The following is a 56,175-nucleotide window of genomic DNA, read 5'->3' as shown; positions in this document are numbered from 1 at the left end:
CGGCGAATTGGTGCAAGCTGCACGCCAGCAGCCGGGTCGGATCAATTACGCATCGCCCGGCGTGGGCACGCCGCACCACTTGTCGATGGAGTTGTTCAAAAACACGGCACGGGTGTTTCTCACGCACATCCCCTATCGGGGCACTGGCCCGGCCGTGACCGATTTGCTCGGTGGCCAGGTGGACGCGATGTTCCTGCCCATCCATGTGGCTTTGCCCCACATCCGCTCCGGCCGCATGGTGGCCCTGGGCATTGGCAGTGACAAGCGCCACGCCCTGCTGCCCGATTTGCCCACCCTGGCCGAAGCCAAAGCGGGCAACGTGAACGTGGACATGTGGTACGGCGTCTTTGCCCCCAAAGGCACGCCTGCCGACATCGTCAACTTGTACAACCGCGAGATCAACCAATTGCTTGGCGGAGAAGACGTGCAAAAAGCATTTCTCTCGCAAGGCATGGACCCCAGCGGCAGCACCCCTCAAGCCTTTGCCCAACTGGTCGAGCGCGACGCCGAACGCTGGGCACGCCTGATCAAGGACCAAGGCATCAAGGCCGACTGATGTGTGCGCGCTCAGGGCGCGCTGTCTGGGTCGGTGGGGGTGCTGGAGTCCGTGGGCAACACCAGGCAGCGCTTCAGCCCAAAGCGCTCAAAGTCGCGGTCAAACGTGACCATGCGCAGGTCCGACGCTTCGGCCGTTGCGGCAAAACACAGGTCTGTCCAAAGACGGCTGGGCAAGGGCGCAGAGGCACTCCCCGTCAAGCGAACCAACGCCTCGTCAAAACCCGGTGTTTCGGGCAAAAAAGACACTTGAGGGGTGTCCAACCACTTGCGGTAAACGTCCAGCGCTTGGTGAATCGTCATGACATCTGGGCCCATCACACGGGGCTGCACCAGCAAGCGCACCAAGCCCATCATGGTGCCACGACTGAACCACAAAGGCGTGCCACTTTCGCATGCCGACTGCCAATAACGCGATGCCAATGCATGGAACTCGTGCGATCGGTAAGACAAGATCAACCAGACATTCACGTCCAGAAAATCGCCCGAGGACAAACGCCAGCTGGGCGTTGCCTCAGCGACGCGCCATGAATTGGATGGCTCGCTCATCGTCGTCCTCGTTCATGATTTCATACAAAGCGGCATTGCTCATGAAATGCACTGGCCTTGCCGCTGGATCGGTTGAACCAAATACGGGCCTGGCATCAAACCGTTTTTGCGGGTCCACCACCTCGCGGGCGGTCAAGCCCCGCTCCACCAGCTCAATGACCAGGTCGCGCAGGGTCCGGCCCTCTTGGGCGGCCCGGGTTTTGAGGTGCTTGAACAGCGCGTCGGGAAAATCAAGTGAAGTTCGCATGTCTGCATTTTTGCATAAATGCATAAAATGCGCAAGGGCTTTCCCCTGACTGCCCGTGCACCAGACCAGAGCTGGCCCAGCAAAACAGCGATAATCCGCCACTGCATTCACGTCCGGACCGGGCGCTTGCCCAGCCCCTAGGACCCTCCATGAAAAAGAACTTTCCCCTGCAAGCCGAAGGCAAGCACCCCGACCGTGTGCTCGAAGCCGTCAAGCACGAGATCCGCAAATACTTCAAACGCGAACGCAACCGCGACGTGCCCAAAGGCGTGGACTTTTGGGACTTTGACTGCAAAGTGGGCTTGAGCGCCGACACCGCCGAAGTGGTGCGGGTCAGCGGCGTGATCGAAGCCGTGGACACCGCTGCCAAAGCCGGTGCGGCATTGGTGTATGTGGAAATTTTGAGCAAGCACGGTGTGCGCGTGATCAAGGCGCAAGACGACCAAGAGCCACAACAAGACGTTTGATATTGAAAAAGTAGATATTTAGGTTCTGCGTCATGAATCATGGAGCCTACAAGTAGTCTCGGTTGTCAATCACTTAGACAACCTGCAGTTGGCTCCACTACGCCAACAAGCGCGCCTTCCGTTTTTGGGCCTTCAGCAGCTGGATAGCCTGCTGGTCAAATGACACAAACTCGGTGCCGCCCAGCAGCTCACCCTCGGCTGCAATCACCCCGTCGGCAAAGTCGCCGCCCCTGTCCAGCTGCGGCGTCAAGGCTCAACAATCCCCAACACCCGCCCCACATCCAAAAGCCCAATCACCTGCGCAATGTCCGACAGCGGCCAGCTGCTTGACACAGGAGCCACCACATAAGCGCGGCTGACTTGCAGGTCGGCGCAGGCGTTCCAGAAGCCTTTGGTCACGCGGGGGGCGTCGGAGAGCTTGATTTCAAACCCCAAGCGCTCTTGCCCCGTGTCGACCACGGCGTCGAGTTCGGCCCCGGCGGCGGTTCGGAAAAAGTGCAGACTCGCGTTGCCACCCGCGACCAAAGGCAGCAAGGCGGCGATGTGGTTGACCACCAGCCCTTCCCAAGAAAACCCCGACATGGGATGGCCTTGCAGGTCTTGCGCGTTGCCTATGCCCAGCAGGGCGTGCAGCAAGCCCGTGTCGCGGAAATACACCTTGGGCGACTTGACCAGACGCTTGCCCAAATTCACGTAGTAGGGCTCAACTTTGCGCACGATCAGGGCATCACAAAAGATGTCGAGGTAGCGGCCCACAGTGATGGGTGAAATGCCGCCCATGGCCACGGCCAGCGCCGAGGCGTTGAAAAGCTGCCCATGCTGGTGAGCCAGCATGCGCAAAAAACGCCACAAGGTTTCGCTGGGAATGTGAATGCCCAAGCTGGGCAAGTCACGCCGGACCACCGATTGCAAGTAATCGTTGCGCCAGCGCAGAGATTGCGCGTCCGTTTTGGCCAAACAACTCAAGGGCATACCACCCCGCTGCCAATGCGATTGCAGGGCCAACAACTGCTGCGTGTCCTTGTGTGCAGAATCGCTGGTGGCTTCTTGATGGGCGGCCCCTCCAGGTGGAACTTTGGCCTGGACTTCGGACCACAGCAAAGGCGGCAACTCCAGGTAACTGACCCGCCCAGCCAACGATTCAGCTGTTTGCCTGAGCAATACCCCACTGGCAGAACCCAGCAACAAGAAACGCCCAGGCCGTCGGTCCGCGTCGATTTCGGGGCGCAGCTGCACAAACAAGTCGGGCATGGTTTGCACTTCGTCGATGACCACCAGGTGGTCACGGTGCGCAGCAAAAAATGCAGCAGGGTTGTCAAGTTTGGCCCGGTCAGCCGGAAGTTCCAGATCCAGAAACACCGCGCCTGGCGTTTGCGCCGCCACCTGCCGCGCCAAGGTGGACTTGCCTACTTGGCGAGCGCCCAGCAGGACAACACCTGGATAAAAGGACAATCTGTCCGACAAATCCACCATGAAAATTCGATCAATCATCCTTGTATTTTGATAGTTTAAATATCAAAATGCAAGAATAAATTCAGGCATCTTAAAATAGATAGTCAATCCATCGCCCACCCAGCCATGGCTGATCCACCCCCTAACCCTATAGAGATTCATGTCGATACTCAAGCCCCCAAGCTACACATCCAACCGCCTGAACAGCCGCTCGATGACCCGCCGCATCCACTGCTGATCCGAGTCCTGCTCGGTGCTGCTGTGCCAAACCAGGTTCACCTCATACGCAGGCGCGTCTTCAATCGTCCACATCTGCAGCTGCACGCGCTGGCTCAACTCGCGGGCGTACATCTCGGGCACGATGCACAGCAAATCGGTGTTTTGCGCCAGTTCGGCAATCGCGCCAAAGTGCCGGGGGCGCACCAGAATGCGGTCTTGCAGTTTCATGCCTGTTAGCATTTTTTCCACGCTGCCGTGGAAGGTCGCCGTGGGCGAGACCACCAAAAAATGCGCTTGCGCCAATTGCGCAGGGCTGAGGGTGCGGCCGCGCCCACGGGGTGTGGGTGACCAGTCTTTGGAAGAGATGGCCATGTAGCGCTCTTTGAACAGCAACTGGCTGCGTATGCCCCGGTGCTGCGGTTTGAGGATGCCAATAGCCATGTCGATGTCACGCGACTCCAGGGCCGCCGCCACTTGGGATGCATCCACCGACACATTAGACAAACTCGCTTGCGGCGATTCTTGGCGGAGCGACGAGGCTAGGCGCGGCAAGAACAAAATTTCGCCCAGGTCGGACAAAGACAAACGCCAATGGCGGTGACTGCTTTGGGCGTTGAAAGGCTGGTGGTTGAGCACCAGGCTTTCCATGGCCAGCAACTGCGACTGCATGGCCGGTGCCAGCTGCTCACACAAGCGGGTGGGCTGTAGCCCGACGGGTGAGCGCACAAACAACTCATCGCCAAAAAATTCTCGCAAACGCGCCAGCGCATTGCTGGTGGCGGGCTGCGACAAGGCCAGCGCTTTGCCCGCGGCTGTGACAGACCGGGTGCGGTGGATGGCCACCAACACACGCAAAAGGTTCAGGTCGAGTTGTCGGAAATTCATGCTTTGCCCATGGTTTATGTGAATAAGGGTTGTTACCAGTTATTCACAACGTCAATGTAGCGCATTGGAAGAATCCATTTGCCGTGATGCCCGCACTGGCCTAAATTGTCCCCTCTTAATCAAGCGACACCACGGGACAAGGTCCCCATGAAAGGTTTTGGGCATGGCTGAACGCTCATTTGTGCAAGAGGTGCAAAAACTGCGCTTGGGCGATGGCGACGAGTTCCACGGCGAGGGCATTCTGGCCGTCACCAAGGCCTTGCTGCAGTCGGGCGTGTCGTATGTGGCGGGCTACCAGGGCGCGCCGATCTCGCACCTGATGGATGTGCTGACCGACGCCAACGACATCCTGCAAGAGCTGGGGGTGCATTTCGAGCACAGCGCCTCAGAGGCCACGGCCGCAGCCACATTGGCCGCCTCGGTTAATTACCCGTTGCGCGGTGCGGTCACCTTCAAATCGACTGTGGGCACCAATGTGGCCTCTGACGCGCTGGCCAACCTGGCTTCGGGTGGCGTGACTGGCGGTGCCATGCTGATCGTGGGTGAGGACTACGGCGAGGGCTCCAGCATCATGCAAGAGCGCTCGCACGCTTTTGCCATGAAGTCGCAGGTCTGGCTGATCGATCCACGCCCCAATTTGCCCAGCATCGTTCATGCCGTAGAAAAAGGTTTCGAGCTGTCCGAGGCCAGCAACACACCGGTGATGCTGGAGCTGCGCATCCGCGCCTGCCATGTGCATGGCCGGTTTCCCACCCGCGACAACGTGCGGCCCAGCTTCACCCTCAAAGACGCCATTGAAAACCCCAAGCGCGATGTCAACCGCATCGTGCTGCCGCCCGCCAGCTATTTGCACGAGCAAGAAAAAACCCACACGCGCTGGCCAGCGGCCCTGAAGTTCATTCAGGAGCACCAGCTCAACGAATTCTTTTCGGAAGGTGCGCAAGACTTTGGCATCGTGATGCAAGGTGGCCTGTACAACGGCGTGGTGCGGGCGCTGCAACTGCTGGGCCTGGCCGACGACTTCGGGCAGACCGATATTCCGCTGTATGTGCTGAACATCACCTACCCTTTGGTCGACGAAGAATTCAAACGCTTTTGCACGGGCAAGCGCGGCCTGCTGGTGGTGGAAGAAGGCCAGCCCGACTTCATCGAGCAAAACATCCACAGCATCTTGCACAAGGCCGACCTGAACATTCGGGTGCACGGCAAAGACGTGCTGCCCATGGGCGGCGAATACACTGGCGGAGTCTTGCTGAAAGGCATCCGGGCGTTCATTGGGCAATACGCGGCGCAACTGCTGCCAGCAACGGTGCCCGCCGTGCAGGCGAGCAACCAACTGGCGATCAGCGAAGCGGTGGCCCAAGTGCACCCTCGCCCACCGTCTTTTTGTACCGGTTGCCCCGAGCGGCCCATCTTCACGGCCATCAAGATGATCGAAAAAGAGCTGGGCCAGCACCATGTGAGCTGCGACATCGGCTGCCACTTGTTTTCGATCCTGCCGCCCTTCAACATCGGTGCCACCACCATGGGCTATGGCCTGGGCTGGGCGGGCGCATCGGCCTTCAACACCAGCGAGACCAGCAAACGCACCGTCTCGATCATGGGCGACGGCGGTTTCTGGCATAACGGCCTGACCAGCGGCGTGGGCAACGCGGTGTTCAACCAGTCCGACAACTTGTTGCTGGTGGTGGACAACGGTTATTCGGCCGCCACGGGCGGGCAAGACGTGCTGTCGTCCAAGGCCATCAACCCGATCCGCAACACCAACAACCCGATTGAAAAAGCCGTGCGCGGCGTGGGCGTGGAGTGGGTTAAGACGGTCACCAACACCTACAGCCTGGACCAAATGCGCCAGGCCCTGCGGGACGCCCTGACCACAAAAGAACAAGGCCCCAAGGTCATCGTGGCGCAAAGTGAATGCATGCTCAACCGCCAACGCCGCGTCAAACCGCTGATTCGCCAGCGCATTCAGAAAGGTGAACGCGTGGTGCGAGAGCGCTTTGGCATTGACCCCGACACCTGCACCGGCGACCACTCGTGCATTCGATTGTCGGGCTGCCCCTCGCTCAGCATCAAGCCCAACCCCGACCCACTGCGCCAAGATCCGGTGGCGGCCGTGGCCGACAGCTGCGTGGGCTGTGGCCTGTGCGGCGAGGTCGCGCACGCTGCGAAGCTTTGCCCGTCGTTTTACCGGGCTGAGATCATCAACAACCCCAACGCCTGGGACCGCTTCAAACAAGGCTTGCGTGAGCGTGTGATCGGTTGGTTGCAAAACCGCATCGAGCGCCGATTGGAAGGCATTGCCGCATGAACGACACCGCCCCAACCCCAAGCATCATCAGCCTGGCCATTTTGGCCATGGGCGGTGAAGGCGGTGGCGTGCTGGCCGACTGGCTGGTCGACCTGGCCGAACACAACGGCCATTGGGCCCAGACCACCTCGGTGCCCGGCGTGGCGCAGCGCACCGGAGCCACCATCTATTACATCGAGATGTACCCGCAATCGGCATCGCCTTCAGGGCAAATGCCGGTGATGGCGCTCAGCCCGTTTCCGGGCGAAGTCGACATCGTGCTGGCCTCCGAATTGATGGAAGCTGGTCGCGCCCTGCAACGCGGGCTGGTGGACCCCCACAAAACCACCTTCATCGCGTCCTCGCACCGCGTCTATTCCATGACCGAGCGCACCGCCATGGGCGATGGCCGTGTGGACGAAGCCAAGCTGTTGGCGGGAGCGCAGGCTGCCGCACGGCAGTTCATCAGCGCCGACTTTGCCCAACTGGCCGAACAAACCGGCAGCCTGATAGCGCCTGCCTTGTACGGCGCGCTGGCGGCCAGCCAGCGCCTGCCGTTTTCAAGGGCGCAATTCGAAGCCACCATCGAGCGCAGTGGCGTGGGCGTGAAAACCAGCCTCAAGGCTTTTGCCGCAGGCTTTGATGCCGCCATACAGGTGCTGCAACCCGGCACGTCCAGCGTGGCCGATGCCACCCCTGTGGCTTTGCCTTTGCACCGCCAAGTCGGCCCCAAGCTGCAGGCCTTGGCGCAAAGTCTGGAGGGCGCGTTCGCCCCGGCAGTACACGAGGTCATCGCCTCGGGTTTGACGCGGCTGGCCGATTACCAAGATGTGGCTTATGCCACCCTGTATGCAAAGCGTTTACAAGAGATGGCTGGGGCGCTGGCATCGTCAAACACAGCCACAAGTCAGGCCGAAGAGATCCTGCGCGAAGGCGCTCGGCACCTGGCCCTGTGGATGTCTTACGAAGACACGGTGCGCGTGGCCGATTTGAAAACCCGCCGCTCACGTTTTGCACGCGTGAGCCAAGAAGTGAGCCTGAGCGAAAATCAGCTGATCGACATCCACGAATTCATGCACCCACGCCTGGAAGAAATTGCCGACACCCTGCCTGCGGGCCTGGGCCGCTGGTTGCTGGGCTCCAAGACAGCCCGCGCCGTGGTCGGCCGTTTCACGCAAAAAGGGCGCGTGGTGCAAACCAGCTCGCTGCGGGGATTTTTGCTGCTGTATGGCGTGGCCAGTCTGCGCAGTATCAGGCCGGTGTCTTTGCGTTACCAAACCGAGCAACAACGCATCCAAGTCTGGTGGGCGCAAGCCATGCGCCTCTTGCCCCAGTATGCCGACCTGGCCCTGGAGGTGCTGCATGCGCAGCAGCTGGTCAAAGGCTACGGCGACACCCACGCACGCGGCTGGCGGCATTTTGAAAAACTCATGACCACTTTGCCACGCCTTCAACAATTGCCGGATGCGGCCAACCGCCTGAGCGCCCTGCGCAAAGCAGCCTTGGCAGACGACAGTGGCCTGGCGCTGGATCAGGCCGTGAAACAACTGGCACCTGCGTGACCCCTGCAACGTGGCATACAAGACTACCCTACAAATTCCCCAACGACCCGTAACCACAAAAGGAGACTAGCCCATGAAACGACGTTTACTCACCCAGGCCACTGCACTGGTTTTGGCGCTCGGCGCCAGCTCGGCCACGCTGGCGCAAGAAGTTACGCTGCGCCTGATCAGCGGCTTTGCCGAAAACGGCATCTACGTGCAACGCCTGCAGCCGTGGATCAACAAGGTCAACGCCGAGGGCAAAGGGGTTTTGCAAATCAACTTCATCGGCGGACCACGCGCCATTCCATCGTTTGAGCTGGGCAACGCGGTCAAGACCGGTGTGGTCGACATGGCCTTGAACACGGGCGCGTTCTACACCAACGTCATGCCCGAGGCTGACTTCCTGAAGCTGACCCAGATCCCTGTGGCCGAGCAGCGCAAGAACGGCGCTTTTGATGCGATCAACAAGGTCTGGAACGAAAAAGGCAACATGCAGTATCTGGCCCGCATGGTGGAAAACCAGCCCTTCCACATCTACACCAACAAGAAGGTCGACAAGCCCGACTTGGCAGGCCAAAAAATCCGCATCACACCGGTGTACCGCGACTTCTTTCAGGCCCTGAACGCCAGCGTGATCACCACGCCACCGGGCGAGGTCTACACCGCCTTGGAGCGCGGTGTGGTGGACGGTTATGGCTGGCCCATTGGCGGTATTTTTGACTTCAACTGGCATGAAAAAACCAAGTTCCGCATCGACCCGGGCTTCTACGACGCCGAGGTCTCGCTGATCATGAACCTGCCGGCCTACAAGAAGCTCAACGATGCGCAGCGCAACTACCTGCAAAAGCACTTACTGGCGCTGGAAGCCGAAAACACTTTCTGGGCGCGTTACGGGGCTGAAGAAACCGCTCGCCAGACCAAGGCAGGCATCCAGACCATCAGCTTCGATGCCGCCACCAGCAAAGCTTTTCGCGACAAGGCTTACGACATCGGCTGGGCTGGTGCCGCCAAACAAAGCCCTGAAGTGGCTGCGCGCTTCAAGGCACTGTTCTCCAAATGATGCAAGCGCTGTCTGAGCGCTTTGGCCGGTGGCTGTCGGGTCTTGCCCTGTTCGGCTGCCTGCTGCTGCTGGCCATGATGCTCATCATCGTGGCCGATGTGGCGCTGCGCAACCTGGCCATCCCGGGCATGCCGCTGGGGCTGTCCTGGAGCAACGAGGTGTCTGAGCTCATGCTCTACCTGATCACCATGTGTGTGGCCCCTTGGCTGCTGCGTCAGGGGCAACACATCCGGGTGGACATTTTTCTACAGGCCATTCCACCACGCGCTGCCTGGGCACTGGAATGGGTGGGCGATGTGCTGGGCCTTTTGTGTTGTTTGGTGCTGGCCTGGTATGGCGCGCAGGCCACTTGGGCCAGTTATGCGGCAGGCTCACTGAGCATCAAGACACTGGTCACGCCCGAGTGGTGGTCGCTCGCGCCCTTGCCGGTGGTGTTTGTGCTGCTGTCCATCGAGATGGTGTTTCGCATGCACCGCCTGCTGCATGCCGAGCGCGGTCCGCGCCAGGATGCGGTGAGCGCCGCTTGAACGGGTTCCCAATGATTTTATTTTTCTCGTCTGGAGTCTGCACATGAGCAGTTGGCCCATCGCAGCCTGGTTGATGTTGGGCGGCTCCACCTTGTTGCTGTTCATGGGCATGCCTGTGGCCCTGACTTTTTTGGGCGTCAACATCCTCGGGGCAGTCCTTTACATGGGGGGCGAGCCTGGTTTGGTGCAGCTTGTGCGCAACAGCGTGAGTTCGGTAGCGGCCTTTTCGCTCACGCCCATTCCGCTGTTTGTGCTGATGGGCGAGATTTTGTTCCACACCGGTTTGGCCGTGAAGGTGATCGATGGGGTCGAGCGCTTGATCGTTCGCGTGCCTGGACGACTGGCGGTAGTCGCAGTGGTGGCGGGCACGGTGTTTTCGGCCATCTCGGGCTCCACCATTGCCACCACGGCCATGCTGGGGGCCCTGATGCTGCCTGTGATGCTGGCACGCGGCTACCACCCCACCATGGCCACCGGTCCCATCATGGCGATTGGCGCGGTGGACATGCTGATTCCGCCTTCGGCCCTGACGGTTTTGCTGGGCTCGCTCTCGGGCATCTCGATTTCCAAGCTGCTGCTGGGCGGTGTGGTTCCTGGACTGCTGTTGTCGGTGGCGTTTGTGGCCTGGATCATTGTGCGCGTGCGCATCAGCCCCCACCTGGCCCCATCTGACACGGAATCCGTTGAACACCACGGCTGGGACCGCTGGCAACCACTGTTTGCCTACGTCTTGCCCACCTTGTCGATTTTTGGGGTGGTGGTGGGCGCGCTGGCAGCGGGTTGGGCCACGCCCACCGAGTGCGCGGCGCTCGGCGCTTTTGCCACCATGCTGCTGGCCGCGCTTTACCGCGCCCTGCGCTGGGAGGCGGTGCTCAAAGCGCTCAAGGGCACGGCGGGCATCTCCGGCATGATTTTGTTCATCATTCTGGGGGCTACCACCTTTGCGCAAATTTTGTCTTTCTCGGGGGCCAGCTCAGGTTTGGTACAACTCATCACCGAGCAGGGTTTGTCGGCCAACCAGATCCTGATCGGCATGATGGTGTTTCTGATTTTTCTGGGCATCTTTGTGGACCAGGTCAGCATGATGATGATCACCCTGCCCATCTTTATGCCCATCGTGAACGCCTTGGGCATCGACCCGGTGTGGTTTGGTGTGCTGTTCCTCATCTGCATGCAAATGGGCCTGCTTTTGCCACCCCATGGTTTGCTGCTCATGACCATGCGGGGTGTGGCTCCACCTTCAGTCACGATGATGCACATCTTTTTGGCGGTCACGCCTTATTTGGCGATGAGCGTGTTGCTGCTGGTGGCCGTCTTCATGGTGCCGGGCATCGCTACTTGGTTGCCCGGGTGGATGGGCTGATGGGCTGCTTGTAGGAACCTACCCTGTGGGCGATGGTTTCAAGGGCGTGTGCCACGCCTATCGCCCACGGGGTGGGCTCCTACAAAGATCAAGACAACAGGATGCGGTCTGATCAATCGTTGGGTTTGAGCAGACCTGCCGCTCTCAGCTTGTCCTTCTTGCTCAGCCGTGAACCCTTGATGCCGCCATGGCCTGGCGACGGTGGTGGTGGGGTTTCGGTTTGCTCAAAGCCTGGGATTTGCTCAAAAGCGAGTTCCAAGCTTTCTCGCTTCTGGATCAACTGCCAGTGCGCGAGCGCAGCGGCGGTCACAAAGCTCACCGCGTCGCCGTGCGCCCCAGCGCGCCCAGTGCGGCCGATGCGATGCGTGTAGTCGGTGGCTGAGCGCGGCAGGTCGTAATTCACCACCACGGGCAGCATGGCGATGTCGATGCCGCGTGAGGCCAGATCGGTGGTGACCACCACGTCCCAACGGCCGGCCTTGAACTCGCTCAACACCTCTTGCCTTGCACCTTGGCTCATCTCGCCATGAAAGGGCGTGGCAAACACACCCGCTTTGTAGAGCTTGTTGGCCACATGCTCGCAGGCGTAGCGTGTGGCCACAAACACCAGCACCTGCTTCCAGCCGTTCTCGGTGATCAGGTGGCGCAGCAAGGCGGTGCGGCTTTTCTCGTCCACGCTGATGGCGCGTTGCGTGATGTCGGGCTTGTGGCCTTCAAAAGCTTCCACTGTGATGCGCACAGGATCGCGCAGCAGTTTGGCCGCGAGCGCCTCCACCTCGGGTGCAAACGTGGCCGAGAACAACAAGGTTTGGCGATTGGCAGGCAGCAGCGCCAGCACGCGCTGCAACTCTTCCGAGAAACCCAGGTCCAACAAGCGGTCGGCTTCGTCCAGAACCAAGTGCTGCACATCGGCCAGGCGTAATGCATTCTGGTCAATCAGGTCGAGTAAACGGCCCGGCGTGGCCACCACAATGTCGGCACCGCCGCGCAGCGCCATCATTTGCGGGTTGACCGACACGCCACCAAACACGGTGTTGACCTTGAGCGACTGCGGCAGCTTGTAAGTCAAATTGACCAACACTTCGCCCACTTGCACTGCCAGCTCGCGTGTGGGCACCAGCACCAGGGTGCGCACCGGACGGCGAAAGTTGGTCTGGCGCGGCGCGGCCAGCAATTGCTGGAGCAGCGGCAGCGCAAAAGCCAGCGTCTTGCCCGAGCCGGTAGGTGCGGTGGCCCACACGTCGGCCAATTTCAGGGCAGCCGGAATCGCCTCGGCCTGGATGGGTGTGGGGGCAAACAAGCCCATGTCAGCCACTGCGCGTTGCAGGGCGGGGATCAGGCCGAGTTGGTCAAAGTTCAAAATGGTCCGATCAATGACGGAAGTGACGCACGCCCGTCAACACCATGGCCACGCCATGCTCGTTGGCCGCGTCAATGACTTCCTGGTCGCGCATGGAGCCGCCGGGCTGGACCACGCAGGTCGCGCCAGCGTCCACCACCACATCGAGGCCGTCGCGGAAGGGGAAAAACGCGTCGCTCGCCACCACGGTGTGTTGCAGGCTTAGCTTGGCGGCTTCGGCCTTGATGCTGGCGATGCGGGCCGAGTCAAGGCGGCTCATCTGGCCTGCGCCCACGCCCATGGTCATGCCGTTTTTGCAGAACACGATGGCATTGGATTTGACGAACTTGGCCACTTTCCAGGCAAACAGCAAATCGTTGAGTTCTTCAGGGGTGGGTTGCTTGATGGTGACGATCTTGAGGTCGGCCATCGCCAACTCGTGGTTGTCAGCGCTTTGCAGCAGCAGGCCTGAGCCCACGCGTTTGGTCTCCAAAGCGTTGCGCATATCAACGTAGTGGGCAGGCAGCGGGATTTTCATCAAGCGCACATTGACTTTGCTCTTGAACACTTCCAGCGCTTCGGCGCTGAAGTCGGGGGCCATCAACACTTCGACGAATTGCTTGCTCACCGCTTCGGCAGCGGCTTTGTCCACAGGGCGGTTAAAGGCGATGATGCCGCCAAACGCGCTGGTGGGGTCGGTTTGGAAAGCTTTGCTGTAGGACTCAAGCGGGTTCGCGCCCACAGCCACGCCGCAGGGGTTGGCGTGTTTGACAATCACACAAGCTGAGCTATCGAAGCTCTTCACACATTCCCAAGCTGCATCGGCATCGGCAATGTTGTTGTAGCTCAGTTCTTTGCCTTGCAGTTGCACGCCGGTAGCCAGGGACCCAGCGGCTGGAGCCAAGTCGCGGTACCAAGCGGCTTGCTGGTGGCTGTTTTCGCCGTAGCGCAGGTCCTGCACCTTGACGTATTGCTCGTTGAATTGGCCTGAGAACTGGGCACGCTCGGGCACGTAGGTTTCGCTCAGTTTCTCGGCTTCAAAGTTCACGCTCGACAAGTAGTTGCTGATCGCGCCGTCGTATTGGCTGATGCGGTTGAACGCAGCCACCGACAGTGCAAAGCGCAGTTTGTCGCTCAACTTCCCGCTGGCCTTCAGCTCAGCAATCACGTCGGCGTATTGGCTGGCGTCGGTCACGATGCCCACGTCTTTCCAGTTCTTGGCGGCCGAGCGCACCATGGCGGGGCCGCCGATGTCGATGTTCTCGATCGCGTCGGCCAGCGTGCAACCGGGCTTGGCCACGGTGGCTTCAAACGGGTACAGGTTGACAATCAGCAGATCGATGGTGTCGATGCCATGCGCCTGCAAAGCCGCCATGTGCTCGGGCGTGTCGCGCCTAGCCAGCAGGCCACCGTGCACTTTGGGGTGCAGGGTTTTGACACGGCCATCCAGCATTTCCGGGAAACCGGTGACTTCGGCCACTTCGGTCACGGGCAGGCCTTGCTGGGCCAGCAATTTGGCAGTGCCGCCGGTAGAGATCAGGCTCACGCCCAAGGCGTGCAGTGCTTTCGCCAGGTCGACGATGCCGGTTTTGTCAGAGACGGAAATCAGGGCGCGCATAAGAGGCTTTCTTCAACAGTGTTCATTCAGGTCCAGACCGGGGTCTAGGCCGGGGCCTAGGATTCCAACTCGGTCATCTAATAGGGGAAAAATCAGGCACTGTCCGCTGGACCTGGGCGCAGTGCGGGTTTCATTTCAGGAGATCGTGCTCCAGCAATTTTTTGCGCAGGGTATTTCGGTTAAAGCCCAACCATTCGGCAGCACGCGACTGGTTCTGACCCGAATGGGTCATAACCACGTCAAGCAGTGGCTTTTCGACCAGCTTGACCAGCATGTCATAAAGGCCTGTGGGCTCGGTGCCGTCCAGGTCGCGGAAATAGATTTCCAGGTTGTCTCGGATGCAATTTTCAATCGATTGGTTTTCGCTCATGGCGTGGTCTCTAATTCAAGGCAGGCCTCACGGCGCAGGGGCAGGCGCTCCATCCGGTCGGCCAGGCCGTCCAGATAGGCGGCCACGGCGGCCAGTTGTTGCGCTGCAGTCTCCAGGGTGTTCATGTGCTCTCGAAAATCATCGCCGCCAGGCAGCGTACGCACATACCAACCAATGTGCTTGCGCGCCGAGCGCACACCAGTGTATTCACCGTACAGGCCGTAATGGTCTTGCAGGTGCTCGAGCAGGGCGCGGCGCACCTCGGCCACCAGCGGTGGGGCCAAGTGCGTGCCCGTGGCCAAAAAGTGAGCGATCTCGCGGAAGATCCAGGGACTGCCTTGTGCGGCGCGACCGACCATCACTGCGTCTGCTCCGGTGAACTTCAGCACATCGCGGGCTTTTTCAGGCGAATCGATGTCGCCATTGGCCACCACCGGAATAGTAAGCGCCGCTTTGACGGCGGCCACGGTGTCGTATTCGGCCATGCCTTTGTAGCCTTGCTCGCGGGTACGGCCGTGCACGGTGACCATTTGCACCCCCACGCGTTCAGCAGCACGGGCGAGGCTCAGCGCGTTCTTTTCGGCGTCGCACCAACCAGTGCGCATTTTCAAAGTGACGGGCACGCCGTGGGGCAAAGCGGCTTCGACCACGGCACTGATGATCTGAAGCGCCAGCGGCTCGTCTTGCATCAGGGCTGACCCAGCCCATTTGTTGCAGACTTTTTTAGCTGGGCAGCCCATGTTGATGTCGATGATCTGTGCGCCCCGGTCAATGTTGTAGCGCGTGGCGTCGGCCATCATTTGCGCCTCGGTACCGGCAATTTGGACCGCAATCGGGCCGGGCTCGCCATCGTGGTTGGCACGCCGCGAGGTCTTCAATGAGGCCCACAAGTCCGGGCGCGAGGTCACCATTTCGCTCACCGCATAACCCGCACCAAACTGCCGGCACAACTGACGGAAAGGCCGATCTGTCACCCCGGCCATAGGGGCGACAAACAAGTTGTTCGGCAATGCGTAAGGGCCAATCTGCATGACTTGGAAGTGGGTGTTTTGGGGCGTGGCCTGAAGCGGAGGAACGATTGTAATTGCTTAATATTTCAGCAAATGAAAGCTGCGTGTGCTAAGCAAATGTCACCGGCGATACACTGCCCCCATGGAACTTTGGCTCAACGAATTAATGCAATGGCTGGCCCTGCCGCAACATGGCCTGAGCACCGTGTTTGTGGTGGCCTTCATCTCGGCCACCTTGTTGCCGATGGGTTCTGAGCCGGTGCTGTTTGGTTTGGTCAAACTCAACCCCGAACTGTTTTGGCCCGCCATTTTGGTGGCCACTGCAGGCAACACGCTGGGCGGCATGTTCAGTTGGTGGATGGGCTGGGGCACGCACAAGGCGGTGAACCGTTGGCGCGGATCGGGCAGCCACCACCGCGCCTTGATCTGGCTGGAAAAGCTGGGCCCGAAGGCCTGTTTGCTCAGCTGGCTGCCCGTCATAGGCGACCCTTTGTGTGCGGTGGCGGGCTGGCTGAAGATGCCTTTTTGGCCCTGCACGCTGTACATGGCCATTGGCAAATTCGCCCGCTACTTGGTCATGACGGCAGGTCTGCTGTGGGTGTTTCCGGGGCAGTTTTAAGACGGCCCCAACTCCCAATACCCAGCAGCCAGCAGCCAAGCTGGACATCAATCGTGAACGATCTTGCGTTCTTTGATGATTTGGGCAAACCGTCGCGCATCGCCCTTGGTGACCGCACCGAACTCGGCGGGCGTCATGGGGGTGGGCTCGGCACCGATGCCTTTGATGGACTCGACGGCGCTGGGCAACATCAAGGCGCGGTTGATCTCGCGGTTCAGGCGGTCAACGATGGCCGCAGGTGTGCCGGCAGGCGCCCAGAAACCATGCGATGTGCCGGCGTCAAAATTCTTGAGCCCCAACTCATTGAGCGTAGGCGCATCGGGGAACATGGACAAGCGCTGTGGCGACGTGACAGCCAACAAGCGAAGACGCCCCGAACGCACGTGCGAAAAAGCAATGCCAGGATCAAGCAAGTAGTCGACATTGCCACCCAGCAAGTCTTGCAAGGCTGCACCCGAACCGCGATAAGGGATGTGCAAGGTAAAAATTCCGGCTTGGGACTTGAGCATCTCCCCCGCAATGTGCGGGCTGGTGCCGTTGCCTGGCGAGCCATAACTCAACTTGCCCGGATTGCCCTTGGCGAAGGCAACGAATTCGGCAAAAGTTTTGTACGGTGCATCGCTGCGTACGACCAGGAACAATTGCAAACGAGCACCTGCCGCCACCGGGATGAGGTCCTTGTCATGGTCGAAAGGCATCTTGGGCGTGACGTAGGGCACGATGGAAGCGCCACTGCCCGAGCTGCACAAAATGGTGTAACCATCGGGCGTGCTTTTGGCAGCCAAGTCAGAACCAATGATGCCACCGGCACCGCCTCGGTTGTCCACCACAATCTGTTGACCTAGCGCTTGAGACACCGCAGACGACACGGCACGCGCCACCAGGTCTGGCGAACCGCCCGCAGGGAAATTCACGATCATGCGGATGGGTTTGGCCGCAGGCCAGGCGCTTTGAGCATGCGCTGTGCCCAAGGCGCTGAGTGCAAGGCTCGACACGGCGGCAAGACCAATTTGTCGGCGGCGAGGGTCATGGGGTTGGGTCATCAAAAGATCTCCGGATAACAATAACCAATCCATTATGAAAAGAAATCAAGTGGTCCGCTACTCGGGAAAACCTTGCCTTGGCAATGCTTGACCTTCCAAAGGGTTAAGTCACCGAATTGCGCAGGGGTGCACCTTCAGTCCAACAGCGCAAATTGTCCAAAAACATTTGCCCCACTCTGCTTTCATTGCCATCGGAATGACCTGCTGCGTGCGGCGTGATCATGACCTGGGGCATGGCCCACAAGGGGGAATCAAGGGGCAAAGGCTCGTGCGCAAAGACATCCAGAAAAGCGCCACCCAAGTGGCCGCTTTGCAATGCCGCGACCAAAGCGGGTTCGTCCACCACTTCGCCTCGCGCCACATTGATCAAGTGAGCACCTTGGGGCAGTGCAGCCAGGGCAGAGGCATTGACCAATTGGCGGGTTTTGGAGGTCAAAGGACAGGCCAGGATCAACCAGTCGGTTTTGGGCAGCACCTGGGCCCAAGACTCGAACGTGACCATCTCAACGCCTTCGCTGGGCGGGTGTTGCGGCGCGGCCACTTGCTGGCGCACCACCACGACCTGCAGGCCCAAGGCCTGCAGCAAACTGCCCAGTTTTTGGCCAATAGGCCCCCAACCGACGATGGTCGCGGTTTGGCCCGGCAGATCGCGGGGCATGCGCGCGCCCATAATCGGAAGCCACTGACGGTTTTGTTGCTCGGCCCAGAGCAACGGGAAACGGCGTGCCAACGCCAGGATACCCGCCAGAGCCACGGTGGCGACCACTTGCGCATTCGCGCCGGATGAAGTGGTTATTTGAACGCCCTTGGCCAACAAATCCAGATAAATCTGACGGTCAGCGCCTGCTGAATGGATGTGCACCCACTGCAGGCCTGGCGACTGACGCAACAGCGCGTAAACCCGCTGCAAGGCAGGATGGATTTCATGTTTGGTGGAAGTGCCTGTGACCTCACGCGAGATGAACGCCACATGGGCATCCGTGCGTTGTTCGGCTGTCGCCGCTTCCAAAGAGATCAATTCATAAGGGCGCTGCCCCATATGAACCGCAAGCGATGCGCCCCAGCGCTCAATGGACTGCTGAGACATCAAGATGCGCAGGGGGACATGCGAATCGCTCATTCGGCTTTGGCCCCCGAATCCCGGACGATGACACGCCATTTGTCATGCTCGCGCTGCACGAATTGACCAAACTGGGCGGGCGTGCCGCCCGCTGGGTCGGCGCCCTGAGCGATCATTTGCTGCTCAATGGCGGGGACTTGCAAGATCTCATTGACGGCTTTGTTGACCATGCTGATCACCGCCTCTGGCGTACCCTTGGGCGCAAAAAAGCCAAACCACGAACCGGCTTCGAATTGAGGAAATCCTTTTTCGACCACGGTGGGCACGTCGGGCATGGAACGCGAACGCTTGAGTGAGCTGACTGCAATCGGTTTGAGCTTGCCCGCCGTGATGTGCGGCATTACAGAAGGGATGGTGGCAAACATGAACTGGATGCGACCTGCCAACAAGTCTTTCAGGGCATCAGCGCCTTTGTAGGGAATGTGCGTCGCCTCAAAACCCACCCGCTTGGACAGCATGAAGCTGGACAAATGGGACGAGGTGCCAATGCCGGTCGAGCCATAGTTGAGCTTGCCGGGATTGGCCTTGGCGTAGGCGATCAGCTCTTCCATGGAGTTGGCAGGTACCGAGGGGTGGATGACCAAGACATTCGGGACATCTGCGATCTGAACCATGGGCACCAGATCAGTCAAGGGGTTGTAGGGCAGTTTGCCGTACAAGGTGGGGTTGACGGCAATGGGGCCTACCGAATTGACGATCAGGGTGTACCCGTCTGGCGCGGAGCGGACCACCAGCTCGGTGCCCAAGTTGCCCCCCGCGCCTGGTTTGTTGTCAATGACAAAGGGTTGCTTGAGTTTTTCAGACAACTGCTGGGTAACGGTGCGCGCCAAGATATCGGTGGTGCCCCCTGCCGTGAAGGCCACCACCACTTTGACCGGTTTTTGGGGGTAAGCCTGAGCCTGCGCCCCCGAAGGTATGGCGATGGCCAAGGCGGAGAGGCTGGCGGCTAACCAAAGAGAGGGTGAGGGCATGTGGAACTTTCGGTGGGGGTCAAGAAGCCATGGGTTCAGGTTTTGTAACTGGGGTCCATGCGGTCGAGTTTGCGCAACAGAGCTGGCCACTCCATCAAGCCATAGGGTCTGCGCGTGCTGGGCTGGTAGTTGTTCCAGGTTTCCTCCAGTACATCGGGCGCGACCTTGACGAAAGGCGTGTTGCAAGCCATGGCTGCGAGTTGAGAATGGCACGCCAGCTCCAGGCGGTGCATCCAGTTGAAGGCCTCACCCACACTGCGACCCACGGTGAGTGCGCCATGGTTGCGCAAGATCAGCGCCTCGCCCTGCCCCAAGTCTTTGACCAAAGAGGCTTGTTCGGTCAGATCCAAGACCACGCCTTGGTAGTCGTGGTAACCAATTTTCAGGAAACGCATCGCCGTTTGGGTGATGGGCAAGAGACCGCATTCGAGCGAAGACACCGCCATGGAGGCCCAGCTGTGGGTGTGGATGACGCAGTCCACCTCGGGGCGCGCTTCGTGCACCGCACTGTGGATCACGTAACCGGCTTTGTTGATGCCGTAGTTCAAATCGCCAAAGTCGGGTTGGGACAAGATGTTGCCATCGTGGTCAATCTTGATCAGGCTCGACGCGGTGATCTCTTCGTACATCATGCCGTAGGTGTTGATGAGAAAAGCACCGTCTTCGCCGGGCACGCGCGCGGAGATGTGGTTGGCCATCATGTCGGACATGCCGTAGATGGCCACCAACCGGTAGCACGCCGCCAAATTCACCCGAGCTTGCCACTCTGCAGGGGTGCAGCGCGCTTGCATCGATTCGATTTTCAAAAATCCATTTTCAACCATCACAGCTCCTTGAGACTCAGTCGAGTTTGACGCCCGCGCTCTTGACCAAATTGACCCAGAACTTGGCGTCGTCATTTAAAAAGGCGACAAATTGATCGGGCGAAGTGGAGACCGACACATCGGTGCCTTCGCGCGCCAGAGCGGCCTTCACAGAGGGCTGCGCCATGGCCGTTTGGGCTGCATCAAAAATTTGCTTCATGACAGCAGGCGGTGTACCCACGGGCACAAACAAGCCATACCAAAACTCGATCGCGTACTCGGGCAGTTTGGCCTCTTGCATGCCTGGCAAACCGGGGACCAAAGCCGAGCTGTTGCGGGTGCTGACGGCCAGGCCTTTCAAGCGACCGGCTTGGATCATCGGCAAGACCGAAGGAGGGGTGCCAAAGGTCACTTGGGTGTCGCCCGCGATCACCGACTGGATCGCAGGCGCACCCCCGCGAAACGGAATGTGCACCATGTCCACACCCGTCAATTGGGTGAACAAAGCAGCGCCTAAATGCGGCGCGGAGCCATTGCCCGAGGTAGCGTAGTTGATCCTGCCGGGCGCTTGCTTGGCGCGCGCGATAAGGTCTTGCACCGAGTTGACGCCGATGTTGGGGTTGACTGCAATCACCAAGGGCGAGGTGGTGACTTTGGTGATGGGCACCAGGTCTTTGGGGGTGTAGTTCAGCTTGGGGTTGAGGGCCGGGTTGACCGAGATGCTGCTGGGGCTGGCCAACAAAACGCTGTAGCCATCGGGGGCGGCCTTGGCCACGTTTTCGGCCGCAATGCTGGAGCCTGCGCCGGCACGGTTTTCGACAATGATGTTCTGGCCAATGGCTTTGCCCATGGCGTCACTGATGGCGCGGGCCACGTAGTCGGCCGCTCCACCGGGTGCGAAACCGACCACCAGCCGGATGGGTTTGTTGGGATAGGCAGCGCCTTGGGCTTGCACACCCATGGCGAGGCACGACAGGACGAATGCTGAAATCAGGTTTCTTTTGTTCATGGGGTTGTCTCCATCAGTTAAGTGGTTTTGAGGAACCTGAAAGCATTTCAAACAGCGCTGGCCATGCGCAGCACAATCTTGCCCGTGTGTTGGTTGCTTTCCATGTGGGCTTTGGCGTGATCCAGTTGGTCAAATTCAAACACTTTATCCAATAGCGGCTGGATCCGGCCATCTGCAAAAGCCGGCAGGATTTGCGCCGCAAATTACGCGATGCCATCTGAACGTTGGGCCGGTGTGCGGTTTTTGTTGGACACGCCATACAGACACAAGCGCTTGGCGTGCAGGGCTTCCAGGTCAATGGTGGCGTTCAGCGTGTTGTCGACATAGCCCACAAAACCCAAGCGCCCCTGAAAAGCCATGCAGCGCATGCTTTCGGCAAAGACGCTACCGCCCACAGTGTTGACCACCAAGTTGGCCCCTTTTTGATCGGTGGCTTGCAGCACAGCCTGGTGAAAATCAGCCGCGCGGGTGCACAAACCCACATCCAAACCCAACGGTTTCAATTGGTCCAGCTTGGCCTGCGAGCCCGAGGTGCCAATCACTTGAGCCCCCAACACCTTGGCCATTTGCAAGCTGGCCACGCCCACTCCGGATGACACGCCATTGATCAACAACCACTGCCCAGCTTGCAAGTGGCCTTGCAACACCAACAGGTCATAGGTCACCAAAAACGTGAGTGGGATGGAGGCCGCCTGCTCCCAGCTCAAGTTGTCTGGCACGCGCATGATTTCGCGCACATCCATCAAAGCGTATTCAGAAAAAGCACCCGGGCATCGGCCCATGACACGATCACCCGCTTGCCAGGCACCGGTATCGCTGCCCAGCTGAACGATCTGCCCCGCGCCCTCCATGCCCGCGGGCTTGCTGCCGCCTTTGCCATGCAGGCCGTGGCCGATGATCAACTCGCCCCGGTTCAGCGCTGCGGCGTGCAGCTTGACCAACACCTGACCCGCGCCGGGTACAGGCCTGTCTACCTCGCGCAGTTCCATCTGGCCCTGGCCATTGCTGATGTTCATCCAATACGATTTCATGGGGACCTCATTCGCCTTTGAAGACGGGTTTCCGTTTTTCCATGAAGGCTTTGCGGCCTTCGGCGTAATCGGCGCTGTCAAAGCAGCCGCGAATGAGCTGGGTGCACAACTCCATGTCCAGCTCTGGGGAGGGCTTGAGGATTTCGCGGGTGATGGCCTTGGCCGCCTGAATGGTCAAAGGCGCGTTGGTCGCTAAGGCGGAGGTGTACTCGGCCAGCAAGTCGGGCAAGGCCTCAGGCGCGCAGACCCGCGTGACCAAACCAAGGCTTTGGGCTTCTGGCGCGTTGATTTTGCGGGCCGTGAAAAACAGGTCTTTGGCTGCACCGGGGCCGATCAGGTCCACCAGATTTTTCATGGCCGAATAGCGGTAACCCAAACCCAGGCGGGCGGCGGGCACCGAAAAAACGGCATCGCTGGCGGCGATGCGCATGTCGCAGCTGATGGCCACATTGATGCCGCCGCCAATGCAAAAGCCACGGATGCAGGCCAGCGTAGGCTTGGGAAAGTTGAAAATGCCCATCAGAGCGGTCTCGGCCATGTGCTCGTAGCGGGTCACCGCCTCACGCGCTGCACGCATGTCTTCGAACTGCGAAATGTCTGCGCCAGACACAAAGGCTTTTTCGCCCGCACCCGAAAACACCACCAAACGCACACGGGAGTCATGTTCGGCCTGGTTCAGCAACACAGGCACGGCTTCCCACATGTCCACCGACAGTGCGTTGTGCCGCGCCACATTGTTGAACTGGATGTGCAGCGTGCTGCCCTCCAGCCAGGTGTTGACCCGTTCGGTGGGCGAGGTGTAGACGATGTCGGACATTCAAAACACTCCTTTGGATTTCAATTGGGCAAGCGTCTGGGCATCCAAGCTCAGTTCGCCCAGAATTTCTTCGCTGTGCTCTCCGCGGCGCGGTGCGGCCCGGGCGATGGTGCTGGGCGTGCGCTCCAGCTGCACCGGCTGCCCCACCAAGCGCTGCGGACCTTGGTGCACCGACACCACGTCTTTGACCATCTTCAAGTGCTGGACTTGCGGTTCGTTGAACACCTCGTCCATGCTGTTGATCAAGCCACAGGCCACACCGCCATCGTTCAGGCGTTCGATCCAGTACGTACGGTCTTGCTTGGCCAGGCGTTCGTTGATCTCGGCGTTCAACGCATCGCGGTGGACCGAGCGGCTCGGTTTGTCCTTGTAGCGCGGGTCGGTGACCCATTGCGGCGCTCCCAAGATGTCGCAAAAGCGCTCCCAGATTTTTGAGCCGAACACCGCGATGTTCATGTAACCGTCGCGCGCCTTGTACACCCCGGTGGGGATGCTGGTGGGGTGGAAGTTGCCCGCCTGCGTGGCCACTTCTTCGTCGATCAGCCAGCGTGAGGTCTGGAAATCCATCATGTACACCATGGACTCCAAGAGCGAGGTGTGCAGCCACTGACCTTGGCCAGACTTTTCGCGCTCGAGCAAGGCCACCAAAATGCCTTGGGCTGCAAAAATGCCCGCGCACAAATCGGCTATAGGAATGCCCACGCGCATGGGCCCTTGCTCTACCAAACCGGTGACCGACATCAAGCCGCCCATGCCCTGCGCAATCTGATCAAAGCCCGGCCTTGCGGCCAGGGGCCCGGTCTGTCCAAAGCCCGAGATGCTGGCATACACCAGGCCGGGGTTGTCTTTTTTCAGGCTCTCGTAATCGATGCCCAAGCGGAACTTCACATCAGGGCGAAAGTTTTCCACCACCACATCGGCCTTGGCGATCAGTTGCTTGAGCAGCGCAATGCCCTCGGGCTCTTTCAGGTTGAGCGTGATCGAGCGTTTGTTGCGGTGCGTGTACTGATAGTCCGAGCCCTCTTGCCCGCCCAGCGTGTCGTCGCCACGCATGTGTTCGGGCATTTGCACCTGCACCACATCCGCGCCCCAGTCGGCCAACTGGCGGCAGGCCGTGGGGCCAGCACGGACCTGGGTCAGATCGATCACTCTAAATCTCGCAAGTGCAGCAGAAGCAGGTTGGTGCGGCATGACAATCGTCCGTGTATTGGTGGGCCCATGCGAGCAACCGCCGGGTGACAGGAGCGCCTTGAACTGGGGTTTTTTCGAGCGTGGTGTGTACCCGTCAAACAGCCATAAAGTGTGAACGCCCACCGAAAAAGTGTCAACAATTCCGATGGATTGTTGACACATTGGCGACCTGCAAGAGGTCATTTTCGAGGTGTTGCGCGCACCATCGGGTAGTATCCAAACGATCCTTTTCCAACGCCCCGCCTCACTCCACCCGCTGCACCGCCATCGTCTTCACCATGGAACCCGCCCCTGAAAAGCCCGAGCACGGCTTGCCTGTCTTTGTGGCCGAGCAGCTCAAGCAATTCATCTACAGCGGCGAGCTCAAACCCGGCGAGCGCCTGAATGAAGCGGCTCTGGCCCTGCGCATGGGCACCAGCCGGGGCCCGGTGCGCGAGGCCATTCGCATGCTCACGGGCCTGGGACTGGTCAAGGCCGTGCTCAACCGGGGCGTGTTTGTGCGTCAACTGTCGGTGCGAGAAATGCTGGAGCTGTACGACTTGCGTGCCCTGGTCTTCGGATTTGCCGCCGAACGCGCCACCGAGCACATGGCCGAAAGCCACAAAGCCTGTTTTGAAGAACTTCTGGACGGCATGGACCGGGCCTGTGAAGCCGAAAACCCGAACCGGTATTACGAACTGAATCTGCAGTTCCACGCCTTGGTGCTTCAACTGGCCAACAACCAAAGAGCCCAAGCCGCTTACGACGACTACGTCAAGGAAATGCACCTGTTCAGGCGTGAGTATTTCAACGCCCCCGGCAACATGCGCCAGTCCAATGCCGAGCACCGCACTTTGTACGAAGCCATCGTCAAAGGCTCTAAGGCCAAAGCCAAAATGACCGCCGAGCGACATGTGCTCAAAGGACGCGAGCGGTTGCTGAGCAACATCAACAACAACAGCCCGCTTGCAGGGTTTTGAGCTGGCCATGATCGACCTGGTCAAACCCAACCGTGAAGTATTTTGCTGATTCCACCCACTGAGGTTTGCCCATGAACACCCCCATATTGACAGTGTCATTGGCATTTTTTTTGGCTTTGTTGGCCGCCTTGGTCGCGGCGCTGGCCTGGACTTGGGCCCCTGACCGAGAGGTAGACACCCTCAAGGCACGCTGGGCCCCAGCCCCCTCACACTTTGTGACGCTGCAAGGCATGCAGGTGCATGTGCGCGACGAGGGGCCACGCGATGACCCCATACCGATCGTGCTGATCCACGGCACCTCGGCCAGTTTGCACACCTGGGACGGCTGGGTGGCCGCTTTGAGCCCACACCGCCGCGTCATCCGCATGGACTTGCCCGGTTTCGGACTGACCGGCCCCGCGCCCGATGCCGACTACAGCATGGCGCGTTACACCGGCTTTATGCGGGATTTGCTGGACTTGCTCAAGCTCGATGAGGTGGTGATGGCTGGCAATTCGCTGGGCGGTGGCATTGCCTGGCAAACCGCCTTGGCACACCCGACGCGAGTGCGGCAATTGATCTTGGTGGATGCCACGGGCTACCCTTTGCAGCCCCAGTCCATGCCCATCGGATTTAGGTTGGCCCAAATTGCATGGTTGGCACCGGTCACCCAGAAAATTCTGCCCCGACAAATGATTGAGGCCAGTGTGCGCAATGTCTATGGCCAACCGGACAAGGTCAGCCCCGCTCTGGTGGACCGCTATTACGAATTGACCCTGCGCGAAGGCAACCGCGCCAGCCTGACGCAACGCTTCCAGTACCGTAGCAGCGATGCCGCCCTGGCCGGGCAGATCTCACAATTACACCTGCCCACGTTGGTTCTGTGGGGCAGCGAGGACCGGCTGATTCCACCAGACCACGCACAGCGCTTTCAGCAAGCCATTGCAGGCAGCGAGCTCCAGGTCTTTGAAGGCTTGGGCCATGTGCCCCACGAAGAGAACCCCGAGGCCACGGTGCAGGCAGTGAAAAGGTTTTTGGGCCTGCCGCCTGCGTTGATCAGGAGCTGAACAAGAAGTTCATCACGTCGCCATCTTTGACGACATAGTCCTTGCCTTCGGCGCGCATCTTGCCCGCGTCCTTGGCGCCTTGCTCGCCCTTGAAGGCGATGAAGTCGTCAAACGCGATGGTTTGGGCTCGGATGTAGCCTTTTTCGAAGTCGGTGTGGATGACTCCCGCCGCTTGAGGGCCGGTGTCGCCCACATGGATGGTCCAAGCGCGCACTTCTTTCACGCCTGCAGTGAAATAGGTCTGGAGACCCAGCAAGCCGTAAGCAGAACGGATCAGGCGGTTCAGGCCCGGCTCGTCCTGCCCCAGTTCCTTCAAGAACTCCAATCGGTCGGCATCGTCCATCTCGGACAACTCGGCTTCGATCTTGGCGCAAATCGCCACCACCGGCGCGTTTTGCTTGGCGGCAAAGGCTTTCAAGCGGTCCAGGAAAGGGTTGTTCTCGAAGCCGTCTTCCGACACGTTGGCCACAAACATGGCGGGCTTGGCGGTGATGAAGAAGAACTGCTTGAGTTCGATAAGCTCTTCTTTGCTGAAATCGATGGTGCGCACCGGCTGGGTGTCGTTCAAAGCCGTCTGGCACTTTTCCAGAATCGCCATTTGCTTGACGGCTTCTTTGTCACCCGAGCGGGCGATTTTGCTCACGCGATGAATGGCTTTTTCAACAGCGGCCAAATCGGCCAAGCACAACTCGGTCTGAATGACTTCGATGTCTGCAATCGGGTCCACCTTGTTGGCGACGTGGATGACGTTGTCGTCTTCAAAGCAGCGCACCACGTTGACGATGGCGTCGGTTTCACGGATGTGCGCCAAAAATTTGTTACCCAGGCCTTCGCCCGTGCTGGCACCAGCCACCAGGCCGGCAATGTCCACGAACTCCACAATGGCCGGCACGATGCGCTCGGGCTCGACGATTGCAGACAACTGCTGCAAGCGCAGATCGGGCACCTCGACCACGCCGGTGTTGGGCTCGATGGTGCAAAAAGGGTAGTTTTCAGCGGCAATGCCGGCTTTGGTCAGGGCGTTGAAAAGGGTGGATTTGCCCACATTGGGCAGACCCACGATGCCGCATTTGAGGCTCATGGAAAAAGTCCTTATAAATCAAGACCCCAGTTGCACTGTCGAGCCCAACACTGGCGCGTTCGAGATGCCCGACATGCGCAGTTAAGTTGTGGCCAAAGTGCAGGGTATGCCGTCAAAAAACGCGCTAGACGCGCGTTGGATGTCCGAGTTTTGTCCTGGGGCGAATGCCGGTGATTGTACTGATCACCAAACACCTGCTGATGCGGCCTGCGAGAGACGGCAGGGCCGCGTGACAAGCTCGCACGAAGAACCGATACGCGCAAGTCAAGCCCATGCGGGCCCCACCCATCAAAACGAAGGTGAGGCCAGTTGGTGCGGCCAAGATGCTCCGACCGCCACTGACGCTTAATCAGCGGGCATCACTTAAAAGGCGGCTCACCAGACTGTCAAAATCGCCCTTCAAAAGACTGACTGGTTTGGCATTGCCCCACTCTACAATAGCACTGGCCAACAAATTGGACCTGGCCTCGTAGCTGACTTGCCTGACTTGTGCGGGTTGAGAAGCAGGACTCAAGCGCAGTTGAAGTTCAATCCGGTCGGGGTTGAGCGTCCAACCCGTGAGATTGTCTTCGTAGTGCGTAACACGGGTTTCCAGCAAATGGGTGCCACCGCGACGCGTGCACTCTGCAGCCGACTGACCTGCATCGACTTTGATCGCGACCGTCTGCCATCCCGCCTGTTGAACGGCCTTCTCAACCCGTTGGCCAATTTCCGCACCGCTGCCGGGGTATTTTTCTTGTCCGTGGGCTTGGTCGCCTGGGTGTACGACACAGACCAATGACTTTGTCGTGGCGCTGTGGATGGCTTGCGACGTGGCACCCGTGGGTTGCGTTTGCTGGGTGACGACGGGGACCGCGCTGCAAGAAATCAATCCAACACAACTCAATATCAGTACTGTTTTGCCTAAATAGTTCACTTGAAACTCCATAAAAAAATTGACTTTAAATTGAAAAAATCGCCTAAAAATCCACAATAACAAATTTTAACGAAAAAATTAAGGCTTCAGATTGAGCGCAAAGTTCTGCAAGGGCGCACCGGGCGGGTGCGCGGCATAAGCGATGGCGCGGTCTCGTTGAAGTCGGTCAGCAACCTGTGGTTCACAGGTCAAACGGCGTCAATGCAGCACAAGGACTTGCCCATGCCGCAAAGGGTCTTCAGGCGCCATGTCCACACAGTGCACACAAGCGCACACCTACAATGCAGACCATGGCTAACTCTCCCGATATTTGCATCCGTGGCGCTGGCATTGTTGGCCGCACTTTGGCTTTGCTGCTGGCCCGCGAACGGCTGAACGTGGCTTTGGTCGATTCACCCCAGCCCAACACGGCCCCTGACGTGCGCGCCTATTCGCTCAACGGCGCGGCCAAGGCCTTGCTGCAAGACCTGCGCTGCTGGCCTGAGGCCCCCGCCGTCACGCCCGTGCACCAGATGCAGGTCTGGGGCGACGATGGCGGCAAGCTCAATTTCGGTGCCGGCGATCAGGGCGTGGGTGAGCTCAACTGGATGGTAGATGTGCCTGTGTTGCAAGCGCTGCTGGCGCAAGCCGTGCAGTTTCAGCCCCAGATTCAAGTGGTACAGGCCCCGTTGTCCGCGCCGCTCACGGTGGTGTGTGAAGGCCGTGCCAGCCAGACCCGCGCCGAGCTGGGCGTAGGCTTTGACATCACGCATTACGAGCAACACGCCCTGGCCACCCGCCTGATGTGCGACCGAGTGCATGAGGGCATCGCCCGGCAATGGTTTGGCTGGAGCCCCGCGTCCGGCCTGGCGCAGCCGCAAGCCGAAGTGCTGGCCCTGCTGCCCTTGGGCGGCGAAGGCGGGCGCGAAGTCGCGCTGGTCTGGTCGGTTCACCCGCTGCGGGCGCAAGAATTGATGACCATGCCGCCCGAAAACTTTGCCGCTGCACTGGCCCAAGCCTGCGGCCATGCCCTGGGCGGCATGCAGTTGTCGGCCGAGCGTGCCGTATGGCCGTTGCAACTGGCGCGCGCCGAACGCTGGATCGGCACCATGCCGGGGCAAAACAAACAAGCCTTTGCATTGGCGGGCGATGCGGCCCATGCCCTGCACCCGCTGGCCGGTCAAGGCCTGAACGTGGGCCTGGCGGATGTGGCGGAACTGGTCAGCGTGATCCGCGCCAAAGAATTTTGGCGGCCGCTGCACGACCTCAAACTGATGCGCCGCTACGAGCGCGCACGCCAGGCCGATGTGCAAGCCATGGGTTTCGTGACCGATGGCCTACAGCGGCTGTTTGCCCAGCCCGGCCCGATCTGGCAAAACCTGCGCAACTGGGGCATGCGCGGCTTTGACCGCAGCGGCCCACTCAAACACTGGATGACGCAACGGGCCATGGGCCAAAGCACTCCGCCCAACCCTGCCAAGGCCACAAACTGATTTGTCCTTCTTTTACTTGATTCCGAAAGCCTCTGTCATGAAGTTCTCTCTCTCCAAACTGGTCCTGATCGTGGCCACCATCGCCTTGACCTGTGGTCATGTTTTGGCGCAAGAAGCGGTCATCCGCAAAAATCTGAGCGAGCGCCTGCCCAACCTGCCCAAGATCGACGAGGTGAGTAAAACCCCAATGAATGGGCTGTTTGAAATCCGCTTGGGCAACGACGTGATGTACAGCGATGCCGAAGGCAACTTCCTGATTCAGGGCGCACTCATCGACACGAAACAAAAGCGCAACCTGACCGAAGAGCGCGTGGACAAACTCTCGGTCATCCCGTTTGACCAGTTGCCCATCAAAAATGCTTTCACCCAAGTGCGCGGTAACGGAAAACGCAAGCTGGTCGTGTTTGCCGACCCCAACTGCGGCTACTGCAAGCGCTTCGAAAAAGACTTGCAAAAGCTGGACAACGTGACCATTTACCACTTCCTCTACCCCATCCTGGGCGAGGACTCCAAGACCAAAACCAAAAACATCTGGTGCGCCAAAGACAAGGCCAAGGTCTGGAACGACTGGATGATCAACGGCACCACACCCCCCGCCATCAACTGTGATGCCTCGGCCATTGACTCGATCGTGGCCTTTGGGCAGAAAAACCGCATCACCGGCACACCCCTGCTCTTGTTTGCCGATGGCTCTCGTGTCCCCGGTGCCGTGCCCATGGCTCAAGTTGAAAAAATGCTCACCGAGATCAAATGACATCCACACTGCCGCATCCCATGACCGAAGACCCGACCTGGCGGCTGATCCGCCGCTTGGGTTACGCCGGGCTGATTCCCTTTGTGTTTTTGGCCCTGTGCCTGTGGTTGGTTGGCCCCGAACTGCACCCCTATGTGGCCCTGGCCATGCAAGGCTATGGCGCGGTGATCGTGTCGTTTTTGGGCGGCATCCACTGGGGCGTGGGCTTTCGCAACGCATTGATCACCCCTGAAGCACCTCGCATCCACTTCACCTGGGGTGTCGCGCCCTCCCTGCTGGCCTGGGTGGGCGTGATGATGCCCGCCTTTGCAGGCTTGCCTCTGCTGGGCTTTGTGCTGATCGGCTGCTATGTGATGGACCGCCGCACTTGGCCCGCTGCGGGCCTGGCCCCTTGGTTGCCCATGCGCTTGCAACTGACCATCGTGGCCAGCATGAGCTGTTTTTTGGCCGCTGGTGCAACGTAAGCAACAGCACCCGAGACGCTCTTTTGTAGGAGCCCACCCCGTGGGCGATGAGCGTGGCACACGCCCTCAAAGCCAAACCCAGCACTACAAGCCCAGCCCCAAGCCACTCAACCCAAACCTTGCCCCATGACCGCCATCCACTACACCGTTGAAGCCGCCGACCTGCACGCCCATTTGTTTCGGGTGACGCTCACCATCACTGAACCCGCAGCGCAGCAAACCGTGTCGCTGCCGGTGTGGATTCCGGGCAGTTATCTGGTGCGCGAGTTCTCCAAAAACCTGCAAAACCTGAGCGCCAAACAAGGCCGCCGCAGTTTGCCCACACAGCAGCAAGACAAGTGCAGCTGGGCCATTGCTTGCAATAGCGGGCAGCCCCTGGTGCTGAGTTACGAGGTCTATGCTTTTGACAACTCGGTGCGCACCGCCTGGCTGGACAGCCAACGCGGCTTTTTCAATGGCACGAGCCTGTGCCTGCGGGTGCACGGGCAAGAACACGCGCCGCATCAGCTGCAGCTGCAAGCTGTGAAGAGCCAACCCAGTTGGCAGGCCGCCACGGGCCTGGCACCGCTCAAAACCGACAAAAAAGGCTTTGGCCTTTACGAAGCCGCAAACTACGACGAACTGGTGGACTGCCCGGTGGAGTTAGGCGCGTTCTGGAGCGGCAGCTTCAACGCCTGCGGCGTGCCGCACCGCTTTGTGGTGGCGGGGGCTCTGCCCTCCTTTGACGGTGACCGGTTGTTGGCCGACACACAAAAAATCTGCGAGGCCGCCATTGGTTTTTGGCACGGATCGAGCAAGGCAGCGGGCAAAAAAACGCCTCATCACAACTACCTTTTCATGCTCAACGCCGTGCACGACGGCTACGGCGGTCTGGAGCACCGCAACAGCACCGCGTTGATTTGCAAACGCGATGATTTGCCACGCCACAACGGCCTGTCCGCCAGCCCGCGCAAGCCAGAGGGCTACACCACGCTGCTGGGCCTGATCAGCCACGAGTACTTTCACACATGGAACGTCAAGCAACTGCGCCCCGATGCCTTTGCCCGCTACGACTACAGCCAGGAGAACTACACGCAGTTGCTGTGGTTTTTTGAGGGTTTTACCAGCTATTACGACGACATCTTGCTGCGCCGCGCAGGGCTGATTGACGACGCCACTTATATCGAACTGCTGGGCAAGACCATCGCGCAGGTGCAGCAAACGCCGGGCCGCCATGTGCAAAGCGTCGCGCAGTCGAGCTTTGACGCTTGGGTCAAGTACTACCGCCAGGACGAAAACACCATCAACGCCACCGTGAGTTATTACACCAAGGGCGCGCTGGTGGCTTTGTGCCTGGACCTGACGGTGCGCCGCGAATTCAAAACCGAAGGCTACACGCTCGACACCGTGATGCGCGGCCTGTGGAAACGCTGCAAGGCCGGACCCCTGCGCGAGCAGGACTTGCTGGACGAATTGCAGGCCGTGACCGGCCGCAGCTGGGCGGGCGAGATCCAGCGCTGGGCGCACAGCACGCAAGAGCTGCCGCTGCGGGAACTGCTCACGGCGCATGGCATCGGGGTAGAGGCCGAGACCTCGGGCATGGCGCAGCGCTTGGGCTTGCGCGTGAGCGAAGCCGCAGGCAGTGTGCAGGTCAAAGTGGTGCTGCGCGGCGGCGCGGGCGAAGCCGCGGGCCTGGCTGCGGGTGACGAATGGCTGGGCCTGGACGTAGGGGCCAAGGGGCAAGGCGGCAGCTGGCGTCTGGGCAAACTCGACGAACTGAGCGCCTTGCTGGGCAAAGAGCGCCAATTGACCGCCCTGGTCTCACGCGACAAACGCCTGCTGCGCTTGCCGCTCAAGGTGCCTGCGCAGGCAAGCCACTGGCAGCTGAGCGTGCTCAAGGACCGCCCGGCCGATCAGTGGCCTGCGGTCTGATTCACTTGCCGCGCAAGTCCACCACGCGTTTGGCCTTGCCCTGGCTGCGCTCCACGCCGCCTTCGGCCTTGAGCTCGATCGCCACGCTCGAGCCAATGTAGACCTTGATCTCGTGCTGCAGCTGCTTGGCCGCCGCACGCGCCTCGATGCTGTCGGGCGACACGCCGGGCTTGGTTTCGATCAGCACTTTGAGGTCGTCCATCGGGCCTTCACGGGTCAGGACGCATTGGTAGTGCGGGGCCAGCTCGGCGCGCTTCAAGATCAGCTCTTCGATCTGGCTGGGGAACACGTTCACGCCCCGGATGATCATCATGTCATCGCTGCGGCCGGTGATTTTTTCCATGCGCCGCATGCTTCGGGCGGTGCCGGGCAGCAGGCGCGTCAGGTCGCGCGTGCGGTAGCGGATGATGGGCAGCGCTTCTTTGGTCAGGCTGGTGAATACCAACTCGCCCATTTCGCCATCGGCCACTGGCTCGCCCGTCTCGGGGTTGATGATCTCGGGGTAGAAGTGGTCTTCCCAGATGGTCGGGCCGTCTTTGGTCTCGATGCATTCACTGGCCACACCCGGCCCCATCACTTCAGACAGGCCATAGATGTCGACCGCGTCGATGTTCATGCGCTTTTCAATCGCAGCGCGCATGTCATTGGTCCAGGGCTCTGCGCCGAAGATGCCGATGCGCAGCGAGCTGGTTTTGGGGTCGATGCCTTGGCGCTCGAACTCGTCGGCAATCGCCAGCATGTAACTGGGCGTGACCATGATGATGTTGGACTTGAAATCCTGGATCAGCTGCACCTGGCGCTCGGTTTGGCCGCCGCCAAAAGGCACGACCGTGAGGCCCAATTTTTCTGCGCCGTAATGCGCGCCCATGCCGCCGGTGAACAGACCGTAGCCGTAGCTGATGTGCACCATGTCGCCGGGCTTGGCACCGCCAGCGCGAATGCTGCGGGCCACCACGGTGGACCAAGTGTCGATGTCTTTAAGGGTGTAGCCCACCACGGTGGGTTTGCCGGTGGTGCCGCTGGACGCGTGGATGCGGGCGCAGTTTTCACGGGGCACGGCAAACATGCCAAAGGGGTAGCTGTCGCGCAGGTCTGACTTGGTGGTGAACGGAAACTTGGCGATGTCGGCCAGCGTTTTGCAATCGTCCGGGTGCACGCCTGCGGCGTCGAACTTGGCCCGGTACACGGGCGAGTTGGCATAGGCGTGCTGCAGCGTTTGCTGCAGGCGCTTGAGCTGCAAGCTGCGCAGCTCGTCGATGCTGGCCTTTTCAATCGGCTCGAGGGGGAAGGCTTTTTGACTCATTCAAATCTCCACTTGATCAGCGGGGGACAGGGCTGAAGACCTGTCCCCCAATTCATAAACTTATTCGGGGATGACGGTGCCCGGGATCTGCGCGCTTTTGCCACGGAACATGGCGATGACTTCACCGTTTTGGTTGGTGACTTTCATGTCGTAGATGCCGTGACGTCCGCTGAGCGTTTGCTCAATGCCTTCACAGGTCAGCACATCGTCCAACTTGCCGGGCTTCAAAAATTCGATGCTGCAACCCGCAGCCACCGCGTTCTTGTTGTAGCTGTTACAGGCAAAGGCAAAGGTCGAATCGGCCAGCGTGAAGATGAAACCGCCATGGCAAATTTGGTGTCCATTCAGGTGCAGCGCTTTGACCGTCATGCGCATCAAGGCGCGGCCGGGTTCGCAGACCAGCAGTTCCATGCCCATGGTGTCTTTGGAAGCCACGTCGACAGCGAACATCGTCTCGCCCACCAACCGGGCCAGTGCTTGGGGGTCGCTCATCATTCGCCTTTGAATTGGGGTGCGCGTTTTTCAAGGAAGGCCTGCACCCCCTCGAAATAGTCGTGCGTGCGGCCCATCGCCGACTGCATGTCTCGCTCCAGATCCAGCTGTTCAGACAGACTGCGGGTGGTGGCGCCTTGCAACAACGCCCGGGTGGCCACCAAGGCTTGGGTGGGCATGCTCGCCAAACGCTGCGCCAAGGTCAAGGCAGCGGCCAAGGGGTCGTCGGCCACGTCCCAAATCAAACCCCATTCCTTGGCCTGCTGGGCCGGCAACTTGTCGCCCGTCATGGCCAAGGCCAGCGCCCGCGGCAGCCCCAAGCGCTCGACCAACAACCAGCTGCTGCCTGCATCCGGGATCAATCCGATTTTGCTGAAGGCTTGAATAAAGCTGGCCTGAGGGGCCGCAATGGCGATGTCACAGGCCATGGCCACCGAAGCGCCTGCACCTGCAGCCACCCCGTTCACAGCGGCCACAATGGGCATGCGCAAGGATTGGATGCGCCGTGTGGTGGGGTTGAACGCCTGATCAATGATGGGCCCAGGATCGGCCCGAGCCACGCGGTCAGGACCCGGCGTGAAATCAAAGGACGACAAATCGGCACCGGCGCAAAAACCTCGCCCGGCGCCGGTCAGCACCATGGCGCGAATCTGGGCGTTGGCTTCGGCCTGGTCAAAAGCCGCCCACAGATCGTGGTGCATTTGACGGTCAAAACTGTTCAGCGCAGCAGGCCGGTTGAGCGTGACCACCGCCACAGGGCCGTGTTCTTCATACAAAACAGTGGATGATGATGGATCAGTCATGAAAATCTCCGAATGCGAAAATGTACCATTAACCGACCAATCGGTTGGTTAATTGTTTCCTTGTGTCGGCAGTAAATAGAACTGTCCGGTTTCGTAGCAAGTTAATTGTCCGCTTTTCTTGCTTGCACTCATGAGCTGCTTTTGAGCAAGTAAGCGGTCCGTCTTTTGACTGGCTTCATGCGGCCAGCCTTTGCTCCTTTCCTGGGTCTTGGCGCTGCTGCCCCTTCGCGTCATAACAAGCGAGCCTGCGCGGCCCATGAAACACAGCCAGCGTCGCATCCACATACCGATGCACCCTCAAGCGCGTATGCACATAGTGATACCTGAACTCGTCCGTCGGGATCTGTAGCTGCATTGCTTCAAAGCTGACGCAGTTGTCGTTGTCTGCCGTGCGCTCGTGCTGCTCACACAAAATATCAGGGAGATTGCCGCTGATGAACGGCACATAAGCTGTCCCCTCGCAGCGGCTGGCCACCCCAAACTCTCGGTTGTGCCCTGGGCGATACACCTCCTCCAGATAGCGGTTGGCCGCCTGTATGTCTGTGATACCCGCTCGCGCCAACTCTTGTGGCAAACGGCCCTGATGCGTTTGAAAGGCCCGCTCGCTGCGCCCGCGCGCCTGGGGCGAGTAGGCTGCAATGTGACCAATCCCCAGTTGCTTGAGGGCCCGCCCAAGCTGCGTGAGGTTGACTTTGTCGACTTTGCCACCGGCCTTGGGTGTGGTGAAGTAATGCGCCCCGCGATCGGTGTACAGGCTTGCAAATAGCCCATAGCGGGCGATCGTTTGACCAATCCCGTGAAAGCTGGAGGCGCTGCCTTCTTGTTCACAAAAGAACATGGACGTGTGCTCGCCCGTTGCATCGTCCATCGTGACCACCAAATCCCACACCGATTGATCAACCCAGCGGTGAGTGCTGGCATCTTGGTGGATCATCATCCCCGCCAGCGGTGCCCTGTCGCGCTTGATGCGGTGCTTGCCACGCGCCTTGTGAACTTTGGCCGCACCCGCTCCTTGGAGCACGCTTTTGAGCCAACTGTAGCTACGCAAGCCTTTGAATTCAGCCTTGTATTTGCTGTGGAAATGGCTCAGATTCCAGCCTGCAAAACTGGTTTTGTACAGCTCAACCACCTGGTCCACCTCGGCTGCGCTGGCTCGGCGCTTGGAGATTTGGCTCAGTCGCCTGTCCAATAGCCCTTGCAGCCCGTCAGCCTCATAACGCTGGACGTGACGGCGAAAACTGCGCTCGCATTGGCCCAGCAGCTCAGCGGCCTCGCTCTGATTCAGCCTGCCTTCATTCCAGCCAACATATGCCTGTTCGAATCTCATCTTCCGGTTCTCCTGCATGTAGCGAGTCCGGCTGATCGGTGCGTCTTGCATCGCACTCCCCAAACCGGACAGATTACTTGCTAAAAACCGGACAACCTATTTGTTCCCGACATTAATTGTTTCCTTGGGTTTTCCCTAGGTTTTGGAGCCATCAGGGCTTGAAACCCCTCGGTCAGCGCCTTGGGTATAGTGAGCCCATTCATTCCGTTTGACGCTCACACAGGAGACAGCACTTGACCTACGAAAACATTGAAGTCCGCACCGAAGGCGGGCAAGTCGGCATCATCACCCTCAACCGCCCCAAGGCGCTGAATGCGCTGAACGGCGCTCTGATGGACGAGCTGGGCGCCGCCTTGAAGGCGTTTGACGCCGACGAGGCCATTGGCTGCATCGTCATCACCGGCAGCGAGAAAGCCTTTGCTGCCGGGGCCGACATCTCGGCCATGGCGAAGTTCAATTTCCACGACGTTTACAAAAACGACTTCATCACGCGCAACTGGGAAACCATCCGCAGCATCCGCAAACCCGTGATCGCGGCCGTCAGCGGCTTTGCCTTGGGCGGTGGTTGCGAGCTGGCCATGATGTGCGACTTCATCATCGCCGCTGACAACGCCAAGTTCGGCCAGCCCGAAATCAAGATCGGCATCATCCCCGGCGCAGGCGGCACACAGCGCTTGCCGCGGGCCTTGGGCAAGTCCAAGGCGATGGACTTGGTGCTCACAGGCCGCATGATGGACGCGGCTGAGGCCGAGCGCGGTGGCTTGGTCAGCCGTGTAGTGCCGCTGGACAAGTTGATGGATGAAACACTGGGCGCTGCTTTGATGATTTGTGGCTATGGCCAACTGGCGACCATGGCGGCCAAAGAAAGCGTGAACCGCGCTTTTGAAAGTGGGCTGAGCGACGGTGTGATGTTCGAGCGCCGCCTGTTTCACGGCTTGTTTGCCACCGCCGACCAAAAAGAAGGCATGGACGCCTTTTTGAACAAACGCGTCCCCAAGTTCATCCACGGCTGAGACACTTGGGCCATTGGGCCCGTGTCCAGACTTTGGTGAGATGGTGATCAGGGCGTGTGCCACGCCCATCGCGCACGGGGTGCGCTCCTACAAAGCATAGCCCCAGTTGGTGGACCGAGCGCCGCGCATTTGTGGGAGCCCACCCCTGTGGGCGATCAACCCCTGTCGTTCAATCCGTTGGCTGGCGTCAGCAGCTCAGGCTGCCAAACCAGGCGCTCGGGCGCGCTGAAACACAAGAAGCGTTTGTTGGTGGCGCGACCAATCGCACAGAGGCCCAAGCGCTTGGCCACGTCCAGCCCCATTTGGGTGATGCCACTGCGCGAGACGACCACGGGCACGCCCATTTGCGCCGACTTGATGACCATTTCGCTGGTCAAGCGCCCGGTGGTGTAGAACACCTTGTCCTGGGCGTTCACGTCGTGCATCCACATCCAGCCGGCAACGGTGTCCACCGCGTTGTGACGCCCCACGTCTTCCACAAACATGAGCATGTCTTCACCCTGAAACAAGGCGCAGCCGTGCACCGAGCCCGATGATTTGTAGGTGGTTTCTTGCAAGCGAATGGCGTTGACCACACCATAAAGCTGGCTTTGGGTGATTTGCGCGGGCGGCAGTTCGATCTCTTCGATGTGGGCCATCAAATCGCCAAATACGCTGCCTTGGCCGCAGCCGGTGGTCACCACGCGCTCGGCGCTGCGCTCGACCACGACGTTGGCGTTAGGGCGGGTTTTGACGGCAGCCACGCCGGGCTCGCCCAGTTCTCCTTCTCCAATCGTCCAGTCCACGGTGATGGATTCGATCTGGGCCACGGAATCAATCAGACGCTGGTTGCGCAAGAAACCCAGCACCAGCCACTCGGGCTCGGCGCCCAGAGTCATCAAGGTCACCAGCTCTTTTTTATCCAGGTAAATGGTCAGAGCACGCTCAGCGGGGATTTGCGTCTCGGAGGACTCACCGAATTCGTTGCACACGGGCACACTGCGGGTCAGGGGTGCACGCGCTCGGGTGATGTGGGGCTTGAGAGGGGCCGATGCGGCCTCGGGGGCGTTCAGAACAACAGACATGGCTTGAGCCTAACGTAAAAATCCCCCGCGACAAGACGGGGGATTTTTCAGTGGGATGCAAAAAAGGATCAGCCTTTTTTGGCAGGTGCAGCTGCAGGCTTGGCCCCTGCTGGGGCTGCTGCGGGAGCAGCGGCCGTCGTTTCTGCAGGCTTGTAGGCACCAGGGTCCACGCAAGCGGGCGTGGCAGCAGGTGCGGCCTTGCCTTTGCCGTTGGTTTTGTAATAGTGTGCCGCCACTTTTTCTCGGGACTTGCACAACTGGAAGTCGGCCACTTTGTTGCCATGCGCGGTTTTGGCCGCAGCCTCGGCGGCTTTGGCCTTGGCCTCCTCACTGGGGGCGGGTAGTTTGGCGGCAGCGCTGAAGCCAATGGCCAGTGCGGACAAAACAAGCAGGGTTTTTTTCATGAAGTTTCTCCAGGCTCAAGCCGAAGCGGTGGAAGCATTCGAGGCGGCGGGGGGGGTCGTAGTGGCTGAACGGTGGGCTGGGATCTTGCCCGACTTCACATCGTCGTACCACAACTCATGGTGTTCCTTGGCCCAGGTTTCGTCCACATAGCCTGTTCGCATGGCTTTGTAGGCACCGCGCATGCCAATGGTGCCCATGTAAATGTGGCCGATGAACATGGCCATCATGAACAAGGCCGCCACGCCGTGGATCATGTTGGCGATTTGCATGGTGCCGCGTTCGTAAATGAGACCGGGGATCAGCATGTCGAGCACCAGGCCCGATCCGACCACGATCAAACCAAGGAACAACACACCGCCCCAGAAGACCACCTTTTCACCGGCATTGAAGCGGTGTGAAGGCACTTCGGTGCCCGAGAACAAACCGCCGCCTTTGAGCATCCAGACCACATCGTCCTTGCTGGGCAGGTTGTCCTTGAGGAAGGTGATGAAGACCACCACCAAAGACACCGCAAACAAGGGCCCTGCAAAGTTGTGCAGGTTTTTCAGGGCATAGCTCAGCCAACCAAACAGCGTGCCACCCAAAATGGGGAGCAAGAAGTATTTGCCGTAGGCCATGACGATGCCCGAGATGGCCAGCGACACAAAAGCAATGGCGTTGGCCCAGTGGGCTGAGCGCTCAAACGGCGTGAATCGTTCGATCTTGCGACCAGTTTCCTGACCATGCAGCTCGATCGTGCCCTTGGAGAAATAAAACAGCGCCATCGCACCCACGGCGATCAGCAACAAGGCTGCGCCATACGGAATGATGATGTTGTTGCGCACCTGACGCCAAGACTCGCCCGCCGAGGCCAGACGCGAGCCGGGGTATTGCACAAAAGGCTGGATCAGGTTGCCTGCTTCAGGCGCTTGGCTTTTGGGCAGGCTGGTGTAGCCGGTCACGCCCTGCCCCACCGAACGCCACATGGGCGCGTTGTTGCCGGGTTGAACCTGGCCGCGTTCGGCGTTGGTCTGGTCCTTGTACTTCGGATCGGCGTCGGCACCCGGCGCAATCTGGAAGATGTTGGCGCTTTTCACGCCCAAGCTGTTGTCAGCTGCGGCGGCAGGAGCAGCGGCAGTGGGTGGGGTCGCAGAGGCCGGGGCCTGCGTTTGGGCCACAGCGCCCACGGTCCACAGGGCCAGACCGATGCTCAGTAAGAAGCGACGCATGAACTTCTCCTTGTGGCTCACTTGGGAGCACGGGCGTGGTCGTCTTGACCATAACTGGCGCGGGCTTTGAGGTGGTTGGCCCAGCCATCTTTGTCACCGGCTTTCCAGCCCGACGCGGTGTAGACCGCCACACCGGTGCCGTTTTGCACGGGCTTGTCAGAACGCGCACCCGGTTTGTCTTGCGAAGTTTCACCACACGCCACGAGCAAAGCGGCGCACCCGATGATAAAGATGGTTTTTTTCATGCTCAGGCTCCTGGCTTGGCTTGGTTACCGTAAGCGGTGCCCCAGCCCCAAACTTCGGCGCCTTTGCCCCGGGCCAGCACGCGACCGCGCAGAATGTCGGCGACCACATCGCCGTCGCCCGCCAGCAAAGCTTTGGTTGAGCACATTTCCGCACAGGCGGGCAGTTTGCCCTCGGCCAGGCGGTTGCGGCCGTATTTTTCAAACTCGGCCTGACTGCCATGCTCTTCGGGGCCACCTGCGCAGAAGGTGCACTTGTCCATCTTGCCGCGCAAGCCAAAGGTGCCGTTGGACGGGAACTGCGGTGCGCCAAACGGACAGGCATAAGAGCAGTAGCCGCAACCAATGCAGATGTCCTTGTCGTGCAGCACCACGCCTTCTTCGGTTTTGTAAAAGCAATTGACTGGGCAGACCGCCATGCAAGGTGCGTCAGAGCAATGCATGCAGGCCACCGAGATCGACTTCTCGCCGGGTACACCATCATTGAGCGTGACCACGCGGCGGCGGTTCACGCCCCAAGGAACTTCGTGCTCGTTTTTGCAAGCTGTGACGCAGCCGTTGCATTCGATGCAGCGCTCTGCATCGCAAATAAATTTCATTCGTGCCATCGTGTTCTCCTGGAGCGCTTAGGCTTTTTCGATGTTGCAGATGGTGGTCTTGGTCTCTTGCATCATGGTGACGCTGTCATAACCATAGGTGGTGGCGGTGTTGACCGCCTCGCCGCGCACGATGGGTGCAGCCCCCTTGGGGTAGTGCGCCAGCATGTCGGCGCCTTGCCAACGACCCGAGAAGTGGAAAGGCATCCACACCGTGGCGGTGTCCACCCGCTCGGTCACCATGGCCTGCACGTCCAGTCGCGCACCCGTGGCACCGGTCAACCAGACGCGGTCGCCGTTGCGAATGCCCCGATCGGCCGCCGTTTTGGGGTGGATTTCGACATAAGCCTCTTGCTGCAACTCGGCCAGCCAGGGGTTGGCGCGGGTTTCCTCGCCACCGCCTTCGTACTCGACCAAACGTCCAGAGGTCAGGATGAGTGGATACTTTTCGTGGACCTTGTCGGCGATGTTCTTGTCCTGCACGGTCTTGAACAAGGTGGGCAGACGCCAGAAAGCCTTGCGGTCGTCGTGGGTGGGGTACTTGGCCATCAAGTCCGGACGGGTGCCGTACAGCGGCTCGCGGTGCTGAGGAATGGGATCTGGGAAGTTCCAGACCACGGCTCGGGCCTTGGCGTTGCCGAAAGGGTGGCAGCCGTGTCCTTTCATGAACACGCGGATCATGCCGCCCGACGAATCGGTCTTCCAGTTTTTGCCTTCGGCCTTGGCTTTTTCGGCCTCGGTCAGCTCATCCCACCAGCCCAATTTCTTGAGCAAAATGTGGTCAAGCTCCGGGTAGCCGGTCGTGATGTCCGCGCCCATGGAGTGCGAACCGTCTTCAGCCAGCAGGCTCTTGCCATCGCGCTCCACACCGAAGTTGGCGCGGAAGTTGCCACCGCCGTCCATGACGTGCTTGGAGGTATCGTACAAATTGGACGAGCCGGGGTGCTTCATTTCGGGCGTGCCGTAGCAAGGCCATGGCAGGCCGAAGTAATCGCCCGTGAAGTCGTAACCGGTTTCCTTGTCTTTGCCGCCCTTGGCCTTAAGGGTTTTCACGTCGAACAGGTTCATGTTCTTCATGTGGGCCTTCAGGCGCTCTGGGCTTTGGCCGGTATAGCCAATGGTCCAGACGCACTTGTTGATCTCTCGCAGGATGTCCTCGGGCACGGGCTCGTCCATGCCGCCAACTTTTTGCATTTTGTAATTCTTGGACAGCTCTTTGGCGAAACCGAGTTTTTCGGCCAGCTGGTGCATGATCATGTGGTCCGAGCGGCTCTCCCACAGGGGCTCAATGACCTTCTCGCGCCACTGCAAGGAGCGGTTGGAGGCGGTGCAAGAACCGCTGGTCTCAAACTGAGTTGCTGCGGGCAACAGGTACACCGCGCGGTTGGGGTTCAGGTCTTCGGCTTTGCCGGGCATGGCAGCCATGGCCGCTGTGGCCGATGGGTACGGGTCGACCACCACCAACAAGTCCAGCTTGTCCATGGCGCGCTTCATGTCCAGACCACGGGTTTGCGAGTTGGGGGCATGGCCCCAATAGAACACACCGCGCAGGTTGCTGTCTTGGTCGATCAGCTCGTTGTTCTCCAGCACACCGTCGATCCAGCGGGACACGGTGATACCGTTTTTACCCATCATGGCGGGGCTGGCAAACTGCTTTTTGATCCACTCGAAGTCCACACCCCAGGTGTTCGCGAAATGCTTCCACGAGCCTTCGGCCAAGCCGTAGTAGCCGGGCAAGGAATCGGGATTGGGGCCGACGTCGGTCGCGCCTTGCACGTTGTCGTGGCCACGAAAAATGTTGGTGCCGCCGCCGGTCTTGCCCACGTTGCCCAGCGCCAGCTGCAAGATGCAAGATGCACGCACCATGGCGTTGCCGATCGTGTGCTGGGTCTGACCCATGCACCAGACGATGGTGCCCGGGTTGTTGTCGTGCAGCATCTTGGCGATCTTGAACATCTGCGGTTCTTTGACGCCGCAAGCCTCTTCCACCTTGTCGGGCGTCCACTTGGCCATCACATCGGCCTTGACAGCCTCCATGCCGTACACGCGGTCGTTGATGTACTTTTTGTCTTCCCAACCATTCTTGAAGATGTGATAAATCAAACCGAACAGGAAAGGAATGTCGGTGCCCGAGCGAATGCGCACGAATTCGTCGGCTTTGGCGGCGGTGCGGGTGAAGCGTGGATCGACCACGATCATCTTGCAGCCGTTTTCCTTGGCGTGCAGCATGTGCAGCATGGACACGGGGTGGGCTTCGGCCGCGTTGGAGCCGATGTACAAAGCGACCTTGCTGTTTTGCATGTCGTTGTACGAGTTGGTCATGGCGCCGTAACCCCATGTGTTGGCCACACCGGCCACCGTGGTGGAGTGGCAAATACGGGCTTGGTGGTCGCAGTTGTTGGTGCCCCAGAAGCTCACGAACTTGCGCAGCAAATAGGCTTGTTCGTTGTTGTGCTTGGAGGAGCCCACGTAATAAATGCTGTCTGGACCACTGGACTTGCGCAGATCCAGCATCTTGGCGCTGATTTCGTTGAGGGCCACGTCCCAGCTGATGCGCTCGTACTTGCCGTTGACCAGCTTCATGGGGTAGCGCAGGCGAAACTCACCGTGGCCGTGCTCACGGATGGCCGCACCCTTGGCGCAATGCGCACCGAGGTTGATGGGCGAATCGAATACAGGCTCTTGGCGCACCCAAACACCGTTTTCGACCACGGCGTCGACAGCGCAACCCACCGAGCAGTGGGTGCAGATGGTACGTTTGACTTCGACCTTACCCGCGCCCGTGATGGACTTGGCAGTAGCTGCCTGTGCTTTTTGCACCAGGCTCAACTGTGATGCGGCCAGGCCCACGCCCACACCCAAACCCGAACGGCGCAAAAAGCTGCGGCGATCGAGTGTGGGCAAAGCCTGCGACAAACCACGGCGCAAGCTGTGAATGAAGGGGGATGACGTGGCACCGGAGGTGCCGGAGGATTTTTTGGTCAGCAACATGGAAGACTCCAGTTGGGGAGGAACAGGGAAGAGGGACGGAAGGTCAGACGCGGGTGGTCTTGTAGTACTGCTGAACGTGTTCGCTCAGGGTGTAGCCTCCGCCACGTGTGGGCTTGGGCAAGGCTGTGGCCACTGGCGCGGCCTGCTTGACCACACTCGGCAAAACGGCGGTGGCTGCAGCCACAACACCCACCGTGGCAGCACCCGAGAACAGGCTGCGACGCGAAAGAGCGGAAGTTTTGGAAGACATCAAAGACTCCTGAAAGGGACAAGGCGAAGGTTCAATAAAACATACAACCTAGGCAAAAAATTGCATAAGTTATGTTACTACCTGACCAGCCGACCTCCCAAGTGAAAACCCTTAGTCCCGATTGATTTGCGTCAATCAGGTGACAAGCCAAACCATAACGGTCGGAAAAAAACCGCCCACACGAACAAAACACTAGGTTTCGTGTGCGTGAACGGAATTTTTTTTTACTTGTAAAGAACTTCAGGCAACCACAAGCCTATGGAGGGGAACATGTAAAGCAGCACGATGGCAAAGACCTGAATCGCCATGAAAGGCAGCATGCCCGCAAAGATCTGGTTCAGCGTGACGTGCGGTGGGCTCACGCCTTTCAAATAGAACGCGGCCATCGCCACAGGTGGGCTGAGGAAAGCGGTCTGCAGGTTCAAGGCCACCAACAAGCCGAAGAACAGCGGGTCGATGCCAAAGTGGGGCAGCAAGGGAATGAAGATCGGCATGAAAATCACGATGATCTCGGTCCATTCCAAAGGCCAGCCCAACAAGAAGATGACCACTTGCGCCAGGATCATGAACTGCACCGGCGTCAGGTCCATGCCCAGCACCCAGGTGTTGATGATCTCTTGGCCACCCAGCAACGCAAAGGCTGCCGAGAAAATGCTGGAGCCCACAAACAACCAGCACACCATGGCGCTGGTTTTGGCCGTCAGGTACACCGACTCGCGCAGCACTGCGTAGTTCAGGCGTCGGTAAGCTGCGGCTAGCAACAAGCCCCCGAGCGAACCCATGGCCGCCGCTTCGGTCGGAGTGGCCAGACCGAAGACGATGGTGCCCAGCACGGCCAAAATCATGATGGCCAGAGGGAAGAACGAACCCAGCAGCATCTTGAAAATTTCAAGGCGCGCAAAGCTGAAGTAGGCATAGAACAGGGCCAAGGCCACCGCACAACTGGCCAAGCCGATCCAGAAAGACAGTGGTGCGGGCAAGCGCTCGGCATCGGCTGCTGGTGTTTCCGCAGCAACCGTCACTGCAGCACCGGCAGGACCAGGTGCATCTGCTTTGGCTGGCTCTGCGGCGGGTGCCGCATCTGCTTTGGCGACTTCGGTCGAACCGGGTGGTGTTTGCAAGCCATCGGCTTCGGGTTCAGCCAGACCACTGACACTGGAGGCTTCTTCTGTTTCGGCCGAATCAGCCAACTCGCCGCCCATGGCCACCACGCCTTCCACCGTCTCGACGGGCAGTGGTGCAGTGACTTTGAAGTAAATGGTCCCCATGATCGCTGCGACGGCCAAAAGCGGCAGCAAAGCAATGACCAAGTGGTTGAGCAAGTCACGCATGGGCACGGATGCATTGCGCTTGCCTTTCATCGCACCGATCAAACCGGGTAGCACGTTGTTGCTGATGTCTTTGGACACCACTTGGGCAAACGCTGGCAAGGGTACGATGCGGTCTTCGGCCGACATGGGCGGCGCCATGCTGGGCTTGATTTTGGCAATGATGACCACGTAGAGGACATACAAAGTGGCCAGCATGATGCCCGGGAAAAATGCCCCAGCGTACAACTTGACCACCGACACACCTGCCGTCGCGCCATAGACGATCAGCATGACCGAGGGAGGAATCAGAATACCCAGACAACCGCCTGCGGTGATAGCACCTGCCGACAGCTGCACGCTGTAACCAGCCCGCAGCATGGCGGGCAACGCCAGCAAGCCCATGAGCGTGACCACCGCGCCCACGATGCCTGTGGCCGTGGCAAAAATAGCGCAGGTCACGATGGTGGCCACCGCCAAGGAACCCGGCACACGGGCCATGGCCAGGTGCATGCTCTTGAACAATTTCTCAATCAAGTTGGCGCGTTCAATGAGGTAGCCCATGAACACGAACAAGGGGATCGAGATCAGCACGTCGTTGGACATGACCGAGAAGGCTCGCTGAACCATCAGGTCGAGCGTTTGTTGAACCGCCAGATCGGGGTTGGAGCTTCGGTAAGCAATCCAGGCGAAGATCATGCCCATGCCCATGAGGGTGAACGCTGTGGGAAAACCCAACATGATCGCCACCACCACCAAGGCCAGCATTAACAGTCCCAAATGCCCATTGGACATATCGGCAGGAGCAGGCAGCAAAACAAAGGCCGACAACACGACCAAGGCCATGATCGTCAGGCCAAACCAGACTTCTTTTTTCATTTTTGCGTTCCCTTGGCAGTCACCAACTCGCCCAACTTGGCTATGTCTTCGTCTTTCACATTGACCATTTGCTTGAGTTTTTCGACATCGACCTCGTCCACGTCATCGCCACGCTTTGGCCACTCCCCCTGCTTGATGCACACGATGCACCGCACAATTTCAACCAAACCTTGAGCCAACAGGAAAGCACCCGCAATCGGCAAAATGGTTTTGAACGGGTAGATGGGCGGACCGTCGGCCGTCACGTTGGAGTGTTCGTTGATGGCCCAAGACTCGGCAGCAAAACCATAGCCGGCATAAGCCAAAGCCACCACACCCGGAATGAAAAACACGATGTACAGCGTCAAGTCCAACCAGGCCTGCAGGCGGGGCGGAAAAAAGCCATACAGCACATCGCCGCGCACATGGCCATTCTTGGACAAGGTGTAGGCACCCGCCATCATGAACAGAGATCCATACATCATGCTCATCACGTCAAAGGCCCAGGCGTGAGGGCTGTCCAGCACATACCGAGAGAACACCTCCCAAGAGATCATGAAGGTCAACGCCACGATCAGCCAGGAAAAAAATTGACCAATCCAAGTACTGACTTTGTCAATAAGGAGTAAGAGATTTTGCATAAGGGAACCGCATAAATGAATCAGCCATCCAGGAGACCTGGATGGCTGATGGAACTGTCAAATGAAAATCAACCTTTTTTCGCGGGTGCCGCTTTGGCTCCGAAGAAATGGTTCACAGCCATGCGACGGCTGATGTTGGTGTCCTGGTCCCATTTGACCGCACGTTGTGCGAAGGCGCGTTGGGATTCCACGATCTCTTTGAACAATGGATTCTCCGCAGACTTCTTTTCAACAATTTCAGTCCAGATTTTCAGTTGGTCTTGCAAAATCGCATCGGGTGTTTTGTAGAACTTGACCTTGTCTTTGGTCTGCAACTCGATGTAATCCTTGGAGTAACGGTCAATGGCTTTCCAGGACATGTCGGCCGAAGCGGCTTCTGTGGCACCCGCGATCACGGCCTTCAGCTTGGCAGGCAAGGCGTCGTACTTGGTCTTGTTGAACATGATCTCAAAAGTCTCAGCGCTCTGGTGGTAGCTTTGCAGCATGCACACTTTGGAGACATCGGGGAAGCCCAAAATACGGTCAGAGGTGGCGTTGTTGAACTCAGCGCCGTCCAGCAAACCACGGTCCATGGCTGGCACGATCTCGCCGCCTGGCAAGGCGTTCACAGCAGCGCCCATGGCGGTGAACAAGTCAATGGCCAAACCGTTGGTGCGGAACTTCAAGCCTTTGAAATCGGACGACTTGGTGATCGGCTTTTTGAACCAGCCCAGTGGCTGGGTAGACATGGGGCCGTACAGGAACGACTGCACGTTGCCGCCAATCGACGCGTACAGCTTGGCCAGCAGCTCAGCGCCGCCGCCGTACTTGTGCCAAGACAAAATCATGTTGGCGTCCATGCCGAAAGCCGGGCCAGAGTTCCACAATGCCAAAGCGTTTTGCTTGCCATAGTGGTAACCCAACACACCGTGACCACCGTCCAAAGTGCCTTTGGAGACCGCTTCAAGCAAACCAAATGCAGGCACCACAGCACCAGCAGGCAGCACTTCAATCTTCAGATCACCACCGGTCATGTCGTTGACCTTCTTGGCGTAATCCAGTGCGTACTCGTGGAAGATGTCCTTGGCAGGCCAAGTGCTCTGCCAGCGCATGGAAATCGGGCCGGTTTGGGCCGTGGCGATCATGGGTGCAGAGATTGCACCTGCGGCGACAGCTGCGCCTTTGAGAAGATGACGACGGCGTGGGGTTTTGTTGTCTGACAAAGTGAATCTCCAATCGTGGTTGAACTTTCAAGCGCGAAAAATTACCGCCTGGTTTTTGATTATGCAGCGCACCAAAGGCTCACTCGTCAGTGAAAACCCTAGGTCACCTCGTCATTAATTTCAAATTGAAATGTTGAAATGTTGAAAATTTCATTCAATCCACCAAATCGAAGCCCTGCGTTTCTACGCTCAGGAAAGCTTCGGTGAATGCGGCCAAGCGGGCATAAAAAACGGCAGCCGGGTGCGCCTGCAGCGTTTGGCACATTTGCGGCACCCACGGCTGCAGATGCTGGCTGAAAAATGCCATTTGGTGCGTGAGGTTGGCCACGGCCACATCGTCCCCGGCAATCAGGTAGCGCATGACTTCAAAAACATAAGCCACATGGTCTTCGGTGTCGGACATGCCCTCGCCTTTGCCCAGGCCCAAGGCTGCCAGGTCGTCGCGCAGCTTGACCAGTGGTTTTTCGTTCAAAAAGCCGCTTAGGTAGTGCGAGCCGTAAAGGTAAACCTCGGGCTTGCCCACGCCACCAAACAGTCGGTTGTATTCGGCCACCACTTGATCGTGGTTCAGACTGCGGGCGCTGGCCACCAGGTTGCGCCAAGGCTCTTCCAAAAAGCCACCGGCATCGGGGGCCTCGGTCACAGCCACCTGCAATTGGTCCAGCAAATCGACCGAAGGGGCGGCATAAAGAAGCTGCGACAGAAGACCATACACCTCGGCGCGGGCGGTTTCTTCGTCCAGCGCGTGGCTGCTGTTCGACAGGTTCAGGTCTTGGCTCATGGCAAGCATTTATCGGGTTTTGGGGGGCACTTGGCCATCGGTGATGCGCACCTGGTTCTCGTCGGTGAACATGTCCACCACGCGGCAATCTCCGCACATTTTCAGGCGCTCCAGGGCCGGGCCCTGGAACATGCTGTGCCCCGTCAGGCGGCCCAGCATGGTCTCGATGGCCTTGAGGGTGCCAAAGGGTTTGGCGCAGCGGATGCAGGCGTAAGGCGGGCTGCTGTGCACCACGCGCGGCTGCGTACGTTCGGCCAGCAGCGACAGGCGTGGCTGCAGCGTGATCGCGTTCTCGGGACAGGTCGTGGCACACAGACCGCACTGCACGCAGTTTTTCTCGACAAAACGCAACTCAGGCTGCAGGGGGTTGTCTTGCAGCGCCGACGAAGGGCAAGCGCCCACACAGCTCATGCACAGCGTGCACTTGCTGCCGTCCACCGCGATGCTGCCTAATGGCGACCCAGCGGCAGGCAAGGCCAGCGCCTTGGGGCGCGAGGCCTCGTCCATCGCCATCACGGGCGACTGCGCCATCAGGTGGTCGATGACCAGCTCGAGGTTGCTGCGCTTTTCGGCTTGCACCGCGTGCCGGGCGGCCACGGCAGGGCCTGTGGGCAAGCTTGCGGCCTTGAGGCTGCGGGCGCACAGGCGCTGCAAATCACCATCCAAAGATGTTGCGGTTTTGGCTTCGATCAGCTGGAAATGCACACCGGTGTAACCCAAACCATTGAGCAGGCTTTGGGCCACAGCCATTTGTTCCATGAGCGCAGCGCGGTATTGCGGCGCTTCTTCGGCGGTGATCAACACCATGACCTGGCGTGCGCCATAGGCCACGGCCGAGAGCCAAAGCTCCATCCCCACACTGGCGGTGTGCCACATGGCCACGGGCATGACCCTGGCAGGCACACCCTGCATGACGCCCAGCTGCGCACCGCGGCCCAACTCGTCGATCAGCGCCTGGCCTTTTTCTTGGCTGTGCAAAAGCAAAGCAGCATCACGCCCGCCAGCGGCTTGGTAGGCTGAGAGCAATGCGCGGATCTTGGCACCTTGCTCTGCCGGGCGCGGGTAGGCGTAGGTCAGTGCGCCTGTGGGGCAAGCTGTGGTGCACGCGCCGCAGCCCACGCACAGGTTGGGGTTGACCACGATTTGCTGGCGGCTTTTGTCCGAGCGCACGGCTTCGGCCGAGCAGATGTCGATGCAGGCGCTGCAGCCCACTTGCTCGTTGCGGCTGTGGGCGCAGAGCTTTTGTTTGTAGGCAAAAAAGCGGGGCTTTTCAAACTCGCCCACCAGTTCGCGCACCTTCAGCAAAGTTTGCAGGTCTTGCCCATCCCAGCGGAAATACCCCTGCGGCAAGGCGTGCGAGGTGAACGTGGGCGAGGCCTTGTCGCCGCGCAAGTCCAGCACCACATCAAAGCGCTCGGTTTGTGGGCGGGCGTCGCGGCTGAAGTCGATGGCACCTGCGGCTTCGCACACCTTGACGCAGTCGCGGTGCGAAGTGCAGCGCGACAGGTCCACCTGGTAATCGAGGCCAATGGCCTGCTCGGGGCAAGCCGCCACGCAAGCGTTGCAGCGGGTACACAGGTCGAGGTCTATCGGGTTACTGGCATCCCAAGTCACATCAAAGGCGCCCAACCAACCGCTCAAGCTTTGCAAGCGCCCGGCCACCACAGGATGGCGCCGCTCCTGGCTGCCCCCGGCGTTGCCAGGGCCTTGCGCAAAAATGGTGACCTGCATCGCATCTGACAGGAAACTGGCGGCGCGTTCGGCCACATCGATGGCCCCGATGATGAGCACGCGGCCTTCGCTTTTGTAGGTGACGGTGGCCACCGGTTCGGGTTCGGGCAAACGGGCAGCGGCCAGAAGTGCGGCCATTTTGGATGTGGCGTGCTCGGCTTCACGGCCCCAGCCACCGGTTTCGCGAATGTTGACAAAGCGGATGGGCGAAATTGCGCCTTCGGTTTGCTCGGCCAGTTCACTGAACAAACGCTTTTCTTGCGTGCAGGCCACCACCACGGTCTCGCCGGTTTTCAAGGCTTTCTGGAATTGCCCCGCTTCGCGGCGGCACAAGGTGGTGTGCAGCGTGAGGTCTTCACCCAGTGCTTGGCCCAGAGCTTGGGCTTGCAGGGGCATGGTTTGGTTGCAGTTGCAAATCAGGGTGGTCATTTTCGGGGTGCGCGTTGACGTGGGGCTGAAACACGGGGCTGACCGGTCCTGCCAAATGAGGCAGGTGAGGCGGCGACTGTGCCACAACTGGCGAGCCTTGCGGGGCCGCAGGACTTTGCACAGGGTTTTCACGGGGGCCTGCAGCAGGACTGACCGCAGTCAACATGGGCTCGGCCGTGGCCGCGGTCTTTGCCGCCGCTTCATCGGGTTTGTCGAATAAACCCAGCAGTTGCGCGCCCACCATTTTTTGCAACATGCCCGCAGGCATGGGGTCGGGTGTGTTGTAGTCGCCGATGTAGATGTCGAGCCCGTCCATCACATTGAAATGAGGGTCGGTGAACAGTTTTTTCATGGCCGCATTGCGCACATCGGCGGTCACACCGGGCCGCATGAAAGGCTGAAAATCCGAGGTCGGCGTCAAGGCGCGCGCATCGTCCAGACTGGGCAAGGGCTTGGCGGGCAATTCGCTGGACTTCGCTTCGGTTGCACCCGACTCAATCTCTTGGGGCGCAGCCGTGGAACGCTGTAACGATTGGGACGATCCCGTCAACTCAGACGAATCGACCGGACTCGCCGGGACGGCAGCTTCGGCCACCGGCACGCCCTTGGCCACAGCCTGTTTGCGCTGCGACCATCGGCTGAAAAAGTGCTCGCTCATGGGCCCTGCCTCCCGCCCTTGCGCTTGTCTTCGGTGCTGACCGAGGCAGGCTGCCCAAAGCGGTCGGTCAGGCCCTGAAAGCTTTGCGGGCGCTGCCGGCGCTTGACTTCGGGCACATAAAAGGCGTCCGTGAAGGCCTGCAGCCGCGCCACCACTTCGGGAGAGGCGGGGACGTTTTCCACAGTTTCCTGGGCATCGAGCCAACGGCCCGCGTCGTGATAACTCAGGCTCAGGGCCTGGGGCACGGCCTGCTCCTCCTGGCCTTGCAGCCCATCGTTCAGACGCCACATAACAAAGAAGCTGGGGGTCGGCGAGGTGAGGTTGAGCCAATAGCCTTCGGCGTCGTCACTGAACAGCTCCAGCCGCCAAGCGGGGTAGAGCCACAGGGCTTCGCCATCGGTTTGGCGCAGGCAGCGCGGGGCCTCACCAAACCCGACTTCATGCGGCACCACATCGGCCAGCACCCAGCGGTGGGACTGCCAACGGGCCATGGGCCCTTGTACGGCTTCGCGGCGCATCAGCACCGCCATTTCAGACACCACATGAACAGACATTGGGCACTTTCTTTCAGCGGGGCTTACCCCTTCATCAACCCAGCATGGTTTCGTTCAGCAAGGGTAAACGCAAAGTGAAAACCGTGCGTAGACCGGGCTCGGACTGGAAGGTCAAACGACCGCCGTGCATCTCGACGATAGAACGGCTGAGCCACAGTCCCACGCCCATGCCTTGCGACTTGGAGGTTTTGAACAAGTTGAACACATCTTCCGCACGCTCAGGTGCGATGCCTGGGCCATTGTCTTCCACCTCCAGGTGCAGCTGATCACCCAAAGCCTTACCCGATATGCGCAGCTCAGGTTTGTCACAGCCGGACTCGGTCAGCGCATCGATGGCGTTGTTGAGGAGGTTCAAAACGACTTGTTGCAATTGCGTAGCATCGCCATGCACACGCAAGTGGGGATCCCAATCGACCGTGCAGCCAATGTTGGCATCTTTCATTTTTGACTGGACCAAGTCCAGTACTTCCTGCACCACCTCGTTCAGTTTCAAGGCCGTGTACTCGCCTTTGCTCATGCGAAACAAATTGCGCAGTTTGCGGATGATGTCTGCCGCACGCTGGGTGTCATGAACGACGGCGTTGGCCACCTGGGTAAGAAACGCCAAATTGGGCGTTGACCGCTCACGTTGAGCCTCTTCCAATTTGGCTTGCAAGAGTTCGGCGTGCAGCAAGTTGGCCGTGAGCGGCTGGTTCAACTCGTGCGCAAAACTGGCCACCAGTGCGCCCATGCCTGCGCTCTTGTTGGACAAGGTCAGCTGCCGGATGATCTCTTCGCGCTCGGTCAACAAGGCACTCAGATCCTGGGCGTGTTGAAAGGACAAAGCTGCTTGCTCTTGCTCACGGGCCAGTTGCTGCTCCGTGGCGATTTTTCTGCGGTGGTCTTGGTCCACAAAAATCTGCATGAACCCCACACACAGCAACATGATGGCCGTGAATTGACCGATGAACACCAAGGCGTGATCCCAGGAGTGTTCGTAAAGATCTTCAGCCCCAACGCCCGCCATCATGGCCAGCGCCTTGACGCCCAATGTCACCGACAAAATCAAGCCTGCCCACATCACAGAATCTGCGCCCTTTTTGTCGTGGGTCAGGGCAATGCGTTTGCCAGCGAAAAAGTACTCCAAACAATTGAAGGCGTAAAAAACATAAAACACCAGCATGATGGTGCTCTCGGGTGAACCCGAAAATTGCAAGCCATAGCTGAGCGCCAAAAAGGCCACGTTCGCCCCACCCGAGGCACACAGCCACATGGGCGATGCCGGGCCATTGAGTGAGCGCAAAGCCACTTGGCGGCCCCAGTTGCCCGCCGCCATCAGAAACAGCCCCACCACCACCACCACATCGGTGCTGAGCCAACCCCGACTGCCCATCACGCACAAAGACAGTGCACTGAGAATGCCCGACACACTCCACATGACCACCACCGGGCTGCGAAAGCGCGCCAGCCCGTACCAGATGGCCGCATGCAGCATCAGGTACAAAAACGCATCCATCCAGAAGATGGTTTGCACATTCAAATTCAAATCAGCCTCCTTGGCCAGATCGGACAGCGCATCGTGAACGCAGCCGAATCACTGGCCCACGGGCGCAAACAGCTGCCAATTATGCGTTCACCGGGGTCGCCGCTTCGATCCGCACGGCACAGTATTTGAATTCAGGGATCTTGCCAAACGGGTCCAGCGCCGCGTTGGTCAGCAAGTTGGCCGCTGCCTCCTGGAAGGCAAAGGGGATGTACACCGTGCCCAGCGGCGTGCCGTCGTCCAGACGCACCTGCAAATGCACTTGGCCCCGGCGCGAGGCAATGTTCACGAAGTCACCGGGCTTGAGGCCCAGCCTTTGCAGATCGTGCCCGTTCAGCGAGGCCGTGGCCGCAGGCTCCAGCGCATCGAGCACGGTGGCGCGGCGCGTCATGCTGCCGGTGTGCCAGTGCTCCAGTTGTCGACCGGTGATGAGCACCATCGGGTACTCGGCATCGGGCTGCTCGTTGGCGGGAATCAGGCTGGCGGTCATCAGCCGCACACGGCCATCTGCCGTCGGGAAATGGTCATGGAAGACGATGGGCTGGCCCGGATCGTCGGCGCTCACACAGGGGTAAGTGACCGAGCCCGCGTTCAGGCGCGTCCAATCGATGCCGCCAATGGCTGGGGCCATGGCCTGGCGCATTTCTTCGTACACCTGGGCCACGCCCTCTTGCTCGCCTGCATAAGACCAATTCAGGCCCATGCGCTGGGCGATCTGCTGGATGATCCACAAATCGGGCTTGGCATCACCCGGCGGCAGCACGGCCTGACGGCCCATTTGCACCGTACGGTCGGTATTGCTGACGGTACCGGTTTTTTCAGGCCAAGCGCTCGCGGGCAGCACCACATCGGCCAACCAGGCGGTTTCGGTCAAGAAGATGTCCTGCACCACCAGGTGCTGCAAGCTGGCCAACGCGTGGCGGGCGTGGTTCAGGTCGGGGTCGCTCATGGCCGGGTTCTCACCCATGATGTACATGCCGCGCACCTTGTGCGGATCGCTCTCGGGGGCCAGCGCCTTGTGCATGATTTCAACCACGGTGTAGCCAGGCTGGTCGTCCAACTTCGTGTCCCAGAATTTCTCGAACCAGTTGTGCGCTGAAAGGTCAGTCACGTGCTGGTAGTTGGGGTACATCATCGGGATCAGGCCCGCATCGCTGGCGCCCTGCACGTTGTTTTGACCGCGCAAGGGGTGCAGACCGGTGCCGGGCCGGCCAATCTGCCCGGTGATGCTGGCCAGCGCAATCAGGCAGCGCGCGTTGTCGGTGCCGTGCACATGCTGGCTCACACCCATGCCCCACAAGATCATGGCGGCTTTGGCTTTGGCGTAGGCCCGCGCCACTTCCCGGATGGTATCGGCTGGAATGCCGCACACCGCGCTCATGGCTTCGGGTGTGTAGCCCTGAACGTGGGCCTTGAGTGCGGCCACATTGTCGACACGGTCGCGCAAAAATTGTTCGTCGCACAGGTTCTCGGTGACGATGACGTTCAGCATCGCGTTGAGCAAGGCCACATCGGTGTCGACCTTGAACTGCAGGTTGCGCCAAGTGTGGCGGCCAATGTCGGTGATGCGCGGGTCGGCCAGCACAATGCGGGTGCCGCGCTGGGCGGCGTTTTTCATCCAAGTGGCGGCCACTGGATGGTTGTTGGTGGGGTTGGCGCCGATGACGATGATGAGGTCTGAGTGCTCGACATCGCGCACCGGGTTGCTGACGGCCCCTGAGCCCACGCCTTCGATCAAAGCCGCCACGCTGGACGCGTGGCACAAACGCGTGCAGTGGTCCACGTTGTTGCTGCCAAAACCAGTGCGCACCAGCTTTTGGAACAAGTAGGCTTCTTCGTTGCTGCCCTTGGCCGAGCCGAAGCCGGCGAGCGACTTGGGGCCGTGTTGCTGGCGCAAAGCGTTCAGGGGCCCAGTGGCCAAATCCAGTGCTTCGTCCCAGGTCGCTTCGCGGAAGACTTTGCGCCAGTCGGTCTGCCCATCGACCAGGCTCAGGTCCTTGGCCACGCCCTTTTTGCGGATCAGTGGTTTCGTGATGCGGTCTGGGCTGTGGATGTAATCCATGCCAAAACGACCCTTGACGCACAAGCGGCCTTCG

54 protein-coding genes and 1 pseudogene (2 of these 55 only partly in view) are annotated in these 56,175 nt (G+C 59.6%); 15 read left to right on the top strand and 40 right to left on the bottom strand.

Features of this window, described 5'->3' with window-relative positions; translation table 11 throughout:
* A protein-coding gene (locus B9Z49_RS01535; protein WP_108351658.1) for a tripartite tricarboxylate transporter substrate binding protein crosses the window boundary here: on the top strand, positions 1 to 556 show its 3' portion. Its footprint begins 428 nt before the window's first position; 556 of the gene's 984 nt are visible here — the last part of the coding sequence; its start codon lies beyond the left edge, outside the window; its stop codon occupies positions 554 to 556.
* A gap of 11 nt (positions 557 to 567) precedes the next feature.
* On the opposite strand, the gene B9Z49_RS01530 is transcribed toward B9Z49_RS01535, so the two are convergent.
* Positions 568 to 1,104 carry a TA system VapC family ribonuclease toxin gene (locus tag B9Z49_RS01530; protein ID WP_108351657.1) on the bottom strand — a complete coding sequence of 179 codons (537 nt, stop codon included), beginning with the start codon at positions 1,102 to 1,104 and terminating at the stop codon, positions 568 to 570.
* On the bottom strand, positions 1,070 to 1,351 hold the full coding sequence (locus B9Z49_RS01525; RefSeq protein WP_108351656.1) for a hypothetical protein: 282 nt from the start codon (positions 1,349 to 1,351) through the stop codon (positions 1,070 to 1,072). The genes B9Z49_RS01530 and B9Z49_RS01525 overlap by 35 nt, the downstream gene beginning before the upstream one ends.
* A 149-nt stretch (positions 1,352 to 1,500) precedes the next feature.
* Between B9Z49_RS01525 and B9Z49_RS01520 the strand changes: the two genes are divergently transcribed.
* The gene (locus B9Z49_RS01520; protein ID WP_108351655.1) at positions 1,501 to 1,818 is read left to right on the top strand and encodes a DUF6172 family protein; all 318 of its coding nucleotides are present in this window, start codon (positions 1,501 to 1,503) and stop codon (positions 1,816 to 1,818) included.
* Between the two features lie 97 nt (positions 1,819 to 1,915).
* Here the strand turns inward: B9Z49_RS01520 and B9Z49_RS21465 are convergent.
* The 3 genes and pseudogenes from B9Z49_RS21465 to B9Z49_RS01510 all read right to left on the bottom strand — a co-directional run.
* A pseudogene (locus B9Z49_RS21465) lies at positions 1,916 to 2,056 on the bottom strand (VapC toxin family PIN domain ribonuclease); the annotation flags it as partial.
* Between the two features lie 8 nt (positions 2,057 to 2,064).
* Positions 2,065 to 3,309 (bottom strand): ATP-binding protein, encoded by a 1,245-nt coding sequence (locus B9Z49_RS01515; RefSeq protein ID WP_108351654.1) that lies wholly within the window; start codon positions 3,307 to 3,309, stop codon positions 2,065 to 2,067.
* Between the two features lie 144 nt (positions 3,310 to 3,453).
* Positions 3,454 to 4,374 (bottom strand): LysR family transcriptional regulator, encoded by a 921-nt coding sequence (locus tag B9Z49_RS01510; RefSeq protein ID WP_108351653.1) that lies wholly within the window; start codon positions 4,372 to 4,374, stop codon positions 3,454 to 3,456.
* A gap of 163 nt (positions 4,375 to 4,537) precedes the next feature.
* On the opposite strand from B9Z49_RS01510, the gene B9Z49_RS01505 reads away from it, so the two are divergent.
* The 5 genes from B9Z49_RS01505 to B9Z49_RS01485 all read left to right on the top strand — a co-directional run bounded on the left by B9Z49_RS01505 (position 4,538) and on the right by B9Z49_RS01485 (position 11,158).
* Positions 4,538 to 6,685, top strand: coding sequence for an indolepyruvate ferredoxin oxidoreductase subunit alpha (locus tag B9Z49_RS01505; protein ID WP_108351652.1), 2,148 nt, complete (start codon positions 4,538 to 4,540; stop codon positions 6,683 to 6,685).
* On the top strand, positions 6,682 to 8,226 hold the full coding sequence (locus B9Z49_RS01500; protein WP_108351651.1) for an indolepyruvate oxidoreductase subunit beta family protein: 1,545 nt from the start codon (positions 6,682 to 6,684) through the stop codon (positions 8,224 to 8,226). Before B9Z49_RS01505 ends, B9Z49_RS01500 begins: the two co-directional genes overlap by 4 nt.
* Before the next feature lie 73 nt (positions 8,227 to 8,299).
* On the top strand, positions 8,300 to 9,268 hold the full coding sequence (gene dctP, locus B9Z49_RS01495) for a TRAP transporter substrate-binding protein DctP (protein WP_108351650.1): 969 nt from the start codon (positions 8,300 to 8,302) through the stop codon (positions 9,266 to 9,268).
* Positions 9,268 to 9,795 carry a TRAP transporter small permease gene (locus B9Z49_RS01490; protein WP_233254456.1) on the top strand — a complete coding sequence of 176 codons (528 nt, stop codon included), beginning with the start codon at positions 9,268 to 9,270 and terminating at the stop codon, positions 9,793 to 9,795. The genes dctP and B9Z49_RS01490 overlap by 1 nt, the downstream gene beginning before the upstream one ends.
* A 43-nt stretch (positions 9,796 to 9,838) precedes the next feature.
* Entirely contained in the window at positions 9,839 to 11,158 is a 1,320-nt protein-coding gene (locus tag B9Z49_RS01485; RefSeq protein ID WP_108351649.1) for a TRAP transporter large permease subunit, read from the top strand.
* A 112-nt stretch (positions 11,159 to 11,270) separates the two neighbouring features.
* Here the strand turns inward: B9Z49_RS01485 and B9Z49_RS01480 are convergent, their stop codons facing one another.
* The 4 genes from B9Z49_RS01480 to dusB all read right to left on the bottom strand — a co-directional run bounded on the left by B9Z49_RS01480 (position 11,271) and on the right by dusB (position 15,516).
* A complete protein-coding gene (locus B9Z49_RS01480; RefSeq protein WP_108351648.1) occupies positions 11,271 to 12,518 on the bottom strand; it encodes a DEAD/DEAH box helicase in 1,248 nt (415 codons plus the stop codon).
* A gap of 10 nt (positions 12,519 to 12,528) precedes the next feature.
* Complete coding sequence (gene purH / locus B9Z49_RS01475; protein WP_108351647.1) at positions 12,529 to 14,115, bottom strand: bifunctional phosphoribosylaminoimidazolecarboxamide formyltransferase/IMP cyclohydrolase; 1,587 nt, start codon at positions 14,113 to 14,115, stop codon at positions 12,529 to 12,531.
* 130 nt (positions 14,116 to 14,245) lie between these two features.
* Complete coding sequence (locus B9Z49_RS01470; RefSeq protein ID WP_108351646.1) at positions 14,246 to 14,485, bottom strand: Fis family transcriptional regulator; 240 nt, start codon at positions 14,483 to 14,485, stop codon at positions 14,246 to 14,248.
* On the bottom strand, positions 14,482 to 15,516 hold the full coding sequence (gene dusB / locus B9Z49_RS01465) for a tRNA dihydrouridine synthase DusB (protein WP_108351645.1): 1,035 nt from the start codon (positions 15,514 to 15,516) through the stop codon (positions 14,482 to 14,484). The genes B9Z49_RS01470 and dusB overlap by 4 nt, the downstream gene beginning before the upstream one ends.
* Before the next feature lie 121 nt (positions 15,517 to 15,637).
* On the opposite strand from dusB, the gene B9Z49_RS01460 reads away from it, so the two are divergent.
* Positions 15,638 to 16,114, top strand: coding sequence for a YqaA family protein (locus tag B9Z49_RS01460; RefSeq protein ID WP_108351644.1), 477 nt, complete (start codon positions 15,638 to 15,640; stop codon positions 16,112 to 16,114).
* Between the two features lie 47 nt (positions 16,115 to 16,161).
* Here B9Z49_RS01460 and B9Z49_RS01455 read toward each other — a convergent pair whose 3' ends face one another.
* The 9 genes from B9Z49_RS01455 to B9Z49_RS01420 all read right to left on the bottom strand — a co-directional run bounded on the left by B9Z49_RS01455 (position 16,162) and on the right by B9Z49_RS01420 (position 24,099).
* Positions 16,162 to 17,157: a tripartite tricarboxylate transporter substrate binding protein gene (locus tag B9Z49_RS01455; RefSeq protein ID WP_108351643.1), complete on the bottom strand. Its 996-nt coding sequence runs from the start codon at positions 17,155 to 17,157 to the stop codon at positions 16,162 to 16,164.
* 103 nt (positions 17,158 to 17,260) lie between these two features.
* Complete coding sequence (locus B9Z49_RS01450; RefSeq protein ID WP_233254455.1) at positions 17,261 to 18,277, bottom strand: D-2-hydroxyacid dehydrogenase; 1,017 nt, start codon at positions 18,275 to 18,277, stop codon at positions 17,261 to 17,263.
* A complete protein-coding gene (locus B9Z49_RS01445; RefSeq protein ID WP_108351642.1) occupies positions 18,274 to 19,248 on the bottom strand; it encodes a tripartite tricarboxylate transporter substrate binding protein in 975 nt (324 codons plus the stop codon). The genes B9Z49_RS01450 and B9Z49_RS01445 overlap by 4 nt, the downstream gene beginning before the upstream one ends.
* Positions 19,249 to 19,283: 35 nt before the next feature.
* Positions 19,284 to 20,072, bottom strand: a complete 789-nt coding sequence (locus B9Z49_RS01440) for a class II aldolase/adducin family protein (protein ID WP_108351641.1) — start codon at positions 20,070 to 20,072, stop codon at positions 19,284 to 19,286.
* Between the two features lie 16 nt (positions 20,073 to 20,088).
* Positions 20,089 to 21,060, bottom strand: coding sequence for a tripartite tricarboxylate transporter substrate binding protein (locus B9Z49_RS01435; protein ID WP_108351640.1), 972 nt, complete (start codon positions 21,058 to 21,060; stop codon positions 20,089 to 20,091).
* A 47-nt stretch (positions 21,061 to 21,107) separates the two neighbouring features.
* Complete coding sequence (locus B9Z49_RS22125; protein ID WP_255418856.1) at positions 21,108 to 21,248, bottom strand: zinc-binding dehydrogenase; 141 nt, start codon at positions 21,246 to 21,248, stop codon at positions 21,108 to 21,110.
* Positions 21,249 to 21,263: 15 nt separating this feature from the next.
* Entirely contained in the window at positions 21,264 to 22,091 is an 828-nt protein-coding gene (locus B9Z49_RS01430; protein WP_233254453.1) for a zinc-binding dehydrogenase, read from the bottom strand.
* Between the two features lie 7 nt (positions 22,092 to 22,098).
* Entirely contained in the window at positions 22,099 to 22,908 is an 810-nt protein-coding gene (locus B9Z49_RS01425) for an enoyl-CoA hydratase (protein ID WP_108351639.1), read from the bottom strand.
* Positions 22,909 to 24,099, bottom strand: coding sequence for a CaiB/BaiF CoA-transferase family protein (locus tag B9Z49_RS01420; protein ID WP_108351717.1), 1,191 nt, complete (start codon positions 24,097 to 24,099; stop codon positions 22,909 to 22,911).
* Between the two features lie 278 nt (positions 24,100 to 24,377).
* On the opposite strand from B9Z49_RS01420, the gene B9Z49_RS01415 reads away from it, so the two are divergent.
* Positions 24,378 to 25,058, top strand: coding sequence for a GntR family transcriptional regulator (locus B9Z49_RS01415; protein ID WP_108351638.1), 681 nt, complete (start codon positions 24,378 to 24,380; stop codon positions 25,056 to 25,058).
* A gap of 71 nt (positions 25,059 to 25,129) precedes the next feature.
* Entirely contained in the window at positions 25,130 to 26,104 is a 975-nt protein-coding gene (locus tag B9Z49_RS01410) for an alpha/beta fold hydrolase (RefSeq protein WP_108351637.1), read from the top strand.
* On the opposite strand, the gene ychF is transcribed toward B9Z49_RS01410, so the two are convergent.
* Entirely contained in the window at positions 26,094 to 27,185 is a 1,092-nt protein-coding gene (ychF, locus tag B9Z49_RS01405) for a redox-regulated ATPase YchF (protein WP_108351636.1), read from the bottom strand. The two genes, B9Z49_RS01410 and ychF, sit on opposite strands and share 11 nt — an antisense overlap.
* A gap of 349 nt (positions 27,186 to 27,534) precedes the next feature.
* Positions 27,535 to 28,164 carry a DUF4823 domain-containing protein gene (locus B9Z49_RS01400; RefSeq protein WP_146188436.1) on the bottom strand — a complete coding sequence of 210 codons (630 nt, stop codon included), beginning with the start codon at positions 28,162 to 28,164 and terminating at the stop codon, positions 27,535 to 27,537.
* 227 nt (positions 28,165 to 28,391) lie between these two features.
* On the opposite strand from B9Z49_RS01400, the gene B9Z49_RS01395 reads away from it, so the two are divergent.
* The 4 genes from B9Z49_RS01395 (at position 28,392) to B9Z49_RS01380 (ending at position 32,702) form a co-directional block, all read left to right on the top strand.
* Positions 28,392 to 29,573: an FAD-dependent monooxygenase gene (locus B9Z49_RS01395; protein ID WP_108351716.1), complete on the top strand. Its 1,182-nt coding sequence runs from the start codon at positions 28,392 to 28,394 to the stop codon at positions 29,571 to 29,573.
* 37 nt (positions 29,574 to 29,610) lie between these two features.
* On the top strand, positions 29,611 to 30,327 hold the full coding sequence (locus B9Z49_RS01390; protein WP_108351634.1) for a DsbC family protein: 717 nt from the start codon (positions 29,611 to 29,613) through the stop codon (positions 30,325 to 30,327).
* Positions 30,324 to 30,791, top strand: coding sequence for a DUF3429 domain-containing protein (locus tag B9Z49_RS01385; protein ID WP_108351633.1), 468 nt, complete (start codon positions 30,324 to 30,326; stop codon positions 30,789 to 30,791). Before B9Z49_RS01390 ends, B9Z49_RS01385 begins: the two co-directional genes overlap by 4 nt.
* A gap of 126 nt (positions 30,792 to 30,917) precedes the next feature.
* A complete protein-coding gene (locus tag B9Z49_RS01380) occupies positions 30,918 to 32,702 on the top strand; it encodes a M61 family metallopeptidase (protein WP_108351632.1) in 1,785 nt (594 codons plus the stop codon).
* A gap of 1 nt (position 32,703) precedes the next feature.
* Here B9Z49_RS01380 and paaK read toward each other — a convergent pair whose 3' ends face one another.
* The 4 genes from paaK to B9Z49_RS01360 form a co-directional block, all read right to left on the bottom strand.
* A complete protein-coding gene (gene paaK, locus B9Z49_RS01375) occupies positions 32,704 to 34,005 on the bottom strand; it encodes a phenylacetate--CoA ligase PaaK (RefSeq protein ID WP_108351631.1) in 1,302 nt (433 codons plus the stop codon).
* A gap of 60 nt (positions 34,006 to 34,065) precedes the next feature.
* Positions 34,066 to 34,500, bottom strand: coding sequence for a hydroxyphenylacetyl-CoA thioesterase PaaI (gene paaI, locus B9Z49_RS01370; RefSeq protein ID WP_108351630.1), 435 nt, complete (start codon positions 34,498 to 34,500; stop codon positions 34,066 to 34,068).
* The gene (locus B9Z49_RS01365) at positions 34,497 to 35,300 is read right to left on the bottom strand and encodes an enoyl-CoA hydratase-related protein (protein WP_108351629.1); all 804 of its coding nucleotides are present in this window, start codon (positions 35,298 to 35,300) and stop codon (positions 34,497 to 34,499) included. The genes paaI and B9Z49_RS01365 overlap by 4 nt, the downstream gene beginning before the upstream one ends.
* A gap of 175 nt (positions 35,301 to 35,475) precedes the next feature.
* Positions 35,476 to 36,627, bottom strand: coding sequence for an ISNCY family transposase (locus B9Z49_RS01360; protein WP_108351715.1), 1,152 nt, complete (start codon positions 36,625 to 36,627; stop codon positions 35,476 to 35,478).
* Positions 36,628 to 36,860: 233 nt separating this feature from the next.
* On the opposite strand from B9Z49_RS01360, the gene B9Z49_RS01355 reads away from it, so the two are divergent.
* Complete coding sequence (locus B9Z49_RS01355) at positions 36,861 to 37,640, top strand: enoyl-CoA hydratase (RefSeq protein WP_108351628.1); 780 nt, start codon at positions 36,861 to 36,863, stop codon at positions 37,638 to 37,640.
* Between the two features lie 155 nt (positions 37,641 to 37,795).
* Here the strand turns inward: B9Z49_RS01355 and B9Z49_RS01350 are convergent, their stop codons facing one another.
* The 16 genes from B9Z49_RS01350 to fdhF all read right to left on the bottom strand — a co-directional run.
* Positions 37,796 to 38,704, bottom strand: coding sequence for a formate dehydrogenase accessory sulfurtransferase FdhD (locus B9Z49_RS01350; protein WP_108351627.1), 909 nt, complete (start codon positions 38,702 to 38,704; stop codon positions 37,796 to 37,798).
* Between the two features lie 68 nt (positions 38,705 to 38,772).
* Entirely contained in the window at positions 38,773 to 39,108 is a 336-nt protein-coding gene (locus B9Z49_RS01345; RefSeq protein ID WP_108351626.1) for a hypothetical protein, read from the bottom strand.
* 15 nt (positions 39,109 to 39,123) lie between these two features.
* Entirely contained in the window at positions 39,124 to 40,317 is a 1,194-nt protein-coding gene (locus B9Z49_RS01340; RefSeq protein WP_108351714.1) for a formate dehydrogenase subunit gamma, read from the bottom strand.
* Positions 40,318 to 40,334: 17 nt separating this feature from the next.
* On the bottom strand, positions 40,335 to 40,562 hold the full coding sequence (locus B9Z49_RS01335) for a hypothetical protein (protein ID WP_108351625.1): 228 nt from the start codon (positions 40,560 to 40,562) through the stop codon (positions 40,335 to 40,337).
* 2 nt (positions 40,563 to 40,564) lie between these two features.
* A complete protein-coding gene (fdh3B, locus tag B9Z49_RS01330) occupies positions 40,565 to 41,167 on the bottom strand; it encodes a formate dehydrogenase FDH3 subunit beta (RefSeq protein WP_108351624.1) in 603 nt (200 codons plus the stop codon).
* An 18-nt stretch (positions 41,168 to 41,185) separates the two neighbouring features.
* Positions 41,186 to 44,146: a formate dehydrogenase subunit alpha gene (locus B9Z49_RS01325; RefSeq protein WP_108351623.1), complete on the bottom strand. Its 2,961-nt coding sequence runs from the start codon at positions 44,144 to 44,146 to the stop codon at positions 41,186 to 41,188.
* 43 nt (positions 44,147 to 44,189) lie between these two features.
* A complete protein-coding gene (locus tag B9Z49_RS01320) occupies positions 44,190 to 44,396 on the bottom strand; it encodes a formate dehydrogenase (protein ID WP_108351622.1) in 207 nt (68 codons plus the stop codon).
* Positions 44,397 to 44,620: 224 nt separating this feature from the next.
* A complete protein-coding gene (locus B9Z49_RS01315; protein WP_108351621.1) occupies positions 44,621 to 46,582 on the bottom strand; it encodes a TRAP transporter large permease subunit in 1,962 nt (653 codons plus the stop codon).
* Positions 46,579 to 47,202, bottom strand: coding sequence for a TRAP transporter small permease subunit (locus B9Z49_RS01310; protein ID WP_108351620.1), 624 nt, complete (start codon positions 47,200 to 47,202; stop codon positions 46,579 to 46,581). Before B9Z49_RS01310 ends, B9Z49_RS01315 begins: the two co-directional genes overlap by 4 nt.
* A gap of 68 nt (positions 47,203 to 47,270) precedes the next feature.
* Entirely contained in the window at positions 47,271 to 48,326 is a 1,056-nt protein-coding gene (locus B9Z49_RS01305; RefSeq protein WP_199224959.1) for a C4-dicarboxylate ABC transporter, read from the bottom strand.
* 232 nt (positions 48,327 to 48,558) lie between these two features.
* A complete protein-coding gene (locus tag B9Z49_RS01300) occupies positions 48,559 to 49,185 on the bottom strand; it encodes a molecular chaperone (protein ID WP_108351618.1) in 627 nt (208 codons plus the stop codon).
* A 9-nt stretch (positions 49,186 to 49,194) separates the two neighbouring features.
* Entirely contained in the window at positions 49,195 to 51,312 is a 2,118-nt protein-coding gene (locus tag B9Z49_RS01295; protein ID WP_108351617.1) for a 4Fe-4S binding protein, read from the bottom strand.
* Positions 51,272 to 52,003 carry a DUF3306 domain-containing protein gene (locus tag B9Z49_RS01290; protein ID WP_108351616.1) on the bottom strand — a complete coding sequence of 244 codons (732 nt, stop codon included), beginning with the start codon at positions 52,001 to 52,003 and terminating at the stop codon, positions 51,272 to 51,274. The genes B9Z49_RS01295 and B9Z49_RS01290 overlap by 41 nt, the downstream gene beginning before the upstream one ends.
* Positions 52,000 to 52,557: a DUF3305 domain-containing protein gene (locus B9Z49_RS01285; RefSeq protein WP_233254452.1), complete on the bottom strand. Its 558-nt coding sequence runs from the start codon at positions 52,555 to 52,557 to the stop codon at positions 52,000 to 52,002. The genes B9Z49_RS01290 and B9Z49_RS01285 overlap by 4 nt, the downstream gene beginning before the upstream one ends.
* Positions 52,558 to 52,591: 34 nt before the next feature.
* The gene (locus tag B9Z49_RS01280) at positions 52,592 to 54,082 is read right to left on the bottom strand and encodes a sensor histidine kinase (protein ID WP_146188435.1); all 1,491 of its coding nucleotides are present in this window, start codon (positions 54,080 to 54,082) and stop codon (positions 52,592 to 52,594) included.
* Positions 54,083 to 54,161: 79 nt separating this feature from the next.
* Positions 54,162 to 56,175 carry the 3' portion of a formate dehydrogenase subunit alpha gene (gene fdhF, locus B9Z49_RS01275; RefSeq protein WP_108351614.1) on the bottom strand. The gene runs 779 nt beyond the window's last position, so only the last 2,014 of its 2,793 coding nucleotides appear in the window; its start codon lies off the right edge, out of view — the gene reads right to left on this strand; the stop codon is at positions 54,162 to 54,164.

This window comes from Limnohabitans sp. 2KL-51 (assembly GCF_003063645.1).
Taxonomy (GTDB): Bacteria; Pseudomonadota; Gammaproteobacteria; order Burkholderiales; family Burkholderiaceae_C; genus Limnohabitans_A.
The sequence above is the reverse complement of the archived record's forward strand: the minus strand, read 5'-3'. Positions and strand labels throughout refer to the sequence as shown.

Excerpts from the sequence above, each read along its gene's own strand:
- B9Z49_RS01325 (WP_108351623.1), bottom strand. The coding sequence starts at position 44,146 with ATGTTGCTGACCAAAAAATCCTCCGGCACCTCCGGTGCCACGTCATCC.
- B9Z49_RS01315 (WP_108351621.1), bottom strand. The coding sequence starts at position 46,582 with ATGAAAAAAGAAGTCTGGTTTGGCCTGACGATCATGGCCTTGGTCGTG.
- B9Z49_RS01425 (WP_108351639.1), bottom strand. The coding sequence starts at position 22,908 with ATGTCCGACATCGTCTACACCTCGCCCACCGAACGGGTCAACACCTGG.
- B9Z49_RS01305 (WP_199224959.1), bottom strand. The coding sequence starts at position 48,326 with ATGATCGCCACGGCCCAAACCGGCCCGATTTCCATGCGCTGGCAGAGC.
- B9Z49_RS01490 (WP_233254456.1), top strand. The coding sequence starts at position 9,268 with ATGCAAGCGCTGTCTGAGCGCTTTGGCCGGTGGCTGTCGGGTCTTGCC.
- fdh3B (WP_108351624.1), bottom strand. The coding sequence starts at position 41,167 with ATGGCACGAATGAAATTTATTTGCGATGCAGAGCGCTGCATCGAATGC.
- B9Z49_RS01520 (WP_108351655.1), top strand. The coding sequence starts at position 1,501 with ATGAAAAAGAACTTTCCCCTGCAAGCCGAAGGCAAGCACCCCGACCGT.
- B9Z49_RS01525 (WP_108351656.1), bottom strand. The coding sequence starts at position 1,351 with ATGCGAACTTCACTTGATTTTCCCGACGCGCTGTTCAAGCACCTCAAA.
- paaK (WP_108351631.1), bottom strand. The coding sequence starts at position 34,005 with ATGAGTCAAAAAGCCTTCCCCCTCGAGCCGATTGAAAAGGCCAGCATC.
- B9Z49_RS01310 (WP_108351620.1), bottom strand. The coding sequence starts at position 47,202 with ATGCAAAATCTCTTACTCCTTATTGACAAAGTCAGTACTTGGATTGGT.
- B9Z49_RS01500 (WP_108351651.1), top strand. The coding sequence starts at position 6,682 with ATGAACGACACCGCCCCAACCCCAAGCATCATCAGCCTGGCCATTTTG.
- B9Z49_RS01420 (WP_108351717.1), bottom strand. The coding sequence starts at position 24,099 with ATGCCGCACCAACCTGCTTCTGCTGCACTTGCGAGATTTAGAGTGATC.
- B9Z49_RS01335 (WP_108351625.1), bottom strand. The coding sequence starts at position 40,562 with ATGAAAAAAACCATCTTTATCATCGGGTGCGCCGCTTTGCTCGTGGCG.
- B9Z49_RS01320 (WP_108351622.1), bottom strand. The coding sequence starts at position 44,396 with ATGTCTTCCAAAACTTCCGCTCTTTCGCGTCGCAGCCTGTTCTCGGGT.
- B9Z49_RS01295 (WP_108351617.1), bottom strand. The coding sequence starts at position 51,312 with ATGCCCCTGCAAGCCCAAGCTCTGGGCCAAGCACTGGGTGAAGACCTC.
- B9Z49_RS01510 (WP_108351653.1), bottom strand. The coding sequence starts at position 4,374 with ATGAATTTCCGACAACTCGACCTGAACCTTTTGCGTGTGTTGGTGGCC.
- B9Z49_RS01530 (WP_108351657.1), bottom strand. The coding sequence starts at position 1,104 with ATGAGCGAGCCATCCAATTCATGGCGCGTCGCTGAGGCAACGCCCAGC.
- B9Z49_RS01460 (WP_108351644.1), top strand. The coding sequence starts at position 15,638 with ATGGAACTTTGGCTCAACGAATTAATGCAATGGCTGGCCCTGCCGCAA.
- B9Z49_RS01515 (WP_108351654.1), bottom strand. The coding sequence starts at position 3,309 with ATGATTGATCGAATTTTCATGGTGGATTTGTCGGACAGATTGTCCTTT.
- B9Z49_RS01410 (WP_108351637.1), top strand. The coding sequence starts at position 25,130 with ATGAACACCCCCATATTGACAGTGTCATTGGCATTTTTTTTGGCTTTG.
- B9Z49_RS01345 (WP_108351626.1), bottom strand. The coding sequence starts at position 39,108 with ATGAAAAAAACCCTGCTTGTTTTGTCCGCACTGGCCATTGGCTTCAGC.
- B9Z49_RS01385 (WP_108351633.1), top strand. The coding sequence starts at position 30,324 with ATGACATCCACACTGCCGCATCCCATGACCGAAGACCCGACCTGGCGG.
- B9Z49_RS01360 (WP_108351715.1), bottom strand. The coding sequence starts at position 36,627 with ATGAGATTCGAACAGGCATATGTTGGCTGGAATGAAGGCAGGCTGAAT.
- B9Z49_RS01380 (WP_108351632.1), top strand. The coding sequence starts at position 30,918 with ATGACCGCCATCCACTACACCGTTGAAGCCGCCGACCTGCACGCCCAT.
- B9Z49_RS01430 (WP_233254453.1), bottom strand. The coding sequence starts at position 22,091 with ATGAAATCGTATTGGATGAACATCAGCAATGGCCAGGGCCAGATGGAA.
- B9Z49_RS01455 (WP_108351643.1), bottom strand. The coding sequence starts at position 17,157 with ATGACCCAACCCCATGACCCTCGCCGCCGACAAATTGGTCTTGCCGCC.
- B9Z49_RS01435 (WP_108351640.1), bottom strand. The coding sequence starts at position 21,060 with ATGAACAAAAGAAACCTGATTTCAGCATTCGTCCTGTCGTGCCTCGCC.
- paaI (WP_108351630.1), bottom strand. The coding sequence starts at position 34,500 with ATGATGAGCGACCCCCAAGCACTGGCCCGGTTGGTGGGCGAGACGATG.
- B9Z49_RS01285 (WP_233254452.1), bottom strand. The coding sequence starts at position 52,557 with ATGTCTGTTCATGTGGTGTCTGAAATGGCGGTGCTGATGCGCCGCGAA.
- B9Z49_RS01505 (WP_108351652.1), top strand. The coding sequence starts at position 4,538 with ATGGCTGAACGCTCATTTGTGCAAGAGGTGCAAAAACTGCGCTTGGGC.
- B9Z49_RS01485 (WP_108351649.1), top strand. The coding sequence starts at position 9,839 with ATGAGCAGTTGGCCCATCGCAGCCTGGTTGATGTTGGGCGGCTCCACC.
- B9Z49_RS01415 (WP_108351638.1), top strand. The coding sequence starts at position 24,378 with ATGGAACCCGCCCCTGAAAAGCCCGAGCACGGCTTGCCTGTCTTTGTG.
- dctP (WP_108351650.1), top strand. The coding sequence starts at position 8,300 with ATGAAACGACGTTTACTCACCCAGGCCACTGCACTGGTTTTGGCGCTC.
- B9Z49_RS01450 (WP_233254455.1), bottom strand. The coding sequence starts at position 18,277 with ATGAGCGATTCGCATGTCCCCCTGCGCATCTTGATGTCTCAGCAGTCC.
- purH (WP_108351647.1), bottom strand. The coding sequence starts at position 14,115 with ATGCGCGCCCTGATTTCCGTCTCTGACAAAACCGGCATCGTCGACCTG.
- B9Z49_RS01365 (WP_108351629.1), bottom strand. The coding sequence starts at position 35,300 with ATGACTGATCCATCATCATCCACTGTTTTGTATGAAGAACACGGCCCT.
- B9Z49_RS01300 (WP_108351618.1), bottom strand. The coding sequence starts at position 49,185 with ATGAGCCAAGACCTGAACCTGTCGAACAGCAGCCACGCGCTGGACGAA.
- B9Z49_RS01350 (WP_108351627.1), bottom strand. The coding sequence starts at position 38,704 with ATGTCTGTTGTTCTGAACGCCCCCGAGGCCGCATCGGCCCCTCTCAAG.
- B9Z49_RS01470 (WP_108351646.1), bottom strand. The coding sequence starts at position 14,485 with ATGAGCGAAAACCAATCGATTGAAAATTGCATCCGAGACAACCTGGAA.
- B9Z49_RS01445 (WP_108351642.1), bottom strand. The coding sequence starts at position 19,248 with ATGCCCTCACCCTCTCTTTGGTTAGCCGCCAGCCTCTCCGCCTTGGCC.
- B9Z49_RS01390 (WP_108351634.1), top strand. The coding sequence starts at position 29,611 with ATGAAGTTCTCTCTCTCCAAACTGGTCCTGATCGTGGCCACCATCGCC.
- ychF (WP_108351636.1), bottom strand. The coding sequence starts at position 27,185 with ATGAGCCTCAAATGCGGCATCGTGGGTCTGCCCAATGTGGGCAAATCC.
- B9Z49_RS01290 (WP_108351616.1), bottom strand. The coding sequence starts at position 52,003 with ATGAGCGAGCACTTTTTCAGCCGATGGTCGCAGCGCAAACAGGCTGTG.
- dusB (WP_108351645.1), bottom strand. The coding sequence starts at position 15,516 with ATGCAGATTGGCCCTTACGCATTGCCGAACAACTTGTTTGTCGCCCCT.
- B9Z49_RS01440 (WP_108351641.1), bottom strand. The coding sequence starts at position 20,072 with ATGGTTGAAAATGGATTTTTGAAAATCGAATCGATGCAAGCGCGCTGC.
- B9Z49_RS01395 (WP_108351716.1), top strand. The coding sequence starts at position 28,392 with ATGGCTAACTCTCCCGATATTTGCATCCGTGGCGCTGGCATTGTTGGC.
- B9Z49_RS01340 (WP_108351714.1), bottom strand. The coding sequence starts at position 40,317 with ATGCGTCGCTTCTTACTGAGCATCGGTCTGGCCCTGTGGACCGTGGGC.